Here is a 55600-nt window from a genome sequence, read left to right as displayed (position 1 = left end):
CGGGCGGCTGTGCCGCAGGTTGCGTTCAACCCCGACGTCGGTGGCCCCGGCCACCAGGACGGCGTCGGGATCCTGCTCCAGCCGGTTCAACAGCTCCTGCAGCGTTTCGGGACGGATGAATTCGGTCCCGCTGGAGACGAACCGGGTCCGTTTGGCGGCAGGAGCCGATGCCTCACGTCGGGCGGCCAGCGGATCCGCCTCGGCCGGCGCGCCGAGGGCGTAGGCCGCGTCGCGGATGGGCCGGTAGCCGGTGCAGCGGCACAGGTTTCCGCTCAGCGCGTGCAGGTCAAACCCGTTGGGGCCGTGGCAAGGCTCCCGCTCTTCCGCGGCGGGCTGCCGTTCGGGCCTGTAGTACTCGGCCGCCATGGCACAGACAAAGCCGGGCGTGCAGTAGCCGCACTGGGAGCCGCCGCGGTCCGCCATTTCGCGCTGGACCGGGTGGAGCTCCTCGGCGCTGCAGGCCCCCGGAGCGCGTCCCAGCCCTTCGGACGTGACCACTTCCCCGCCGTCGAAGGCCAGCGCCGCCGGCAGGCAGGAGTTGACGGCCGTCCAGCGGGTGCGGTCCGGCCCGTCCTCGCGCGCCACCAGCACCGCGCACGCGCCGCATTCCCCTTCGGCGCAGCCTTCCTTGGCCCCGGTCAGCCCTTGGCCGCGCAGCCAGTCAAGCAGGCTGACCTGCGGTCCGGCGGCCAACACCCGTGGCACGCCGTTGACCTTCACCTCATGCGGCTCCATTGCCTCACGCTCCTCCGCCGTCGGAACACGGGCTGGATCTCAGCACTCCCCGGCCGGCTGGTCACCGTAACTGCCCATGATAAAACGTCACGACCGGCATGGGAATGGCTGCCAGGAAACACTCATTTCAGAGCACGACGGCGAGCCCCGGCTTCCGCCGTTTGGCGGGCTCGCGCCCCACCGAAAGCGGCGCGCCTGCTACCCTCGAAGCCAGTCAAGGCCCAAGACCGCCGACGCGCAGAGGCAGGATGATGGACGAGAACGCCCACAGGGTCGATCGGGGAAGCCTGTTGATCAGCGCGCCGCCGTCGACGATCTACAGTGCCCTGACCGACCCCGACAGCCTGGAAAAATGGTTGCCGCCGGAGGGCATGGTGGCCCGCGTGGAGCACTTCACTCCGGGGGTGGGCGGCGGTTTCCGCATGGTCCTGACCTATCTGGACGCCTCCGGCCTCGGAAAGACCTCCGACACCACGGACGTCACCAACGTCGAGTTCGTTGACCTGGTCCCGGGCGAGAAACTCGTGCAGCTGATCAGGTTCATGTCCGACGAGGCCGGCTTCGCCGGGACGATGACCATGACGTGGGAGCTGCAGGCGCAATCGGAAGGAACACTGGTGAGCGTAGCCGCCACGAATGTTCCGCCGGGCATTTCATCCACCGACCACGTAGCCGGGCTGGCCTCCTCCCTGGCGAATCTCGCCGCCTTTCTGAAGCGAGGAGGCAGCGCCGGCTAGTGCAGCAGGTCCGCTCTGCTTACCTGGCGCTTCCGGCCAGACCGGCGGCCACACCTGCCGCATCCTCGCCGGCTGCCTCGTAGACCAGCCGGCCCTCAAAGTACGTCTGAAGCACCGTGGTCTGGTGGATTGCGGCCGGGTTCTCGGTGAGAACGTTGCGGTCCAGCACGATGAAATCCGCGGACAGCCCGGGGCGGAGAGTTCCTGTCACCTCTCCGAGCCCCATGGCGGCGGCCGGGTTGCGGGTGAAGGCTGCCACGGCTTGCTGGATCCCGATGGACTGGCCGGCGTTGAGTTCTCCCTGAACCGTTGAATCCGGATTTCGCCGGGTCACCATGGTCGCCAATCCGGTCCAGGGGTCGGGCGTGGGCGCCGCGCAGGGCCAGTCGGAGCCGCCGCTCACCAGTGCACCGGACTCGAAGAGGTCCCGCAGCGGCCACGACTTATCGAAGGTCTCCGCTGGGATCTGCTTGGCAATGCTTTCCTGGATCACCGAGGGGAACCAGAGGTAGGGCGACGCGTCGGGGACAACACCGAGCTCGGCGAAGCGCTGCAGGTCGGCTTCGTCGATGTATTCCACGTGGGCGATCTGGAAGATCGGCCCCTCCCCGCGGCTTGCACGGACCCGCTCCACAGCGTCGAGGACCCGGCGGACCGCAGCATCGCCGGTGGCATGCAGCTTCGCGTGCAGCCCCCGGTCCACCAGATCCTCCAGCGATTCCACCAGCTCGTCGAGCCCCCACAGCGGCTCCCCGGTGAAGTCGCGGTCGTGGCTGTGGTGGCTGCAGATGTACGGATGCAGCATGGCGCTGGTCCGGGTCATCGGCACCCCGTCCAACACATACTTGGAGAAGTCCGGCCGCACATGGGCGCTCCGGTGGCGGGCACCGACGTCGTACAGCTCCGCCCCGGTGATGCCGGGTTCAATGAAGGTGCGGGACGGCATGGACGCGACCACATGGGCGGTGAGTTGCCGCTGCTCGTCAAGGCGGTGCAGGGTCTCCAGGGCGTAGTCCATGGTGGCTGCCTCCTGGACGGCGGTGATGCCGAAGGAGTTCAGGGTGTGTACAGCGGTCTTGATGGCGGTGGCATTGTGCGCGGCCGGATCTTCAACCGCTTCCGCCACAGCCGACTCGGCCAGATTTCCGGCCAGCTCGTACAGGACGCCGGTGAGTTCCCCGTCGGCATTCCGCACATAGGACCCGCCGTCGGGATCGGGCGAATCGGCCGTTACTCCCATGATGTCCAGCGCCCGGGAGTTGACCCAGCGATTATGCATCGAATCGTCGCGGAGCATCACCGGGTGGCCTTGGGCGGCGTCGTCCAGGGCTTCCAGATCGTCGGTGGTGAGGTCGTCGATCACCGTGGAGCCCACAATGCCTCCGACGACCCATTTGCCGGGCTGGAGCCGCTCCGTCCATGCCCGCACCTTGGCCAGGATCTCGGGAACCGAATCGGTGGGCAGGATCGGCAACTCGAACGCTTGCTGGCGGCCACCCAGTCCCAGATGGGCATGGACGTCCACCAGGCCCGGCATGGCGAAACGTCCGGCGAGATCGATCGTCGGCGTTTCGTCCGTTGCCAAACGGCGGACGGCATCCTCGGTTCCGACCGCCGCGATTTTCCCGGCGGAGACCGCGAACGCCTCGGCCCATTCCTGCTGGGGATCGCTGGTGTAGATCACGCCGTTGACGACGATGTAGTCGATCGGTTCCCCTGCGGTCATGATTTCTCCTTGGCTCTCAAGTGCGCCCGGGACTGCGCCGCGTGGACTGCCCCTGCACGGACGATGGTGGAGCCACCGACGTTACGCTCCGGCGACCACTCCTTCTTGTGAACCGATGCATGAAGCTTGGAGCAGAGCGCACACCTGCCGGCACGTTTCTCAGTACGACGGCGCTCGTAGTCTCCGGCCTAGCCGAGGGCCTTGGCGATTTTCTCGGCCGTGACGTGCAGGTTCTCCACGATGCTGGGCAGGCGGCCGGATTTCAACCGCTGGTCCGGCCCCGTCGCCGTGAGTCCGCCGAGGAGGAATCCGTCGGCATCCCGGACGGCGACGGCCACGGCAAAGAGGCCTTCCTCGAGTTCGTTGTCCAGGACGGAGTACCCGTTCCGCCGGACTTCGTGGATCTCCTGCAGCAGGACGCCGCGGTCGGTGATCGTCCGCCGAGTGATCGGGGTGAGCTTTTCGGGCAGCAGTTGGACGATCTTGTCGTCGTCCAGGTCGGCCAGCAGGATTTTGCCGGTCGCACTCGCGTACAACGGATATTGGCGGTGGACATACAGTTGCGAAACGCTGAGCATCCTCGACGCTGACGCCTCGGCGATGAGGTCGTACTCCGTGGCGCTCTTGTTCAGTGCAAACGTTGCGGTCTCGTTGATCTCCTGGGCGAACCGCTCAAGGATTGGCTGGACCTTCGCACCCACGCCCGCCGTCGGGTCGGCCAGACGCCCGAGTCGTGCCACTTCCCAGCCAAGCGTGTAGTTGTTGTCGGTCCGGTCGACGAACCCGACCTGCTCCATGCTCAACAGCAGCCGGAACGCCGTGGGGCGGCTCAGGCCCACGTGCTGGGCCAGCTCGGTGACGGTGATTCCCTGCGGGTGGCGACCCAGCTCGCGCAGCAGCGCCATGGCTTTGACCACGGACTTGTTGGCGAGGTCCGGCGCGTCAGCGCCCTCCGCGAGCGGTTCTGTCTCCGTCATGGTCTTGGGTTCCTCCCGGCCGTAGGGGCCGTGTTGTGGCGGGCAGTACCACCTTACGTCCCGAACCATTGACACTACTCGCACGCAGGGATAAATTGAACGCCACGTTCAGATACTGAACATACAGCCCTCCTCTTTTCAATGGTGCAAGGAAGTGTCGCTGCTATGAAAGACCAACCCCTGAGCCTCTTCGCCTTCGATACCAACTCCCCGGCCCATCTCACCGCCGGGTCGTGGCGCAACGAGGCGGACCAGGGCCACCGCTACAAGGACCTGGCGTACTGGAAGGACCTGGCCCGGACGCTCGAAGCCGCCGGGTTCGACGGGATCTTCTTGGCCGACACCATCGGCTACCACGATGTGTACGAAGGCCGTCCGGATGCTGCGTTGCGCGATGCCGCGCAGTTCCCGATCAACGACCCGCTGCTGCTGGTCAGCGGGATGGCGGCGGTGACCGAGAGACTCACCTTCGGTGTCACGTCCTCGTTGACCTACGAGCCGCCGTACTTAATGGCGCGGCGCTTCAGCACACTGGACCACCTGACCGGCGGACGCGTGGGATGGAATATCGTCACCTCGTATTCGGAGTCCGCGGCACGGAACGTGGGCTTGTCGCAGCAGCTTGAGCACGACGAACGCTATGAGCTGGCCGAGGAATACATGGAGGTCCTCTACAAACTGTGGGAGCAGTCGTGGGAGCCCGGCGCCGTCGTCCGTGACCAGCAGGGAGCCACCTTCGTCGATCCGGCCCGCGTGCACCCCATCAAGCACAGCGGCAAGTACTTCTCCGTTCCCGGCATCCATCTGTGCGAGCCGTCCCCGCAAAGAACTCCCGTGCTGTTCCAGGCCGGATCCTCTCCGCGTGGGATGGCCTTCGCCGGACGCCACGCCGAGGCCGTGTTCATCAACGCGGTCTCGGTGGAACAAGCCCGCCGCAGCGTGGAGAAGATCCGGCAGGCCGCCGTCGAAAACGGCCGCGGGCCCTACGACATCAAGGTGGTGGTCCTGCTGACGGTCATCGTGGCGCCTACCGATGAAGAGGCGTCCGCGCTGCATGACCAGGCCCGCGCCCAGGTCAGCCTCGCAGGTGCCCTGGCACGGTTTGCCGGCTGGACGGGCATCGACCTGTCCGAGGCAGATCTTGACGCGCCGCTGCAGCACGTCAAAACCCGCGGCGTGCAATCGATCGTGGACATGTTCTCCAAGGCCGATCCGGACCGGGTGTGGACGCCGCGGGCCGTCGCCGAGTTCCTCGGGATTGGCGGCACCGGAAGCACCATTGTGGGCTCGCCCAGCACTGTCGCGGACGACATCAGGCGCTGGCGCGACGAGGCGGACGTGGACGGCATCAACCTCAGCTACGCCACCAAGCCCGACAGTTGGAAGCACTTCATCGAGCACGCCCTGCCCGAACTGCGCCGCCAAGGGCTCGCGGCGGAAGCCCCGCAGCCCACCGACGCGCAGTTGACGCTCCGCGAGAAGCTGTACGGCCCCGGGCATCATTACACCCTTCCGGGACATCCGGCCACCGGCCATCGCGCGGGCACCGCCGTCGCCATCGCTTCCTAACCCAGTTCAGGCAAGACACCCACAGAACGAAGCAGGAGAACCACGGATGACTGAAACAACCGATGTTGTCGTTGTCGGCGCCGGATTTGCCGGTTTGGTGACGGCCCGCGAGCTGACGCGCCAAGGCTTGGACGTCGTTGTCCTGGAAGCGCGGGACCGGATCGGCGGACGTACCTGGACCGACCACCGGCTCGGCCGCGACCTGGAGATGGGCGGCACCTGGCTGCACTGGACGCAGCCGCATTCCTGGGCGGAGGTCACCCGCTACGGCCTGGAAGTGACCCGCGGCCCCCGTTCCGAGGAGACGTACTGGTTGGCTGGCAGCCACGTGCGCCGCGGCAACCTCGAGGACTTCATGCAACTCATCGACCCTGGCATGACCCGCCTGCTCGAAGACACGATGAAGTGGATCCCCCGCCCGGACAGGCCACTGGCGGCGCCCGGCATCGAGGACGTCGACCAGTTCAATCTGCAGGAGAAGCTGGACCAGCTGGACTTGTCCGAGGACGAGCGCAATGCCAACGAAGCGGCCTGGGTGGGCCACTTCAACGCCCCACTGGACCGGTGCGCCTACGCCAACGCGCTGCGCTGGACGGCTGCGACGGCCGGTTCCTGGCACCTGATGCACGAGGCGTCGGCCATCTTCCGGCTGACCGGCGGCACCCGCAGCCTGGCGGACGCCATTGCCCGCGACTCCGGCGCCGACATCCGGTTGGGCTCTGCCGTCGCCTCGATCGAGCACGACGGCGGGTCCGCCCTAGTCACGTACGGTGCCGGCCGCACCATTTCGGCGTCCCGCGTGGTGCTGACGGTCCCGCAGAACATCCTTCACCAGCTCGACATCACACCCGGCCTGTCGGAGGGCAAGCTCCGGCCCAGCATCGAGAAAACCGCGTCGCGGGGTGTCAAAGCCTGGATCCGGGTGCGCGGCCCGATCAAGCCGTTCTTCGCCTACTCCTCGCAGCACCACCCGCTCGCGGTGGTGCGCACCGAATTCGTCAGCGAGACCGACGCTGTGTTGGTCGCGTTCGGCGCCGATGCCACGCGGCTTGACGTCAACGACGTCCAGGCCGTGCGCAGCGCCCTGCAGGTCTGGCGCAATGACCTTGAAGTGCTGGAGTGCACCGGACACGACTGGATGGCGGACCCGTACTCACAGGAAACCTGGCTGATCCAGCAGCCGGGCCAGCTGACTCGGTACCTGGCGGCGCAGCAAGAAAATGCCGGCGTGCTGCACTTCGCCAGCAGCGACTACGCCAACATTTGGGCCGGCTTCATTGACGGCGCGATCGAAAGCGGCCTGCGCGCGGCGCGGAACGTCCGGGCCAGCATCCCCGCAGCCACCGCCGAACTTGCCCCCACGACTTAAGGAAGCGCCATGAACCTCGCGGCCGTCACCCCGGCAATCCAGCCCGATCAGTACCGCGCCGTCATGCGCCACTTCCCCACCGGCGTCGCGGCGATCTGCGCCACCGATCCGGCCAGCGGCCGTCCCTGCGGCTTGATCGTGGGAACCTTCCAGGCCCTTTCGCTCAACCCGGCGCTGGTCACCTTCAGCATCGCCCGCACGTCCACCAGTTGGCCGAAAATCCGCAGCTCCGCCAGCTTCAGCGTGAACCTGCTCGCCGACGGCCAGCAGCCGGTCTGCAAGGCACTCGCGGGCAAATCCGAGGACAAGTTCGCGGCCATCGAATGGAACCAGTCCGCCTACGGCACCCCGCACATTGCCGGTTCCGTTGGCTGGATCGACTGCACCATCCAGCAGGAACTGGACGGCGGTGACCACGTGCTGGTCATCGCCAGAGTGCTGGAGATGGTGGCCGACGACGGCGACCCCTTGGTCTTCCACGGCGGCCGGCTGGGCGGCTTCCGTGAAAGCGCCGCGGCCTGAGTCGCCGCACCGCAAGGCGGACCGTCGGCGGTGAGGGGCGCGCCCGTCGCCGCCGACGGTCCGTGGCGGGCGCGAGGGTCACAGTCCGGGCCGCCTGCGCGAGGGGCAGCGCACGCGGCGAGCAGCCGCGAGCGTGGCGAGACATCTTCGGTGCCTGTCCCTAGACTGATGCCGTATGCCCCGAGCGATCAGGAGTAGGACTTTGGCTGAAAACCCGACCTTTCAGAATGTCACCTTCGAGTCCGCAGGCGGCGAGGCCCACGGTTATCTGGCCCTCCCGGAGTCCGGGTCCGGCCCCGGCGTCATCGTCATCCAGGAGTGGTGGGGCCTGGTGGACCACATCCGCGACGTGGCCGACCGACTGGCAGCAGAAGGCTTCGTGGCGCTGGCCCCAGACCTGTTCGGCGGCCGCATTGCCCACGACGGCAAGGAAGCGGCGCAAATGATGTCCAAGCTGCCCGAGGCAGAAGGTGCGCGCCTGCTGGCCGGCGCCGTGGACTACCTGCTGGCCCACGAGGCGGTCACCAGTTCCACCGTGGGCGCCATCGGTTTCTGCATGGGCGGCGGCTTTGTGCTCGCGCTGGCCGCGCAGCAGGGCGAGAAGATCAGCGCCGCCGTGCCGTTCTACGGCGTGGGACAAGGCCTGCCCGACTCCTACGAAGGTGTCCGCGCCGCCATCCAGGGCCATTACGGCGAGCAGGACACGTCCTACCCGGTGGAGAAGGCCAAGGCGCAGGAGGAGCAGATCCGCCGCGAATCCGGCGCGGAAGTGAACTACTACTTCTACGACGCCCCGCATGCCTTCCACAATGACGAGAACCCGCAGGGCAACTACCGGCCGGAAGCGGCCAAGCTGGCGTGGAGCCGGGCGGTGCAGTTCCTCAAGGACAAGGTGAAGTAGCCTCGCCAATCCCAAAGGTACGACGTCGGCCGGCGCCGACGTCGTACCTTTCCTTCTCCGGAATAGACCGAGACCGGCCCTGTGCCAGCGGCTCCGCGTGCCCGCGGCCGCCCCGACGCCGCCTGTCCCGGCGGGGCCCGGCGACAGAGCCCTTTCGCTTCCTGGCCGGTTGTGGTTTCATGTGCTCGTGCAGGACAGCACGCGCCGGGCGTAACTGCCCGGGCGACGCCAGAGGAGGCGACATGTCCGCCACCAAACCGAAGACCGCGGGCCGCTTAGGCGGCCACCCATGAGCGCGCCGAACGGGGGTGGCACCGGGGCAGAGCCGTTCAACGGCCGGCTGGCGCTATTGCTGGCCATGGCGATGTTCGTGCTGGTGGTCGACACGTCGATCATGAACGTCTCGATCTCCGCCGTGGTGAGAGACATAGGCACAACCGTCAGCGGCCTCCAGTCGACGATTGCGCTGGAAGCACTGGTATCTGCCGCTTTCATCCTCATCGGCGGCAAGATTGGCGACCTGATCGGGCGCAAGCGCGCCTACGTGATCGGTCTCGCTTGCTACGCCATTGGCGCCGTGTCGATGACGCTGGCCCAGAGCCTGCTCCCGATCATCATCTTTTGGGCCCTCATCGGCGGGCTGGGTGCCTCGCTCCTGCTTCCGTCCATGCAGTCCCTCATCCATGGCAATTTCGAGGGCGCGGCGCAGAAACGGACCTATGCCCTGGTCGGAGCCTCCGCTGCGATCGCCGCAGCGGTCGGGCCCCTGCTCGGCGGCTTCATCACCACGTTCCTCTCATGGCGCGTCGCCTTCCTGCTGGAAGTCCTGATCATCGCGGTCGTGCTGTCCGGCATCAAGCTTGTCCGCGACGTGCCGTACACGGGGCCGCGCGAGCTCGATGCCGTCGGATCGATTCTTTCCTTCCTCGGAATGGGCGGCATCGTGCTCGGCATCCTGGTCTGGCAGGAAGGCGGCGAAGCAGTGGGCGCCATCATTGCCGTCGGTGCCGTCGCACTGGGCGGGCTGGTCTACTGGCTCAAGCGGCGCAAGCGCCACAACAAGCCGACGCTGCTGGACCCGGACCTGTTCCAATCGAAGGCTTTCCGCTTCGGTGCCACCGGCCAGATGCTCCAGCAGATCGCCCTGGGCGGCACGATGATCGTGCTGCCGATCTACCTCCAGATGGTGCTCGAATACAACGCCCTGCAGGCAGGGTTGTCGATCGCCCCGCTCTCGCTCACCATGTTCGCGATCGCCATGCTCGCCGGAAAGAAGGCGGCGACGCGACGCCCGGCCGGCCTCATCAGGTGGGGCTTCCTCATCCTGACAGTGGGCCTTTTGGTGCTCGTGCCGCTGGTACCGCGCGCGGACTCCGGCTGGTGGCTCCTGCTCCCGCTGGTGATCTCGGGATGCGGTCTCGGACTGCTGGTGTCCCAACTCAACGACTACACCTTGTCGCCGATCTCGGACGAGCGGGTCAGCGAGGCCGCCGGTGTGAACTCCGCCGCGGGATCGTTCGGCCTCTCCTTCGGGCTCGCGTTTGCCGGGGCGATCATGCTGGCATCGCTCTCGATCATCTTCACCAGCATGGCCACGTCGAGCACGGTACTCGCGCCCGACGAACAGCAGCAAGTCGCGCAGGTGCTGGAAGAGGATGCGCAGGTACTGAGCAACACGCAACTCGAGGAACTCCTCGCCGGCCAACCGGAGGACGTCCAGGACGAGATCATCCGCATCAACACGGACGCACGGCCCATCGCGCTTCAAATCGCGCTGTTCATCCCAATACTCGCCGGGCTCGCCGGCCTGGCCAACTCCTTCCGCATGATGAAGCTCCCCGACCCCAAACCCTCCGGTGCCGGGGAAGGCACGCTCCTGGGCTGAGCCTCCGCGCGGGGCGGTGCGACAGGCCGCCCGGTGCACCGCGCTTGGTTGCTGCCCTGCACTGTGGTTCCCCGCGATCCGGGAGCAGCTCGTGCCGGGATCCTTCGGTCAGACGACGGCGGCTGGCTGCAACCCGGGCTCGGACGTGGGTATGCTGCACAAGACCCTGGGGATCGACGATCAGTTCCTCGGAACGCTCAGGCTCCTCCTGAAACGGAAGAAGAGACAGTGAAAGCTGAAACCAATCCGCCAAGTGCCAGGCACAGCACGGATCAAAGTCAGGCGTGGCCCCGCAGCATAGCCGTGATCGGCGCTGCCGGACTCATTGGCTCGGGCGTGGTGTACCAACTGGCACTGGCCGGCATCGGCACAACGATCCATCTGGTCGATGTGAAAGAGAACGTCGCGCGCGCCCACGCCATCGACATTTCCGAGGCCCAGATCCTGGCTGGCGTCAGGGCGCCCCGGCTGGATGTTGTTGATCCAGCGGCGGCCGATTCCTGGGAAGAAGTTGACCTGGTCATCGTGGCCGCGTCGGCCCCGGAGGTGCCCGGCGGGGACCGGCGCGACTTCCTCGCCGCGAATCTGCGGTTGCTCAGGCTGCTGGCCCCGACCATTGAGAAGCTCTCGGGCCATAACGGTGTCGTCCTGCTGCTGTCCAACCCGGTCGATGTCCTCGCCGAGTGCCTGCACCGGATCACCGACATCAGCCCGGACCGGATCCTGGGCTACAGCATCAACGACTCGGTCCGCTTCCAGGCCGCCATCGCCAAGGAACTTGGAGTCGAACCGCATCGGGTCAGCGCCCAGGTCCTGGGCGAGCACGGCAAGGGGCAGGTGCCGTGCTTCAGTGCCGTGACGGTCGACGGCGCGCCGGTGACCCTGACCGCTTCCCAGCAGGAAAACATCCGCCAGGACATTGATGGCTGGTTCCACCGTTGGTCTGCCTTGGAACCAGGCCGGAGTTCAGGCTGGACCACCCCGCTCGGTGTGGTCCGCATGATCACCATGATGGCCCGCGGCGAAACCTTTCCCGCCGCCGTGTGGACCGCGGGAGCCCGAGGGCTGGACGAGGCTTTCATCGCTTTGCCGGTAACCATGAGCGCCGGCAAGGCCAAGGTGGCCGACTGGCAGGGCTCCCCCGAGGAGCAGGCTGCCCTGGTGACAGCTGCAGCGTCGGTGCGGGAGGCAGCCGCACTCAACCTGTCCCAGGAGATTTCACACGAGCCGGGCCGGCCAGGCCAACCAACGCAGTGAACGCAAGCAACGAAAATACTAGGAAGGCAGACCAGTGGCGAGCATAAAGAAGACGGTACTGGAGACGACTCTGGACGTGTTCCGTGCGCACGGCATGACCACTATCTTCGGCAACCCCGGGTCCAACGAGCTCCCCTTCCTGGCCGGGCTGACCGAGGAATTCGACTTCGTCCTCGGCCTGCATGAGCAGGTAGTGGTGGGGATGGCCGAGGGTTACGCGCGCGCCACCGGCAACCCCGCGCTGGTGAATCTGCACGCGGCCTCCGGTTCGGGCAACGCCATGGGTGCGCTGACCAACGCCCACTACGGCCATATCCCCATGGTCATCCTGGCCGGGCAGCAGGTCCGCCGCACCGTGGGGCAGGAGACGATGCTGGCTAGCGCCGACGCCTCGATCCTGACGGCGCCGCTGGTCAAATACTCGCACGAGCCGCTGGCCGCCGCGGACGTGCCGCGCACGCTCTCGCAGGCGGTGTTCGAGACGTCCGCCCAGCCGCGCGGGCCGGTCTATGTCTCGGTTCCGCTTGATGACTGGGCGGAGCCCGCGCTCGACGACGACGCCCTGCTCACCGAGCGGTCGGTGGTCAGCGCCGGCGGCCTCACCGATGCCCTCGCGCGGGAACTCATCGCGGCCGTCGACGGTGCGCGGAAGCTCGCGCTCGTCGTCGGCCCCCAAGTGGACGCCGCCGCCGTCGAGGATCCCAGCGTGTTCGACGCCGTCGTGGCGCTGGCCGAGAAAACCGGTGCCTCCGTCTTCGTCGCTCCCTCGCCATCACGCGGCCCGTTCCCCACGACCCATCCGAACTTCGAAGGCGTCCTCGTCCCGGGCATCCAGTCGGTGCGTGACCGCCTCGCCGGCCACGACGTGGTCTTGGTCCTCGGCGCCGCCGTTTTCCGGTATCACCGCTGGGAACCGAGCAACTACCTCGAGTCCGGAACCCAGGTCATTCAACTCACGCAGGACCCCCGGGAAGCGACCCGCGCGCCGTTCGGCCGGTCCGTCGTCGCCGATGTGGCAGGAGCGGCGAAGGCGCTGGCCCGTGGAGTCACGGACCGGGGCCAGCGGCGCGGCGAGCCCGGCAGCCGGGAACTGCCGGCGGCCAAGACCTCGCCGGACGGCATGACCGGCACCGAAATCCTCGAAGTACTGAACGCCCATGTCAATGACACGGTCGCCTACGTCAACGAGACCACCACGCTGGACCTGGACTACCTCGAGCGCATCGCCATCGACCGCCCGGGCATGTACAACTTCCCGGCGTCCGGCGGCCTGGGCTTCGGCCTGCCGGTGGCGGTCGGCATGGCCCTCGGCGATCCGGCGAAAACCATCGTGGCGACCGTTGGCGACGGCTCCGCAAACTATGGCATCACCGCGCTCTACACGGCGGCACAGCGGCAGACCCGCACGGTGTTCGTCATCGTCAACAACTCCGGCTACGGCGCCCTGGCCGGCTTCGCCCAGCGGATGGGCGTGCCGGACGTGCCCGGGCTGAAGCTTGGCGGCATCGACTTCGTCTCGATCGCCGAGGGCTACGGGGTGCCCGCCGAGCGGACCAACACCCGCGAGGAGTTCGAGGCGGCCTACCAGAAGGCACTGCAAGCCACCGGCCCGGTGCTCATTGACGCGCAGGTGGTCGCCGGCTGATCACCCCATAGGGTCCTCTCGCTTAAAGCGGACGACGTCGGTGCCCGCCCGGGTGCCGACGTCGTCCTCTGCTTTCCCCACTGTTCTGCCAGCCGACGGCCGGAGCTCGGTGTTGCTCACTGTTCTGCCGCCCGACAGCCAGAGCCCGGTGTTGCTCACTGCCAGCGGCCGCTACTCTGTTCCCCATGGACCCCGAGACGGCGCCGCTCGACTGGATGCTCGATTCCGACCCCGCCCTCCGCTGGCAGGTTGAACGGGACCTCGCCCAGCTTCCGGCTGGGCAATGGTTGGAGACCAGGGCCCGCATGGCGACCGAAGGATTCGCCGCGGAGCTGCTGTCCCATCAGGACCCCGACGGGCAGTGGGCCGGCGGCGCCTACTTTCCCGCTGGCTTCGACTTCCAGGGGCCGGAAGCGGCCGAGGGAGCCGGCCAGCCATGGACCGCCACCACCTGGACGCTCAATACGCTGCGGGACTGGGGCCTCGATCCGGCCGCTCTCGACGGCACCGCCGAACGGCTCGCCGCCAACAGCCGCTGGGAGTACGACGACCTGCCGTACTGGGACGGCGAAGTGGACTGCTGCATCAACGCGTTCACGCTCGCCAACGGCGCGTGGCTGGGAGCGAATGTCAGCGGAATCGCGACCTGGTTCCTGGAGCATCAATTGCCCGACGGCGGCTGGAACTGCGAGTGGGTCGAGGGCTCCACCCGCTCCTCCTTCCACTCCACGCTCAATTCGCTCAAGGGCCTGTTGTACTACGAGTCCGCCACCGGCGGATCCGACGAGCTCCGGACCGCCCGCCACACCGGCGAGGATTACCTGCTGGAACGCCGGCTGCTCTACACCAAGTCCACCGGAGCGATCGTCGGTCCGTGGGCCACGCACTTCGGCTACCCGTTCCGGCACGTACACAGTGCGCTGAACGCCATGGACTATTTCAGGTCTGCTTGCCTGTACGACGGTGCCGCACCTGATCCGCGGCTGGCCGATGCCGTGGAGGTCATCCGCGCTGCCCGGCAGCCGGACGGAACATGGCTGCAGGAACGCCGCCACCCGGGGCGCGTCTGGTTTGAGGTCGATGTGCCGCCCGGCGAACCATCCAAATGGCTCACCTTCTACGGCACCCGCGTCTTGGCCTGGTGGGACGAACAGCACTCCCGCACGAGCCGGCAGCGGCTAGGCCGCTAGGCCGGTTGTTGGCCGCCTACTGCTGTCCGGGGGCCCGGTACGACGGCGTCTTGCCCGCCGCGGCGTCGAGGTCCTCGGGTGTCATGAGCGGTGTGAGGCGCAAATCCACTGCCCCGCTGGAATTGATCAGCAGCGACAGGGCAGCGGCGCTGGGCGCATCAGGGATGTCAAAGACTCCCAAGACGTCGGTCTCCCCGAAGGCATAGTAGATGCACTCCAGTGATCCACCCACCGACCCCAATGCCTGGACCACGGCCTCGCGTCGTTTGGATCCCCCTTCATGCATCAGGCCCTTGATTCCCTCGCCCACATACTTTCCTTGGAACAAGTACTTGGTCATGGCAATTTCCTGTTCTGTCTGTGTCCAAAACGCGGAGCTCCGGTCGCGCCGGACGCCCGATGGGCAGAGGTTCCGGAGACCTCCCAGACTGGGACTGTGGGCGCGAGTTTAGGCCCGACTCGTGGAGGTTGGCAACAGCCGCAAGGGTGGCAGGGCCGACGCACCGAGCCGAGGATCGATTCACCGCGCACTGGGGGCTCGATCTGCGGGTTGTTCGCCCACTTTTGGACGAATAAAGGTATCCGAGGCGGGCCATCCTGAGAATACTGGTCCCATGAGCCTCTTTCGGACCAAGTCGATCGAACAGTCCATGGCGGACTCGGAGGAGCCAGGGAGGGAGCTTAAACGCACGCTGAGCACCTTCGACCTGATGATCCTCGGTGTGGCGGTCGCGGTCGGGGCCGGCATCTTCTCCGTCGGCGCGAAAGCCGCCGGCAGCTTTGCCGGCCCGGCTGTCACCCTGTCCTTCGTGCTGGCGGCCATCACCTGTGCGCTGGCCATCATGTGTTACGCGGAGTTCGCCTCCGCTATCCCCGTGGCGGGCAGCGCGTACACCTACACTTACGCGACGCTGGGCGAGCTGCTGGCGTGGATCATCGGCTGGGACCTGATACTGGAGCTGTTCACGGCCGGGGCGGTCATCGCCAAGTACTGGGGGATTTATCTCAGCAACGTTTTCCTGCTCTTCGACATGGATGTCCCCTCCACCGTCAGCGTCTTCGGCCTGGAGTTGACGTGGGGGCCGCTGCTGATCGTTGCCATCTTCACCACCCTGCTGGTGCTCGGCACCGAACTGTCGGCCCGGGTAAACAACGTTTTTACCCTCATCAAGATCGCCATCGTCCTGTTCGTGATCGTTGTGGGCTTCATGTTCGTGAAGGCCGAGAACTACACGCCGTTCGTGCCGGAGCCGGTACCCACCACGGGCACCGGGGGAAGCGTCTGGACCCAGTCGCTGTTCTCCTTCCTCAGCGGTGCGGAGCCGCAGCAGTACGGCGCGCTGGGCATTCTGGCCGGCGCGGCACTGGTGTTCTTCGCCTTTATCGGCTTTGACGTCGTTGCCACTAGCGCGGAGGAAGTCCGTAATCCGCAGAAAACGCTTCCGCGGGGGATCTTCGGCGGCCTGGCCATCGTCACCGTCCTGTACATCCTGGTTACCCTGGCCCTGACGGGCATGGTTTCCTACAAGGATCTGGCCGCGGCGGATGAGGCCTCCCTCGCCACAGCGTTCATAGACGTCGGAGCGGACTGGGCCGCGCAGGTCATATCGGTCGGCATCCTGATCGGGCTCACCACCGTCATCATGGTCCTGCTGATGGGGCTCGCCCGCGTGGCCTTCGCGATGAGCCGTGATGGTCTGCTGCCGCGCTGGCTAAGCCATACGACCGAGCACCAAAAGACCCCGGCGCGCGTGCAGATCCTGTCCGGCGCATTGGTTGCCCTGGTTGCCGGTTTCACTAACGTGGACGTGCTGGAAGAGATGATCAACATCGGGACGCTCTCCGCCTTCATCCTGGTGAGCATCGGCGTCGTGGTGCTGCGGAAGAAGCGGCCGGACTTGCCGCGCGCCTACCGCGTGCCGGGCTCGCCGGTGGTGCCGATCCTGGCCGCGGCGCTGTGTTTCTGGCTGATGCTGAACTTGACCACGCTCACCTGGGTGCGCTTTGCTATTTGGCTGGCCATCGGGCTGGGCATCTACTTCCTGTACGGCCGCCGGCACTCCCGGCTGAACCACCCGGAGCTGATCCCGGCGGAACACGAACGCGAGGAACACCACCGGTTGGAGCACGAGCAGCGTGTGCGTGAACGAAGGGAACACCGACACCCGCCGGAGCCGTAGCCATAGCCGTCAAGCGGTGACGATGCCTTCCAGCACCTCAGAGGCATAGTCCATGACCGCCTGCGCCCGCGCGCTCAGGGCAATACCGTCGGGCCAGACTGCCACCACCGAGGTTCCGCCTGCCCGCGGCAGCAGCGGCCGGGAAACGATGGGGAGGCCTTCGGTAGTGACCGGGATCTGGTTGGGGCGGGACATCAGCAAGCTGTATCCCAGGCCGCGGCCCACGAGGGCTCGGACCAGGTCGATCTGCGGCACTTGGGCTGCCAGCGTTGGCGTCAGCCCCCGTTCCGCGAACATGAGCTGGGTATAACCGGTACTGGGGACCGACTCAAGCATGATCAGCGGTTCGGGGGCCAGGTCGGCGAGGTCGAGTTCCGGCTTGGTGGCCAGCGGATGTGATTCCGCCAGGATGGCCATCACTTCCGTTTGGTAGATCGCCTGGCGCTGCAGGCCGGCCGGCATGCCAATGTCGTAGACGATGGCCGCATCCAGTGCGCCGGTCTCCAGCCGGGGCAGCAGGTCGCCGTGATCGCCTACCGTAATGCTGATGTCCACGCCCGGATGCAGCTTGCCGAAGCCTTCCAGGACCGACGGCAGCACGTTGCTGGCCAGCCCGGTGTAGCAGCCCAGGGCCACCGGCCCTCTCAGCACCCCGCCGACGCCGGCCAGTTCGCTGACCAGCCCGTCGGTTTCCTTCAAGATGGTCCGTGCCCTGGCGGCCAGGTACTGGCCGGCCTGGGTCAGCCACATGCCACGTGCTTTCCGGCGGACGCACAGCTGTTCTCCCACCGTTGCCTCCAGCTCGTTCAGTGCATGGGAGAGCGCCGATTCGGAGATGTGCAGTGCCGACGCCGCAGAGCTCAGCGTGGGATGGTCTGGCAGCGCGGCGAAGAGTTCCAGTTGGCGCAGGGTGAACTTTGGCATCTAAACCTACAGTTTCGAGGAAGTTGTACGAATATCCGCAGTTTACTAGGAGAAGTCCGGGGGTCACACTGGTCTTCACTGTTCGTTCGATTCCAGGAGGACACATGTCTGCCGCCCTCGAAGGCCAATGCCCCTACGGCTTCGGTGGAGACTCAGAGAACGCCGGCGTTATGACGCGGCCGGACATCATCGGCACCGAGACCGCGACGGCGCGGCCCGCGGCGGCTGCGGCATCTGCGCCGGCTGCCCACCCCGTGGCCCCCGTGGCCCCAGTGGCCGACTGGGTGAATCCCTCGGAGCTCATGGTTGACCCCTACCCCACGTATGAGCGCCTGCGGAGCGAGTCCCCGGTCGCCTGGGTTCCGGCGCTCAACAAGTTCCTCGTGACCAGTTACGCCGGGTGCCACGCCGTGGAACTGGACCAGGAGATCTTCAGCGCCAACGTCAGCGGCGCCACCATGAACCGGGCGCTTGGAGCCCAGCCCATGTTGCGCAAGGACGACCCCGAGCACGCAGCGGACAGGGCTGCCATCAACCCGGTGCTGCGGCCCAAGAACATCAAGGAAGCCTGGGCGCCGGTCTTCGAACGCAACGCGCGGACATACCTCGACGTCCTCGAAGGAAAGGGCCCGGACCAAGCGGACCTCAACCGCGATTACGCCGCCCCGGTCGCCTCGCAGAACCTGATCGACCTTCTGGGCCTGAAAGACGTCACGGTGGAGCACATGCGCCGCTGGTCGCACGACTTCATCGCCGGCGCCGGAAACGTGCTCGACGACCAGGCCATCTGGGCTCGCTGTGCGGCGTCGAGGGCCGAGCTGGATGCTATCCTCGACGAACTCATCCCGTTCTACCAGCAGCATCCCAACGCGTCGATGACCTCGGCGCTGGCCAACAGCGGACTGCCGTTCGACAACGTTGCCGCCAATGTGAAGCTGACCATCTCCGGCGGCATGAACGAGCCGCAGCACATGGTCACCAACATCGTGTGGGCGCTGAGCCGGCATGCCGAACAGCGCCACACAGTGCTCAACGATGATTCGCTTTGGCCGGCGGTGTTCGACGAGACCGTCAGGTGGCTCTCCCCCATCGGCATGTATCCGCGGGAGACCACCCGTGCGACAACGCTCGGCGGGGTGTCCTTGCCCGCGGGTGCAGGCCTCGGCGTCGTCGTGGGATCCGCCAACCGGGACGTGAACCATTTCGGACCTACGGCCGGCGAGTTCAACATCTTCCGACCCAAGACCGCCCATCTTGCCTTCGGCAGCGGCGTGCATCTGTGCGCCGGGCACTGGGCCGCGAAGACCTCCATCGGCCAGATCGCCGTGCCGCTGGCCTACCAACGTTTCCCGGGGCTGCGCACCGACAACCGCCGGCCCGAAACCTGGGATGGCTGGGTGTTCCGCGGCATCACCAGCCTCCCCGTTACCTGGAACTAGGAAAGAAGAACCATGGCAAAGATCAGCTTCCACCACTCCGACGGCGACGTTGACGTCCTGGACGTGGACCCCGGCACGTCACTGATGCGGGCCGCGGTCACCAACGGCGTGGACGGCATCGTCGGCGAATGCGGCGGCCAGGCCATGTGCGCCACCTGCCACGTCTACGTCCGGCCCGAGTACCTCGACGGGCTGCCGGACATCGGCGACGACGAAGGAGAGATGCTCGAGTGCACCGCCGGCCCGCGGGACGAGGCCCGCAGCCGGCTCGGCTGCCAGCTCACGGCCGGGGAGGACTTCGACGCCATCGAAGTCGACGTTCCGGACGACCAGGTCTAAGGGCAGGGCTGACGCGCCGTGCTGCCGGTGGCGACGCGGGCCGCGGCTATCATCAGAGAAATTCATCGTTCGGCAGAGTGGAGCAACCCATGGAACTCGGCGCTTTTTCGATCAGCCTCGCCGTCAAGGACATCGCGGCTTCCGCTGCGTTCTACAAGAAGCTCGGCTTTAGCGATCACGGCGGTGACATCTCGCAGAACTGGCTGATCCTGAAGAACGGCGAGACCGTCATCGGCCTCTTCCAGGGCATGTTCGAGAAGAACGCGTTGACCTTCAACCCGGGTTGGACCCAGAACGCGCAGGCACTGGACTCGTTCACGGACGTGCGTGAACTCCAGCGCGAACTGAAAGCGGAGGGCGTTGAATTCCTGTCGGAAGCCGAGGAGGGAACGACTGGCCCCGCGAGCTTCATGTTGGTGGACCCGGACGGCAACCCCATCATCGTGGATCAGCACGTCTAAACAGCGCGCCCACGACTGCGCCCCCGGACCCACGGTCCGGGGGCGCAGTTCATCCAGGTTTGTTAGAGCGTGCGGATGTTCTCTGCCTGCAGGCCCTTGGGGCCTTGCACCACGTCGAACTCCACCCGCTGGTTTTCCTCCAAGGAGCGGTAGCCGCCGGAAGAGATGGCCGAAAAGTGCGCGAACACGTCCGGTCCGTCGTCATCCTGGCTAATGAAGCCGAAACCCTTTTCGGCGTTGAACCACTTGACGGTGCCTGTTGCCATACTGATTATCCTTCTTGGCCGCACCGCCGGCTCCCGGTCGGGAACCTATCCCCGCAGGCGTCCACTTACAACCTAGGGGCGCCACCCATCATGGGCAAGACCCCCATGGACCTCGGCGGAAACAAGGCACCCGATAGGGGCGTGTCCGCGCCGTCGTGGACTCCGGATGGACCGTTAGCCCGCAGCCGGCTTGTAGATGTTGATCAGGATTCCGGAGGGCAGTGCCCGGGACTCGGCCAAGCTGAGCCGGCTGAGCGGGAATCCGTCGCCGAACAGCTTCTTGCCGTCGCCCAGCACCAGCGGGTAGACAACCAGCCGGTACTCATCGATCAGGTTGTGCTCGGCCAGCGTCCGGATCAGCTGCGTACTTCCCCAGATGCGGATCTCGCCGCCCGGCTCTGACCGCAGCTGCTTCACTGCGGTGGGCACGTCGGGGCCGAGCAGCTGCGAGTTCTTCCAGCCAAGATCGGTCAGCGTGTCCGAAGCAACGTACTTGGGGATCCGGTTGTACCTCCGCGTCAGCTCGCCCAACAGGCCGTCGGCGTTCTCGTCCCACACGCCCCAGGAACCCGCGAAGATCTCGTACGTCTTCCGGCCCAGCAGCAGCGCCTCGGTCCTGCTCTCCCACTCGCTGACAATGTCCCCGTCGTCGTAGCCGGCCTGCCAACCGCCGTGCTCGAAGCCGCCTTCGCGGTCCTCGTCCGGCCCGCCGCCCGCCTGGACAACTCCGTCCAAGGTGATGAACGCCTGCACTACCACCGTACTCATGCCCGATTCTCCCGGTCTGCTCAGGGCCCGGCGCTTCCCCGGGCACAGCTTGGGACCGAGTCGACACGGGAATCAGCACCCTGTCAAGGGTGCTGCCACCCGCGTGAAGCACGACGTCGGCGCCCAGGTGAGCGCCGACGTCGTCCTTCGCGTTGTGGTTGAGGCGGGAATCCCAGCCGCTAGCTGTATTGACCACGGACGTTAGGGACGCGCGGCGTGGCTGAATGACATGAAGAAGACCTCCGGGTGAGGTGGGGCTTGTCGAGAGTCCACATCTTCACACCGGAGGTCTTCAATGTCCCATGCTAATGCCGTCCTGACTCCGAAGGGCCGCCTGCGCTTGGCCAAATGCGTGGTCGACGACGGCTGGCCGCTGCGCCGCGCGGCGGAACGGTTCCAGGTCTGCGTCACGACCGCCTCACGCTGGGCCAATCGATACCGGGAACACGGCGAGGCCGGCATGCAGGACCAGTCCAGCCGGCCGGACCGCAGTCCGCGCCGCACCCCGGTCCGCCGGGAGCGGCGGATCATCGCACTGCGGATCAACCGACGCTGGGGCCCGGCCAGGATCGGCTACCTGCTCGGCCTCCACCCCTCGACCGTGCACCGGGTACTCTCCCGCTACGGGCTGGCGAAACTGACCTGGCTGGACCGCGCCACCGGACGGAACATCCGCCGCTACGAGCATGCCGCGCCGGGGGACCTGGTACACGTGGACGTCAAAAAGCTCGGGCGGATCCCCGACGGCGGCGGACACCGGATGATCGGAAAGGCAAGCGGGAACAGGAACAGGACCGGAAGCGCAGCCAACCGCCGGCCCGGCTATGCGTACCTGCACAACGCGGTGGACGACCACTCCCGGCTGGCCTACACAGAGATCCTCGCCGACGAGCGGAAGGAAACCGCCGCCGGCTTCTGGGCCCGGGCGAACGCGTTCTTCGCCTCCTGCGGCATTACTGTCCAGCGCGTCCTGACCGACAATGGCGCCTGCTACCGTTCCCTGCCCTTCGCCGCGGCCCTGGGCGAGATCAACACAAACGCACCCGCCCCTACCGGCCGCAGACCAACGGCAAAGTCGAACGCTTCAACCGCACCCTGATGGAGGAATGGGCCTACGCCAAACCGTACCGGTCAGAGGCAGAACGGGTCGCCGCATTCCCGGCCTGGCTCCACGACTACAATCATCACCGCGGGCACACCTCACTCAAAGGTCAACCACCGGCCAGCCGCGTACCCAACCTCTCAGGTCATTACAGCTAGCTGTCTTCCGCAGCCGTGCGGGAGCCGAGCTGGTCGTCCAGGCGCAGCAGTCCGGGGCCGTCGTCGTTGACCAGCTTGACCCGGCCGATGATCTCGCCGACGGTGGCTTCTTCTTCCAGCTGCTCTTCGATGAACCAGTTCAGCAGCGGGATGGAGTCGATGTCGCCTTCCTGCTGCGCCAGCCGGTACAGGTCGCGGATGGATTCGGAGACCTTCTTCTCGTGCGCCAGCGAGGCTTCGAACGCCTGCAGCACGGTGCCGGCGGACACCATCGGAGCGGTGATCGCCTGGATCTTCGGGTGGGCGCCGCGGTCCGTCATGTGGTCGATGAACTTGTTGGCGTGGACCACCTCTTCCTCGGCCTGGGCCCGGAACCAGCCGGCGATGCCGGGCAGGTCGATGGCATCCATGTCAATGGCCAGTTGGCGGTAGACCACGGAGGCCTGGAGTTCCAGCGTGACCTGATCGTTGAACGCTTCTGCAAGTTTTCCTGTGAGTCCCATGCTTCCCAGATTATGTGCCGTTTTGTACCACCGCCAGCAAGGTAAGGCAAGCCAAGATAAGGGAAGCCTGCGCTATCCGGCGGCTCGGCTGCCGGCGGCCGGGGCCGGCACGGCGGGCTTCGCCAGCCCCTCAACAACGACGGCGTGGGGCAGCTTGGCCAGTTCCTGCGGCTTGAGCAGCAGCTTGCTGGTGCGGTTGCCGCCGCCCATCACCACGCTGTCGCGCTGCAGCACCTCCGAGTCGATGTAAATCGTGTGGCCCGAGGTGCCGATGGCGGTCACTCCCCCAATCTCCATCCCGGTCACGGCTCGGGTGGTCTCGGCATCGGCGAAGGACGCGCGCTTGACCTCCAGCAGTTCCCGGACGGTCTTGTTGACGTCCAACCGGGTGGTTCCCAGCACCACGCAGACGGCGTATTTGGCCGGTTCGACTTTCTTGGACGTCACCAGAATGGTGTTCGCCGACTGGTCGAGGGTGAAGCCGTAGTGCTCGCAAAACGCCGCGGTGTCGGCCAAGTCCGGGTCGCAGGCCAGCACCTCGTAGGTCAGACCGTGCTCGGCGAGCGCCGCCTCGACGGCGGGCAACAGGGTGGCCGTGCTCATGATGCCTGTGTTGCCCCGGCTGTCTTGGTCACTGCGGCCAGAATGGCCTCGCCCAGTTCGGCGGGCTTGGTGAACTGCGGCCAGTGCCCGGTGGGTAGATGGACGTACTCCACATCCTTGATCCTGGTCAGCTCCACCACCTGCGGCGCCCCGGCGTCGATCCAGCCTTGCAGCTGTTCCGGCGTGAACTCACAGGTGATGATCGTGACCGGGACGTTGAACCGGCGCTCGTCGGAGAGGTGCTGCGGGTCCTGGGCAACGCCCCTCGGCTGCGGAATGGCGCGGGCCCGGAACGCGGTCCGGAGGCTCTCGTCCAGATCGGCCAGGTCCTCGTCGCTGAACAGGCTCCAGTCCGGCAGCGGCACGTCTTCCCCTTCGGCGGGAAGCTCGTCGTTGATCACGCCGCCTTCGCCCAACGGGCCGCTGTCCACATAGATGGCGCGAAGGATGCGATCCGGTCGCTGGTCCACCACGCCATGGATGATGGCTCCGCCGCCGGAATGACCCACCAGGATCACCGGCCCGCCCAGCTCATCCACTGCTTTCAGCGTGGCATCAATGTGGTCGCGGAGGCCGATGCCCGCCCGCGGGGCCTCCGGTGACTCCAGGCCGGGCAGCGTCAGCGGGTGGACCCGATGCCCTGCGGCTTCCAGCGGCGGAGTCACCTCCGACCACGATGACGCGTCCAACCAGAATCCGGGTACGAGGATGATGTCCATGTCAGGTGACTCTAATGCCCGGTCCGTGCCCCACGACACCCCTCGGGCCCAATTCAGGACAGCTGCCGTCCTAAGACCGGCCCCGCGAGTTGGCTGAGGACGATTGGCGCCGTGGGAGAGCCATAGGCTGGGATGTAACACATCGCTCAGCCGACCCGGAGGACCGCCGTGGGAATCATGAACGACCTGCTGGGTCCGTCCGCGGTGGCGCAACTGCGCACGTCGCTGGCCGGGGCAGCCGACCAGCCTGTCTGGCCGGCCCTTGAGGAAGCCGGCGGCCGTCTTGAACCATTGGCCCTGCGGGCGCGGGCGGGGCTGCTCGCGACGGCACTGATGGAGGACCTGAACGGCGGCTACGAGCGGGCTGCCGCAGTCTTCCGCAGCACCCTCGCCGATGACGGCTTTACCGGCTGGATCCTGTGGCCGGTCGGCGAGGCAGCGGTCACCCTGGCGCTCCAGGACGGAAGCCAGCGGGCCTTCGATGACGCGCTGGCCCTGCTCGCGGAGCTGACGCCGCGGATGAGCAGCGAGTTTGCCATCCGACGGCTATTGATCCAGGACCTGGACCGCGCGCTGGACGCGATTCGCGGCTGGACGGCGCACCCGGATGAACACGTTCGACGGCTGGCCAGCGAAGGCACCAGGCCGTATCTGCCCTGGGCCGTCCGTGTACCGGGCATCGTCGCCCGGCCGGCAGCGACGCTGCCGATCCTCGACGACCTGTACCTGGATGAGAGCGAGACCGTCCGGCGCTCCGTGGCCAACCACCTGAACGACCTGTCGCGGCATGACGCGGCCGAAACTGTAGCCACCGCCGAACGCTGGCGTAAGGCGTCGGGCGACCGCGCGGCCTGGGTCACCCGGCACGGGCTGCGGACCCTGGTGAAGAAGGCGGACCCCGATGCGCTCGCCACGCTGGGCTTTAGCTCCGGAGCCGTGGCGGTGTCCGCCCCGCAACTGGACCACAGCGTTGTCCGCCTGCCCGGGGAACTGGGCTTCGCCGTCGAACTCCGCAATGACGCAGCAGAGCCGGCACGCGTTGCGCTGGACTACGTGGTGCACTACGTCAAGGCCAACGGTTCGCTGGCTCCGAAGGTGTTCAAGTTGGCGGTGGCCGATTTGGCGCCCGGCGAGGTGCGCCGGTTCCGCAAAAAGCACGGCTTCCGGCAGATGACCACGCGCGTGCATTACGCGGGAAGGCACTCCGTCCAGGTGCAGGCCAACGGCACGCTGTCCCCGCACGCCGGCTTCGACGTGCTGCTCTGACACCTCAGCCAAGTCCTGTCCGGGTTCGCTGACCGCATGATCGGGCGCTGGTCGAAGTGCTCGGCCGGCGGTATTCGATAACCTTTCTGCAACCTGTTTCTGTTATGCCAGCGAATACCCGCCTCCTGCAGATGCCACCAGTACCGATGAAGGAACGTGTCATGAACTTTGACCTGCCCCCGCGCCCGAGAATGGACGCCGCACAACGGCCACGCCGTTCGGCACTCGCGAACCAGACAGGGCTTCCATGAGCGCCCCCGTCGACCAGCAACGCAAGCTGCACCTGTCGCACCACAGCGCCGCGGAGATCGGAACCGTGGCCGCAGACCTGGTCGCCGGACTCGTCGAAGAGCGGCCCCGGGCCGTCATCGGCCTGGCCACGGGTTCCTCCCCGCTGCCGCTGTACCAGTCGTTGGCACGCCGTCAACTGGACCTGGCGGCCGTCCGCTGGTTTGCCTTGGACGAATACATCGGGCTTTCGGCCGGCCACCCGGAGAGTTATGCCGCGGTCATCGAGCGCGAGGTGATCACGCCGTTGGGCCTGAACCGTGCGACGGTTCTGCTGCCGGACGCCTGCCGGCCGGACGTGGATCAGGCGGCCGCTGACTACGAGGCGGCCATCGCCTCCGCTGGCGGCATCGACCTGCAGATCCTGGGCCTCGGCCACAACGGCCACTTGGCCTTCAACGAGCCAGGCTCAGCCCTGAACTCCCGCACCCGGGTGGAAGCACTGACAGAACGCACGCGCCAGGCGAACGCCCGTTTCTTCGATTGCCTCGACGACGTTCCCACCCGCTGCATTACCCAGGGCCTGGGAACCATCCTGGACGCCAAGCGGTTGCTGCTGCTGGTGCAGGGCCGGGACAAAGCCGAAGCCCTCCGCGATGCCCTGACCGGCCCGGTCCACCCGGATTGCCCGGCCTCCGTGCTGCAACTGCACCCGGACGTCACCGTCCTCACCGACGTGGAAGCGGCGTCGCTGCTTCCGGCCGGTGCGTCAGCGCCGTGAATCTGACTCGACGGAATAGCCGCCGGCCAGCCCTGTTGTGACTGGTATGCAGCTTCCGCCGATTCCTGTCTCCATCTTGGACCGCGCCAATGCCCGCGCGGGCAGTGCTGCGTCCGACGCGCTGGCCACCACGGTCCGGCGCGCGCAGCATGCCGAGCGCCTGGGTTACCACCGGTTCTGGGTGGCCGAACATCACGGCGTGCCCGGGATCGCCGGTTCCGCCCCGACCGTGTTGATGGCCGCGGTAGCCGCGCAGACCCAGCGGATCCGCGTTGGCTCCGGCGGAGTGATGCTGCCCAACCACCAGCCCCTGGTGGTGGCCGAACAAGCCGCGACCCTGCAGGCGCTCTTCCCCGGCCGGATCGATCTCGGCGTCGGCCGGTCCGTGGGCTTCACGCCCGCCGTGCGGTCAGCGCTGCGGCAGGACAAGGACGCCGCGGACCGCTTCGCCGAGGACCTGGCCGAACTGCTGTCCTACCTCGGCGGCACCGCCGCCATCACTGCCCGCCCGTACGACGGCGGTGCAACGCCGCCTTTCGTGCTGGCCACCGGCAAAGGCGCGGAGATCGCTGCCAAGGCGGGCCTCGCCGTCGTTGTTGGTGGTCCGGCCTTTACCGGCCGCAAGCCTGACGTGGCCCGCGGCGTGCTGGCGCGGTACCGGAAGAACTTCCGGCCCTCCGCCTATTACGCGGAACCGTACGTGATTGCCTCGGCGAACGTGGCCGTGGCCGACTCAGCCGAGGCGGCGCGGGACCTGCTGCTGCCCGAGGCGTGGGCGATGGCGCAATCCCGCACCCGCGGGGAGTTCCCGCCGCTCGAATCGGTGGACTCCATTCGGGCCCTGTCCATGACGGCGCGGCAGCAGGCGCTCGTAGCCGAGACACTGGCCGCGGCTGTCCACGGGACCGCAGACCACGTGGCTCAGCGGCTCGGGCTGCTGCTGGAGGTGACCGGCGCTGATGAACTCATGGTCACCACCAACACCTTCGACACCGCCGCCCTCGCCGACACCGACCGGAGGCTTGCCGCCCTCTTCGGGCTGCCCGGCTAGCCGTGGTTATGACCTGCTCGGCTAACCGTGTCTACGGGCGGACAGGTGGAGGTCTAGCTGGCGCAGTCTTCAAGGCTTCCTGGCGGAGACGGCCCGCACTAGTCTGAGACCGTCCGGTGAACCCAGATGTGAGGGCGGCTCTCATGAGGGTGCTGATCGTCGGGGCGGGGATTGCCGGCCCCACGCTCGCCTACTGGCTGTGGCGGGCTGGACACCAGCCGACGATCGTCGAACACGCTCCCCGGCTGCGGCAAGGCGGCTACTTGGTGGACTTCTGGGGCTCCGGGTTCGACGTGGCCGACCGGATGGGCATCGTCCCGCGGCTGATGGCGGAGGGGTACCGGGTCCACGAGCTGCGCGAAGTCTCCGGCAACGGGCGGCGAATATCCCATCTGGATCCCCGCAAGATCATCGGCGGGGCCGGCGGCCGGTACGTCAGCATCGGCCGCTCCGATCTGGCGGCGGCAATCTACGACGCCCTGAACGGCGAGGTCGAAACGATCTTCGGCGACACCGTTCAGTCGCTTAACGACGACGGCGGGCGCGTACGCGTCGAATTTGCCCGCGGTGTCCCGCGGGAGTTCGACCTCGTTGTCGGGGCCGATGGCCTGCACTCCAGGATCCGGTCGCTGGCCTTCGGGCCTGAGCAGGAGTTCGAACGTTACCTGGGCATCACCGTGGCCGCATTCGAGGTGGACGACTACAGTCCGCGTGACGAACTGGTCGCAGTGACGCATACCGAGGTGGGCGTGCAGGCGCTTCGCTTCTCACAGCGCGACGGCGGGACCATGTTTTGCTTCACCTTTCGCTATGACGGGGAGGTGCCGGTGGAGGATGCGGATGCCCAGCAGGAGTTGCTGCGTGCGCGACTGGGCGGGGTCGGCTGGGAGGTGCCGGCGATCCTGCAGCAGATGCCCGGAGCCCGCAGCTTCTACCTCGATAGGGCGAGCCAAATCCGCATGCCGACGTGGTGGCGCGGCAGGGTGGCGCTGATCGGCGACGCCGTCGCGTGCCCGTCTCTGTTGGCCGGTCAGGGATCGGCGCTCGCGATGGTGGAGGCCTACGTCCTGGCGGCCGAGCTCCAGAGGTCTGGAGGAAACTGTCCCGCAGCGTTTGCCGCATACGAGCGGCAGCTGGCACCGCTTGTCAGCGCGAAGCAGGATGCAGCGATCGGGCTCGGCGCAGCGTTCGCACCACGCAACCGTCTGCAATTGCTGCTGCGCAACGCCGTGCTGGGCCTGATGGGGATTCCGATGGTCGCCAGGCTCGCGATGGGACGCAGCCTGCGCGACCCGATTGAGCTTCCTCCGCCACCAGCTCCTTGAGTCCTCCGGGTTGCACCGTGAAGCCGCTGTTGACGGCTAGAATCCACTTGCGATGAGTCGCAACCTGCCGAGCCCGGCTGCCTCGACGCACGTTTCCTCGTCAGCATCCGGAAGAAGAGGCCATGTCCACTCGTCTGATCGTCGCCCTTGCCTCGGTGGCCGCTGCGGTTGGCATCACGGTCTTCGGCGGACAACCTGCGGCCGCGGTGCCAGTGGCCATTCCGGCTGCCCCGGCCTATGCGGCACCGGTCATTCACGGATCCTCGTTGGACAGCTACCCCTGGGAGCCGGCCAAGAAGGTCACGGTCTGGCACGATCCGTCGTCCGCCACCTTCCGCATCGCCCTGCAAAAGAAGAGCGGAACTGGCTGGAAGACGGTCGCTTCGAAGGCACTGGGTCAGCGAGGCAAAACAACGCTCGGCTACAAGATGGCCAAAGAAGGCACCGTACAGCTTCGCATCGCGGCGACCGAGGGCGGCAAGACCCTGTCCGCGAGCCCGGCCCAGAAGGTCACCTGGCAGCGTTCCCGCTCCGTGGTCAACCACCGCTATTCGAACTACACAAAGCCGTTCGCGGAGGCCGATGGCAAAGTGGCCGCTGGCGACCAAGCCCGGCACGGCCTCTACGTCTGGACCGGTAGATCTGCCCGCACGGGTGCCCTGCAAATGCGCAAGAACGGTCAATGGGTCACGGTGCAGAAGCTCGCCTGGAAGAAAAAGAGCAGCGGCATTCCGCCCCTGGTTATTGCCAAGACGCCGAAGACGAAGTCCAACGTCTCCAGGAAATACCGGATTGTGGTGAACGCGTCGGCGTACGAAAAGGGCTGGACCTCCAAGACCGGGACGGTCCGGCACGAGAACCCGCGCAGCTACACCGGATACCGCAAGCTCTCCTATGACTACATGAAGAAGTACTGCCCCAACCAGATCATCACCGTGAAGAAGGGCGGGTCCGAAAGCACCGCCCACTCAGGATCGCTGCGGATTGAAATGGCGCCGGGCTACCAAGGCAGCCAGCACAAGGCGATCGCCCTGCACGAGTGCGCCCACATCATCACCTTCCGCCTCTACGGCAACGACCTTGAGGCGATGGACCGGCGGCTGAACAAGATCTTCAAGACCAACAACGGGGTCGAAATGGTCGCCGACTGCATGGCCTATCGGATGGGCGCCGACCGAAACGCGGCGGTCAACTGGTACACGCAAGACTGCAAGGGCGCCCGCGGAACGGCTGCAAGGGACATCCTGGCCGGCAGGAAGCCGTAACCGCCAGGCCATGGCCTAGCAGTGGCCATTGCTGCCCAGGCCCGACGGGGGTCTGGGGATGGTCCGGGTGCCCAGCCAGTCAGCGGTCTCGACTGTGCAAGGCGCAGGGTGACACACATAGGGCCGCCCTGTCCGAATCGTTAAGCGCACCTGACCCTGAATTCACCTAAATTTCCTCTTCGTTTGCGACTGCTCGATCGGCGATGTAACGGTTAAACCGCAACATTCCCACAAAGAATTGGAGCAAAAAATGTCGTTTCGAATCGCCAAGACCGGCCGTCTCGCAGCAGCTGTAGTTACCGCAGGAGTGGTGACCACTGCAGGAGCAGGGATCGCGTCGGCCGCCGAGAATCCGACCGCTGCACCAGCAGAAGTCACCTCGGCCGTCACCGAAACGCAGGATTCGTTGGTGTCCATCACTGCCGAGAATGTGTACATCTCGCCGTCGCTGTTGGTCGCCAACCAAGTTTCTCCCGAAACCCCGGTTGAGGAGCCGGCGCCAGTGGAGGATCTGCCCGTGACACCGGTTGATGAGGCACCCGTCGAGGACGCGCCCGAGGCTCCGATTGAGGATGCACCGGTGGAGGAACTGCCCGTGACACCGGTTGATGAGGCTCCGGCCGACGAAGCACCGGCTGAAGAGGCACCCGCCGACGAAGCACCGGCTGAAGAGGCACCCGCCGACGAAGCACCGGCTGAAGAGGCACCCGCCGACGAAGCACCGGCTGAAGAGGCACCCGCCGACGAAGCACCGGCTGAAGAGGCACCCGCCGACGAAGCACCGGCTGAAGAGGCACCCGCCGACGAAGCACCGGCTGAAGAGGCACCCGCCGACGAAGCACCGGCTGAAGAGGCACCCGCCGACGAAGCACCGGCTGAAGAGGCACCCGCCGACGAAGCACCGGCTGTTGGCTGGAAGGCAGTCAAGGCCGAGGCGGACTCTAAGTGGAAGACCGCCAAGGCCCTGGGCCACGCTGACTGGAAGGAAGTCAAGGCCGACGGCAAGGCTGACTGGAAGGCTGCTAAGGCCGCCGAGAAGGCCGGCCTGCTCGGCAACTGATCTCGGTCTTTCCGCCAGGGGCGGCCTCCCAGCCAGGGAGGCCGCCTCTTGCCGTGTCTTTCCGGCTTTTTATCTGCGGGGAGGGACAAGGGCCACGATCTAGGATGAGGCAGAGGGCAAGGGGAAGCGAGGTGCACAGACTTGGGTAAAGTATCGAACTCAGCGGCATCCGCTATTGGGTTCCTGATGATTGTCCTAGGTCTGACCTGTGCCTTTTTCTCTTGGCTCGGTTTTGGTGGAATCAGTGAGGCCAACGACGGCATCCGGCCCTCTCCAGTCCGGATCGGTGTCACCCTCGGAATGTTAGGACTAGCAGCCCTGGGACTGGCCTTGATGTTGGCCTTTAGCCTGCGAGCGCTCTGGCTGACGATCCGCAACCGGAAGGACGGATGACGTCCCCGGACAGTCTGGCGGCTATCCCGAGATCAGGCGTAGTAGGTTGCTCCTCATTTACCCGGCTGGTCAGGACTCACAGCCGACTCCATCGCCGTCGCGGTCGAATTTCTTGTCCCAGCCCGGATCACCGGCGCTGATGGGTGCCGCGCCGGCCTTCTTCACCGCGGTGCAGTTTGAGTAGTAGACCTTGCCACCGGCCGGGACCTGCGTGGGAGCTTCCTTGGCCGGGACCGGTTTGGGCTCTGTCGCCGGGGCCTGAGCTGCGGCGGCCGGCACCGCCGCTCCCCCGTCGGCTGGCACCGGCTGGTCCGGGCACGAGCTGCTGAGGACGTTCTTGATCGCCTCCCGCTCCGCCTTGGTCATCCACAGCCCGTATTTGGCTTTCACCGCGGTCTGCAGCGCCACATACTCGCAGCGGAACGCTTTGTTCGGCGGCAGCCAAGTGGCCGCGTCGCCGTCGGATTTGGCCCCGTTGGTGGGGCCGTCGACTGCCAACAGGTTCAACGGGTCGTTGGCGAACGCTTCACGCTGGTTCGGGGCCAGTTGCTGGGCGCCCTTCTGCCATCCGTCCGAGAGGGCGACGACGTGGTCGATCTGCACAGCGCTGCTGGTGGTATTGCCACGGACGAACTCGATGGTCGTCGCAGTGAACGGATCGGCCAGCACCCCTGAGGTCACGACGCAGTCGCCTGCCTTGAGCACGGTGCGGTCCAGGTCCCGTTGCAGGACGTCGTTACGCGCATCGCACCCGTTCCGGTCGGGATCCTTCCATCCTTTGCCGAACTGGTCCCGGGAGTACCCGGTCTTCGGTGCCCGACCCTTTACGTCGATGGTGGCTAGCTGCTCCAGCGCGGTGCCGGCAGCGGGTCCTTGTTCAGCCTTTGGTTCGGGCGCCGCGGACTTGGCTTGGCCGCTGGGCTGCGGAACCACCGGGGATGGGGTGGCAGATGGTGATTCGGTGGCGACGGGGGCTTCAAGGACCGGGGCGCTGCAGGCTGTCAGCCCAGTCAGCAGCACGGCGGCGAGGGCAAGGCGGATGCGTTTCATGTCCCTTCATATCTACGGCAACTCAAGGCCGCCGTACTGGCGGACACACCGTTGTGCCGCCCACATGCGGGCACCCACGATCCGTATGCGCGAGCCCAGGGACCGACGTCAGCCTGCTTGCGCCTGGGGGCTATGAGCCGATTTTCAGACCGTTCCAGCCCCCGACCCCGACAGTGACGCGCTTCTGGATCTTCTTTCCGGAGACCGGGTAGAAGTGCAGGTTGCCTTTCTTATCGCGGGCCAGGATTCCTGGCTGGCCCGCGGCCAGGTGCCCTTCAGCCGCGGACAGGTGCGTCATGACGTTCCAGTTCGAACGGCTGATCATTTTGCGGGTCTCTTTGATGAGCCGGCCGTTGCCGTTGGAGCGATAGAGCTTCAGCTGGCCGGCAGCATTGCGGGCGACCAGGTCCATCTTGGTGTCGCCGTCGAAGTCCATGGCCATTACGTGCTGGCTCTTCCATTTGCCGGAGCTGAGCAGCTTCCGCGGCTCTGGCTTGGCACCATCATTGTTGGCGTACGAATACAGCTTGCCGTCGCGGTTCTTGGCAATGATGCTGGGGAACTTGTCCGTGGTCTTCCATTGGGTGACGAGGATCGTGTTGCGATGCCAGCCGCTGGTGCCCAGCGTGGAGCGTTTGAAGCCACCGTTCTTTAGCCCATAGTCGACGGTAAGCCGACCATCCTTCCAGTTGGCGATCAGGTCTTGGATGCCGTCGCCGTTCCAGTCGGCGATCTCGACGGCCAGCGATGTTCCCCAGCCGGCGGAAACGTAGCGGCGCTTGTTCAGGTCCCTGCCCCTGGCTGACGGGTAGATGTACAGCTTGCCGGCGGAATCCACCGCGACAACATCCCCCAGTTTGGCCTTGGGCGGGGCGAGGGCAGCCGGCATGGCTTTCAGGTCGTTGGCCAGCAGTTTCGGCATGTTGTAGGTGTAATGCGTGACACCCGGGAGCACGGTCATCTTCGTGCTGGTGAACCCGAGGGCCTTGTATTTTTTCTGTGCCCGCTTGGCAGTGTCCAGGGCGGACCAGGTCTTCAGACTGGTGCCGCCCTTGCCGTCGCGGCTGCCGCTGATCCAGTGCAGCTTCATTTTCTTTACGGCAGCGGTGGGTGCTGTCTGCATGCCGTCGTATCCGCCGCCGCCCACGATGGTGGCCCCGCCGCCCTTAATCCATTCCTGGCGATCCGCGAGGAGTTCATAGGTGATGAATTCAGCGCCGCCAGAGTAGCCGTGAAGCCAGATGCGCCGGGAATCGAGTTTGTATTTGGCGATCAAGCTCGTCGCCAATGAGCGGAACCAGTCTCCGTTACGGTCGGCGTTCTCCCACCAAGTGATGCCGCCCTTTTTGTCCGGGGTGATGACGGGAACCATGATCATGTTCTTCTTGGCCGCCTCCGCCGCCATCTTCTTCATGACGGAGCCCTTGGGATGGTGGACGTATGACTGGTCCGGGCGGGAGTAGTCCCCGTGGAAGACGAACAGGACCCCGACGGCCTTCCTCGTATCGATGCCGTCGGCGTAGACGTGGTACTGGCTGCTGAGACCGTTGGGAGCGGTGTAGCTCTGGTAGGTTGCGCTCAGCGGCGCCACGGCCTGGGCCGGGGTGCTGACAACGAGTGCTGACGCGAGCAGTGAAGATCCGAGGGCTGCTCCGAGGAGTGCGCGGATGAGGGACTTCATCAGACTGGATCCGTTCGTCGTGCTCCCGACTGCGGAAATGCGGTCACGGGTGCTAACGGATGCAATCGGACGGAGGGGGCCCCGCGTAAGGCAATCTCCGGAAAACCTCTTAGACCGGGCAGCTGGAACGCTCTTAACCGGCCGTCATGGATGACATGTAACTGACCAGGAGACGAGGCGTGTGCGTGGTACTAACATCGAGCCCATGACACGCGCACCCCTCGGTGCCCGGTTCGGCCACGTCAACGTGATTGTCACCGACTGGCGACGACTTGCCGACTTCTATGGGCGCGTCTTCGGTTGCGAGCTCGTGCCACCCGAGCGCGATCACGCCGGATCCGATCTGGAACGCTGCTCGGGAAGCCGTCCATGAAAACGGAGGGGCGGACGTCGGAGAGATCGTAACGCTTCAAACAGCCGAAGGGCGCCGAGTCACTTGGTGCTACGTGAGTGATCTTGAGGGCAACATTGTCGAGCTGCAAAGCTGGTCCGGCAACCACAACTAGCGGATGAGCACCAACGCGACTGTGGGATGTGTCTTATTTGGGAGCCGGAACCAAGAAGTCCCGCGTCTTTAGTGGAGCTTAGGGGAATCGAACCCCTGACCTTTTCATTGCGAACGAAACGCTCTACCAACTGAGCTAAAGCCCCGTGCCACTGCGTTTGATCATAAGTCTGCGGCGGGGTGATCGCAAAGCTGACGGGATGCAGTGTTGCGAGCCAGACACACCTCCGTGCCGGCCAGCACAACAGCGGCCCACCCGGTTTACCCACTCTGATAACGAATGTGCAGCGTTCACTGGCGCCCCAGCCGGCGGGACAAAACCGCCCCATAGACTCACGCCATGGACAACAAAGTTCTCAAGGCCGTCTATACGGTCTTCCTGGGGGTCATCATCGCGCTCTTTGTTGGGCTGGGCATCCGCACGTTTTATGCGCCACCGGAGATGCCACAGTTTCCGCAGGAGCAGGTCTTCCAGAAGTCAGACCCAACGGCCGAAGAGCTGGCGCAGCAACGGGAACTGCAGGAGAAGTACGACGCGGCCTACCGCGCGTACGACGATGCGTACGAAACCTACAACCGCAACGTCACCACGATGACGCTGATCTCTTCCGTCGCCCTGCTCGGCCTGAGCCTGCTGGTCGAGAAGCGCAACCGGGTGCTGGCCAACGGCATCATGTTTGGCAGCCTGTTCACCTTGATCTACAGCATCACCCGCAGTTTCATGTCCGGGAACACCACACTCTCGTTCATCGTGGTGACCGTGGGCCTGGCCATCGTCCTGTTCCTGGGCTCCAAACGCTTCTTCCAGCCAAAGGAGAAACGGAGCACTCTCCCGCCCAGCAATGGCGATACTCCGGCGGATGCAGCCTAGTCCGGCGCTGAAAAGACCTCCTCAGCAGACCCCTTAACCAGCGAGACCCCTGGCGGCCCGGAATACGGACTGGCAGGGGTCTTCGGCTGTGTGAACAACAAGGTCCGGGCTTCGCGGGCCCGCAAACACTGCCCTGCGTCGTGAGCAGGTACTGTGCACCTCAACGAGCGGCGGCTTGTGGCTTCGCCCGATCTGATAGTTATTCCAGCAGCATGCCTACAATCCGCGCAAGGGGCTGCCTTATACTTGATCAGACTGTTCAAGCAGAGATCACCCGAGCGACAGGAAGTGGTCAATTTGCAGCAACTGGATGCCACCGACCGGCGGATCCTGCTTGCCCTGGACGAGGACCCACGCGTCCCGGTGATGATGCTGGCGCAGCGGCTTGGCCTGGCGCGCGGAACCGTTCACTCCAGACTGGAACGCCTTGCCGCTTCGGGATGCCTGCGCACCCACTCGGCCCGGGTGCTCCCCGAGGCGCTGGACCGCGGCGTGATGGCGATGGTCAGCGCTGAGCTGGACCAGAGCAAGCTCAATGATGCAGTCGACGCCCTGCGGAAGATTCCGGAAGTGCTCGAATGCCATGCCCCGGCCGGCGACACCGATCTGCTGATCCGCGTGGTGGCGCACAGCCCGGACGACCTGTACCGGGTGAGCGAGGAGATCCGGTTCTGTCCCGGTATCACGCGCACGTCCACGCAGATGTTCCTCCGCGAAGTGATCCCCTACCGGACCACCGGACTGCTCCAACAGGACTGACTTCTAGACAAACTGCACCAGCACGCCGATGACCCAGACGGCCCCGGCCGCGAAGGCGCAGCCCAGCTCCACCAGCATGCCGAGGCCCACCGCCTTGAGCGCTGCCCAACTGGCGTCGACCGCCTGGCCGAAGTGCCGCCGTCGTGCGAATTCACTGAGCAGCAGCCCGGCCGCGAACCCGATGAACAGACCCACCACGGGAATCACAAACATCCCGACGACGCCCGCCACCACGGCAACCAGGATGGACCAGTTGGGCACTTGACGCTGCTTCAGCCGCCGCCCGGTGAGCACCAGGCTGGCCAGCATACCGGCGGCCACGAACACCATGCCGATGGCGAAGACCACCCAGCCCACCATGTTTTGCAAGGCTATGGCCCAGACCAGCAAACTGATGCCGATGGTGATGGTGCCGGGCAAAACGGGCACGACGATGCCGGCAATTCCGACGGCGATGAGCAGACCGCAAACAACGGTCGCAAGAATCTGGGCTTCCACCCACCCCACACTAACGGTGGATGGGTCAGCTTTCCGTGCTCGGCCGACGGTTGGCGCCGGCAGGACCACTCGGCAAACCGCGCGAGGCACAGGGAGTCATTTCCACCGCCACCTCCCCTAATGCTCCTACAGCTCCCGCAACTCCGGCGGCCCCCACGTGGCGAGGTCTTGACGGCTCTGCCCGGTGAGGTTGTAGACTGCGCCCACGTTCTGGAAGGGCTCTAGGCTATCCGGTGCGGTGGTACCGGGAAATCGGAGGTGGGTGCCATGAACTTCGGGGAATCGTTTTGGGACACTATCTGGTGGTTCTTCTGGGCGTTCGCTTTCATCGCCTACCTCTTCGTGCTCTTCGGCATCATCACCGACCTGTTCCGTGACAGGTCGCTGAACGGGTGGCTGAAGGCGGTATGGCTGATCTTCCTGCTTTTCCTGCCCTTCCTGACGTCGCTGATTTATCTGATCGCACGGGGCAGGGGCATGGCCGAGCGCAGCCACGCGGCGTCGCAGGCGATGCGGATGGACACCGAGTCGTATATCCGCGGAGTGGCTGGCTCCAGTCCGAGTGCGGAAATTGCAAAGGCCAAGGAACTGCTGGACTCTGGCGCGATCAACCAGCAAGAGTTCGAACATGTCAAAGCGCGGGCCCTCAAACTTGATCAGCCGAGCACATCCGGCGGAGCACCAGCGAATCCTGGCGCTGCCCCGTCGAATCCTGGCGCTGCTCCGGCCAATCCTGGCGCCGACTGGTAGCTGAAAGCCTGGCTCACCTGCTGGCGGGCCCGCCAATGGCGGGTCCGCCAGTGCCGGGTTCGGGCCCCTCAGGTCCGGCGGGTCCGCCGATGCCGGCCTCTGGCCCGCCGGTTTCGGCAGGGCCGTCGTCGAGTTGATGGTCGGGCGCAAGCCGGTCGGCCTCACTCTGGCTGGCAGGCTTGTCCGCGGCGTTCCGGAGGCCCACATCCACCGCCCCCACGAACATCTTGATCACCAGGCCCAGCAGCACCAGCCCGGTGACCATTTGCACGGTGACGGATACCCGAGCCGCCTGCGATACCGGGACGATGTCCCCGTATCCCACCGTGGCCAACGTGGTGATCGTGAAGTACAAGGAGTCGGTTCGGTCCAGCGGCTCCGAGAAGGCGTTGGGGTCCCAGTAGGACATGGTGGCGTGGGAACTGGCGAAGAGAACAATGTAGAGCGGAATCGACGTGGCCAGCGACTCCACTGCACGCAGACGCGGCGACGGCGACGTGGTCACCGCATGTATTTGCCACGCGACCAGCACGGCCAGCGCCCCGACGCCGATCAGAAGCGCAATGATCGAGCCTTTCCGATCGAGCGGAATCGCGTAGAAAACCACCAGTAGGGCGATGCCGGTCAGGATAGGACGCAGCAGCACCCACAGGCGCTGCCCTCGTCGTCGAGCGGAACTATGAGGGACCGTGCTCATCGCGCACCATTATCCTCCCGGCGCACGGTTCCGTCATCGCTGCAGCCGCTCGACCAGCCTTTCCCGCCCAGCCGGAGCATCGCCGTCGTCCGCCCCTACCGCATGATGGCGCGTGGCGCGCCGCTTCACCAAGAAAAGTACGACGACGGCGACCGCCACCGCGGCACCAACCGCCGCCCCCGGGGAGGCGAGAATGAGTGCGAACCAGGCCGCGATCGCGGCCAGCCCGATGGTGGCGTAGACGACGGCCCAGATCAGGCTGCCGACGATGACTGCGGGTAGGAAGCGGCGCAGCGGCATGCGAACAATGCCCGAACTGCCGATCACCGCAGTCTGCAGGCCGACGGTGAGGAAACACAGGGTCACCGCGACCGGCCCGAATCTGGCCGTCATCGCCTCCGCCCGGCGCATCAGCTGGCTGTCCGCATACTTCTCCAGACGGGTGCGCCTGGCGCCGGCGGCAACACCACGGCCCAGCCAGTACGTGGTGTTGGACCGGATCATCGCTCCACTGAACAGCGCGGCGATTGCCCATCCCAGCGGCAGTCCGAGGAAGAAGTCCATGACCGTCCTTTCACTGGCGAGTGGACCGGACACGTCAATTCTACGCCTCGTAGAAATGATTGGGGGGTGCTGAGGGCGCATCTTCACTCGCTCTGGCACAGCACGAGAGCATCCCGTGCGGACAGTCGGTGACATAACCGGCGGCGCATCAACCGGTCTATCGCAAGAGGTGCTCAGGTCTTCGAACTGGCAAGCGTATCCGAATGGCGCATGACCAGGGCCGCGGAGATGAACGCCGCCGAAAACGGCAGAAATGTCGCCGTTACCAGCTGATAGGTCGTAGATACTGCCATCGCGACGGGTGCATCTTCGATAACAGTCGTTGTTCCGAAGTTGCCAAGAATCAGTGGGCCAAACGCGATCATGAGCACTGCAATGACACCCAACAAAATACCGGCCCGCATGGTTGTCTTCGACATCGTTGACGCGTGCATGGTGTCCTCTCCCAGATGTGGACCGTTTTGCGTCAGCCAAGCACCGAAACAAAGCGATGACAACCTACGGCATCACGTCGCCGCTGTTGGGGCCCAATGTCTGTCCGGTATAGAGGTCTCCGCCGGGCGAGGAGGCCAACAGCAAGGCGGTGGGCGCTACCTCATGGGCCTGTCCGAAACGGCCAATGGGAAGCTCGGCCTGTTTGGCGGCCTTCCACTCTTCGGAAAGCCCCTCGATCAACGGCGTGAAGATGGGCCCCGGCGCGATCGCATTGACGAGGATGTGGTGCCCGGCCAACTCCAGCGCCATGGCTTTAGTCATGCCGATCACTCCCGCCTTGGCTGCCACGTAGTGGGTTAAGCCAACGCCCCCCTTGAGCCCGAGCTGAGAGGCGATGTTGATAATCCGGCCGCCGCCGCGCTCGACCATGTGCGGCGCGGCCCAACGCGCAGCCAGAAATACGCCTTTGAGGTCCACTGCGAGAGTCTTGTCGAACGTCGCTTCGGTCATCTCCAGCAGCGGCGTCTCGTCGAGGATGCCGGCGGCGCTGACCAGGATGTCGATGCCGCCGAATGTTGCCGCGACGTCGTCCATCGCGCGCCGCACGGCCTCGCTGTCGGTCACGTCCACAGCAAGGGCAGCGGTGCGGCCGCCGAAGGATCCGGACTCCTCGGCCACGGCCGCAGCGTGCTGTTCGTCCCGGTCCAGCAGCGCGACGTCGGCGCCTTCCCGGGCAAAGAGCAGCGCAATGGCCGCACCGATTCCGCTGCCTCCGCCGGAGATCACCGCGATCTTACCTACAAGCTGTCGTTCCATCTGGACTCCTGACCGACACTCAGCTGGGCCAGCGGACGGTCAGCCCGCCGTCGACAATAAGTTGTTGTCCCGTGATGTAGGCCGAGTCGTCGCTGGTCATGAAGCGGATGGCGCGGGCGGCCTCGTCGACGTTGCCGACCCGGCCCCACGGGATGATGGATCCGGCAGCGTCCAGGCCTTCCCGGCCCAGCGAGTTCACCGGGTCCAGCGACTGCGGGCTCTCGATGAGCCCCGGAATAATTGCGTTGACCCGGATCCGCCGCGGAGCCAACTCCACGGCCAATGACCGGCACAGACCGAGCAGGCCGGACTTGGCGGCGGCATAGTGGCTGTGCTCCTCCCAGCCGTAGACTCCGCCGGCAATCGAGGAGGTGGCGACCATCGCTCCGCCGTCGTTCATCCGCATGCTGCAGGAGCGGAAGACGCGGAGGACGCCGGAGAGGTCGACGGCCATCATGTCGTCCCACGCCTCGTCGGTCATCTCGGCCAGCGGCGCCCGGCGCAGGATACCGGCGGCCGCCACCGCGATGTCCAGCCGGCCGAACTCATCCAGCGCTGCTTGGGCCAGCCGCTCCGTGTCCTCGAAACGGCGCACGTCCATCGGGACGGCGACGCAGCGGCCCGTGGCCTCCTCGACGGCACGGACCGTGTCCGTAGCATCGTGTGGATCGGAAGGAAGGTAGCCGATCACATTGTGGGCTCCGGCCCGAGCGTAGGCTACAGCCAGCGCCCGACCGATTCCGCTGCCCCCGCCGGAAATAACGGCGACCTTGCCCTCAAGACCATCGTCGCGGTTCACGCGGCGACCTCCCTTCTGTTGTTCTTGCGGCTGGCATCACTGCACATCATGCGATCACCGTCGTCTTCTGATGGGCGTCGCGGATAGTGTGCGTGCCGGCCATGCACAGCGCGGAGATGAAGAGGCCGCCGGTGCCGGTGATGATCGCCGCCCAGCCCGTATCCACTCCGGCGGCGAGCAGGATGGACAGCAAGCCGGAGCCGGCGATGCCGCCGACCGGTGCCATCACGTGGGCCACGTTGGTGCCCATGCCGCGGACGTGCACGGGGAAGGATTCGCCCATGTAGAACAGCAGCGCCGCGTAGGGGCCGGTGAGGAAGAAGAGGGTCAGCGCGTACAGCGGGATGATGATTCCCGGGATGCCCGGACCCAGCAGCATGATCAGGCTGACGATGCCGCCCGCCAACCAGCCGAGGACGACGGTGCGCTTCCGGGTGATTTTGTCCCCGAGCCAGCCGTGGAAGACGTAGCCGACGAAGCCCACCGCGTTAGCCAGCACCAGAATGAGCAGGGCGTTGTCGAAGGAAACCCCCTTGGCATCGACCAGAATGGTGCTGCCAAGGACCGAGAAAATCATGATGGAGATCCAGTTGAAGAACCACGCCAAGGCCAGAAGGATGGTGTGCCAGCGCAACTCGGGGGTGAAGACATCCTTGACGCCGGTGGCGTGATGGGCTGCCTCCTCGAGGTCGTGTTCGTCGGCCAGCCGGTGGGCGCCGTCCACGTCGCCGGCAGCGCGGCGGCGCTTGACCTCCTGCATGGCGGCGAAGGTGGGAGATTCGGGCAGCCGGAGGGCCATGGCCACCACGCCCAGGGACAGGATCGCGGCCACCACGAAGGTCCAGCGCCAGCCGATGATCGGCAGCAGCAGCGCCGAGAGGCCTGCAGAAATCAGTGCCCCGACCGGCCAGCCGCCCTGCACCAGGGAGTACATCAGGCCCCGGCTCTTGGCCTCCTTGTAGATCTCGTTCAGGTAGACCGCGTTGACGACCTCCTCGGACATGGAGAACCCGGTGAAGGAACGGATGATGACCAGGCTGACGGCGCCGGCCGCAAGGCCGGTCAGGCCGGAAGCCACCGCTCCGCCGAGCATGAGGATGATGAGGGCTCGTTTGCGGCCCATCCGGTCGAGGATGGTGCCGACGAGCAGGGAGACGATGAAGACGCCGATCGTTGCGAAGGTGTTGACGGCGGTGGATTGCGCGGTCGTCCAGCCGAACTCCTCCGCGATGACCGGCAGCAAGGTGCCGAAAAGCGTGTAGTCATAGACCGAGGCAACCCAGGCGATAAAGCAGACGAGGGAGACCTGCGTGATGGTCTTCTTGGTGATCGGGACATTCCACGGCTCTACCGAGCGACCGTGGGCCGAACGTGGTGTTGACATGGCAGTTGCTTTCTTTGACGCCAGGACCCATAAGGGCCCTAGCGGGGGTTGCGGGCGGCGAAGTCCCGCGCGAGGTCTTCCATGACCGCGAACTCAACGCCGTCGTGTTGCTGGATGTGGTCGAACAGCCGCTCGAGCATGAGCAGGTTCTGCGGCTTGCCTGATACGTCGGGGTGGATGGTGATCGGGAAGACGGCGTAGTCCATCTCGCGGTGCACCCAGTCAAACTGGTCTCTCCAGAGCTGTTCGATGTCCCTGGGGCTGACGAAACCGTGGCTGTTGGGGCTGGATTTGATGAACATCATCGGCGGCAGGTCATCGAGGTACCAGGATGCCGGCACTTCGATGAGATCGGTCTCCTGGCCGCGCACCAGCGGTTTCATCCATTCCCCGGCCGACTCGGCCTCGTAATCGATCTTGGTCCAACTGTCTCCAACCCGCACGTAGTAAGGGGTGAAGTCGTCGTGCATTAGCGAGTGGTCATAGAGGAACCCGCGCTCCAGCAGGATCTCGTTGGTCACCGGGGAGAACTCCCACCAAGGAGCCACATAGCCAACCGGCTTGCGTCCGGAACGCCGCTCGATGAGGTCGGTGCAGTAGTCAAGAACCTCGGTCTCCTGCTTCCGCGTCATCGCGATCGGGTTTTCGTGGCTGTAGCCATGCACCCCGATTTCGTGGCCGGCAGCAACCACGGCGTCGAACTGCTCTGGAAATGTCTCGACCGAGTGCCCCGGCCAGAACCAGGTCACGGGCATCTGACGGCGCTGGGCGAGCTGGAGCAGCCGGGGCACGCCTACCTCGCCAGCGAACAGGCCACGGGAGATATCGCCTGGCGAGTCCTCTCCGCCGTAGGAGCCCAACCAGCCGCCGACGGCGTCGACGTCAATGCCGACCGAGACGTAGATTTTCTTGGACATGGTCTCTCCTCTGGTGGCGGTAGATGTTCTTACAGGTAGGTTTCGAACATCTCTGGGAATTCTTCTGGCGGTTTGCCCTGTGACAGCAGGGCGGCGGTGAGCATGCGGGCTTGGAAGGGGTTGAGGTCCCTTGAAGGGACGGCACCGGCTTCCACCAGATCAATGCCCCCGCCATTGCCATAGGTGGGAACCACAGGTCCCCACGGTGCTCGGGTACTGAGCACCACGACGCAGCCATCCGCCGTCGCCCGTTTCACGGCCTCGGCGAACCCCGGACCCGCGTTGCCAACCCCGGTACCGGCCAGCACGACGGCGTGGCTCCCGAGCTGCACGGCGTGGTCCAACAAGTCCGGTGTCGCACCGGGGTAGGCGGTGATGATGTCCACGCGGATGTCATCGAACGCGGGCGGCAGAGCCGGCAAGGGAGGGTAGCGCCGGGGTGTGGCCGTCACGACGAGCTGGCCGCCCACCATGTGCGCCACTTCCGTGCCCCCGCTGAAAGGACTGTCCGCGGTGGTATGTACTTTGCGGGCACCCCGGGCGGAACGGACTGTTCCGTTGAAGGAGACGAGTGCTCCGGCGCCGCGCAAATGCTCGTCGGCTGCTGCGCGGACCGCCTCGGCGACGTTGCGCGGGCCATCCGCATCGGGGCTGTCGGCCGTGCGCTGGGCGCCGGTGAGGACCACCGGCTTGGGCGAGGAGTGTACGAGGTCCAGCAGGAAGGCCGTTTCCTCCAGGGTGTCCGTACCGTGCGTGACCACCACTCCGTCGGTGTCTGGGTCCGCGAGGGCCTGCCCTACTGCCTCGGCAATCCGGCGCAGGTCTGCCAGGTCCAGCCGGTAGCTGCCGATCGTCAGGACGTCACGGGCGCTGACCGTGACATCGCCGTATTGCGTATTGACCAGCGCGGACGAAGCGTCGACTGCGACAGCTCCCCCGGTGCCGTGGCCGCGCGACGCGATAGTACCGCCGGTGCCCAGCAGTTGGATATGCGCCACCCTGCGCCTCCTTCTCGAGCGAGGGGCCGGCTCCGAAGGGTCGGGCTATCAATGCAAAGCAAGCTGCAACGGCTCCAGAATATGACGCGCACCGCACCATGAAAAGGCAGAGGGCACCGCCGAAGCCGGATTCGGGTTCATCTCCGGCGCTCCTGCCGGAGAGCCGCTCCGGCTCAGCCGGTTCAGTTTGGACGGCTACGGACGCGAAATTGTGAGTGAGCTGGTGTGCTTGAAGCCCCGCAGGTTTTCTGCGGGGCTTCAATGGTTATCTAGGGTCTCGGCTACAACCGCCGGTCGCTGGCCGGTTCGTCGACTGGGGACTGGTCAAGGAAAGCCTTCACTTCGGAGTCATCGGACTTCGTCCAGGTCTCGCCCTTGGTGTCCTGGTCTTCCCTGCGGGTCTCCGGTGTGCGCTCGTTTTCCTTCCTGAAGCGCCAACCGAAATCCCTGTTCGAGGAGTAGCACATCACAAACCTCCTTCACCTCGACCCTTTAATCGTCCTCCGGTCAACGGCGGAAACCAAGGGGCTCGTCGCCGGGCTTGCTGTCGTGAATGTTGCGGAGACGGCTTGAGCACCGCCTTGTTGCTTGGCCCCCGAAGCTAGCGCACGCCCTTGATCTTGACGACGAAGACCGCTCCGAGCAGGCCGATGGCGGCCGACAGGAAGAACAGTGCGGTGTAGCCGCCGAGGTAGAGCACTGTGGGTGCAGCGATCAGCGGGGCAATGACCTGGGGTGACGAGGCCGCGATGTTGATGACGCCCATGTCCTTGCCGCGGTCGGCAGCGCTGGGCAGCACCTCGGTCAGCAGGGCGAAGTCCACGGCCAGGAACATGCCAAAGCCCGCCCCGAGGACCCACGCGGCCGCGATGACCGCCGGCCACTCAGGAGCCAGCGCCACGATGACGGAGGCAGTCGCGATGGTCACCGAGGACGCGATCACGAAGGGCTTGCGCCGCCCCACCCTGTCGCTCAGCGGCCCGCCGAGCAAGGCCATCAGCACCACCATGCCGGCGTAGATACCGGTCAGCAGGAGCACACCGGCGGCGGGGTTCGGATGTCCCACGGCGTCCTGCAGGAAGAAAAACAGGTACAGCGTGAAGATGTTGTTGCCCAGGTTGACCAGGAACCGGGTCAGCCACGCCCAGCCGAAATCGGGGTGCTTGGCCGGGGAGATCCAAAAGCTTTTCAGGAAGCTGCCCCAGCCGAAGGCCGGGCGGTCTCTCTTATCCAGCGGTGTGTCACGGCCGGCAATCACGAACGGGATGATGCTGACCAGCAGGAACACGGCGCAGTAGATGTAACCGGCGACGAAACCGCCGGCAAGGTTGGCCAGCACCGCCCCCATCACGATCCCCAGCGTCTGGCCGATGGCCGCCAGTCCGCCGATCCTGCCGCGCTGCCGTCGGGGCACGCGGTCCGGGATGCTGGCGGTGACGGCCGCGTAAGCTCCGTTGCAGCCGGCCTGCACCAGGCACCAGCCGATCACCATCACCGCGATGTTGGGCGCGCCGGAAAGCAGCAACAGCGCCGCGAAGCCCAACACGCCGCCAGCGAGGACCCACGGCACCCGCCGTCCCAACCGGGAAGTGGTGCGGTCGCTCAGCGCGCCGAAAATCGGATTCGCGACCAGCGAGACCGCAGCCCCAAATCCGGTGGCCAACGCCAGGACCGCTTCCTTGTTCACCGCATCGAACGTCTGCGCTTGTTGGGCCAGCAAGACCTGCAGCGGGCCAAAGAACGCAGCGTTGATGCCGAGATTGGTCAGCACCACGGCGGTGACCCAGCCGGGCCGGACCTTCACGACTGGCTCTTGGAACGCCGCCGGAACAGCGAGCGCCGGGACCGGCTCGCGCGGTTCCTGGACTGTCACGGCGGCAGCCTCCTTTTCCCGACGGCGCGGCTTGGCCGCAGGCCTGTAGTTGTGGCATCAGCGTACAACCGCTGCAGGACAATAAGGCACGCCTCCACCCCGTTATTCTCTGCGCGGGCGGCAAACGGCAGGTTTGGAGCGGCCACCGGAGCGCGTCTCAATCAGCAGACGCGGCAGAACGCTGCCGGGCAAGCTTTTTCAGCCCGCGCGAGACTTGTACCGGTTCCGGCCAGCGCGGCGGCAGGTTATCGCCCAACGTGACGCCTTTGAACTTGCGGCCGAACATCGGGAGCACCCATTCCTGCAACCAGTCACGTTCACGGCGGATCGCTTCCCGCCAACCAGCCGGCACCATGGGTTCAGGCCGTTTCAGCTGCAGGGTGTGATCCACGCCGAGGGCTTCGAGTACCCGCGCGGTCATGTATCGGTGCCCCTGCGCGGACATGTGCAGCCGGTCCGTGTCCCACATTCGGCGGTCCTGGTACCGCTCGAACGCCCAGTGGTCCACCAGCACGGCGTCGTACCGGCGGGACAGTTCCCGGACCGCCTCGTTGAACGCCCAGTTTCGCCGACGCATCGGTTCGAGCACCGGCGGCAGCATGACCTCAAAGCCGGTAAACAGGATCAGGCGCGCGCCGGTCTGGGCCAGCCGGCTGACGGCGGATTCGTACTCGGCCATCAACTCCGGCATGCTGCGCTTGAACTCCAGAATGTCGTTGCCGCCGGCGTAGAAAGAGACCAACGTGGGTTCCATGGCGATGGCCGGTTCCAGTTGGTCGGCGACAATCTGGCGCAGACGCTTGCTGCGCACGGCCAGATTGGCATACCGGAAGTCCGGGTCCTGCTTGCCCAGCTGCTTGGCCACCCGGTCCGCCCAGCCGCGCACGCCGTTGGGGAAATTCGGGTTGTAGTCCCCCACGCCCTCGGTAAAGCTGTCGCCCAACGCAACGAAGAGTCCGCCCACGCCCTCAAGCTAGCCCCTCCGGGGAAAGCGCAGGCAAACGCCGCATGAAGTCCGGGTCAGCGGAGCGGCCTGGTCCGGCGGGCCGACCCCGGCGGACACACCGGGCCAGACGGCGTGCGGGCGGCGGAAAGTCAGCCGCCGGAGAGTGCTACCTGCGGCGGGTCGAAGATCCAGGGCTCCAGCGGCAGTGCCTCCGGCCGGAAGTCGCCGGCCAGCTGGTCCAGCGGCGCGTCCGGCAGCTGCAGCGATTGCAGCAGCATGCCCCGCGCAGCGGAGGCCTTGAGCCCGGCCATCGCCAGGGCCCCCAGTGTCACCGCGCCATCGCGCTTGGCCAGGCGCCGCCGTCGTTCATTGAGGACCAGCGGCACATGGGCGTATTCCACCGGCGGCAGCCCCAGCAGCCGCGCAAGATAGGCCTGCCGAGGCGCGGAGGACAGCAGGTCGTCGCCGCGCACCACTTGGTCCACGCCTTGGGCTGCATCGTCCACCACCACCGCGAGATTGTAGGCCGGAACGCCGTCGTTGCGCCGCAACACAAAGTCGTCCACCATGCCGGTGTAGTCGCCGTGCAGCCGGTCGGCGACCGTGTAGCTGGCGGTGTCGGTGCGCAGCCGCAGCGCGGCGGGGCGGTCTTGGCGGCGCTGCTCGCGTTCAGCGTCGGTGAGGTTTCGGCAGGTCCCAGGGTAAGCGCCCTCCGGGGCGTGCGGAGCGCTGGGAGCTTCCGCGATTTCCCGCCGCGTGCAGAAGCATTCGTAGACCAGACCGGCCGCGGCCAGCTGCTCGAGGGCGCGCTGGTAGATCGGTCCGCGGTCGGTTTGCCGCACCACCTCGCCGTCCCAGTCGAGTCCGATGGCCGCCAAGTCCTCCAACTGCTGGGCCTCGAAGCCGGCACGCGCGCGGTCCAGGTCCTCCACCCGGATGAGGAAGCGGCGGCCGCTGCTGCGCGCGAAGAGCCAGGCCAGCACCGCGGTGCGCAGGTTGCCGATGTGCAGTTCACCGGAAGGGCTGGGCGCGAACCGACCGGCTGGAGGCAGCGGACCGGCGGGACTCTGGGCTGCTGGCACGTCCCCACGGTAGCAGCACCAGCGCAGCCAAAGCGGGCTGTTGCCTGGTCCCCGCCTGCCGCGGTAGCCGGGGGCGAATATGCTGTAGCCATGAGCGCACCCGACTCCCCCGAGGTAACCCCGATTGCCGTCACCGGCTCCACTGGCCAAGTGGGCGGGATGGTAGCCAGCATGCTGGCGGAGCAGAACCTGCCGCTGCGGCTGATCCTTCGCGATCCCTCCCGCGCGCCGCAACTGCCGGGAACGACGACGGCGCGCGCCGGCTATGGCGACAAGGCCGCCGTTGCCGCGGCACTGGACGGCGTCGAGACGCTGTTCATGGTCTCCGCCGCCGAAGCCGAAGACCGGCTTGAGCAGCATTTCACCTTCATTGACGCCGCCATCGCCGCCGGCGTGGAACACATCGTCTACACCTCGTTCATCGGCGCGGCCGAAGACGCCACCTTCACGCTGGCACGCGACCACTTCGCCACAGAGGAGAAGCTGCGCGGATCCGGCCTGAAGCACACGCTGCTGCGCAACAACCTCTACGCGGATATCCTGCCGCTCTTCGCCGACGAAGCGGGCGTCATCCGTGGCCCGGCCGGCGAGGGGAAGGCGGCGTTTGTGGCGCGCGAAGATGTTGCCCGCGCGGCGGCAGCGATCCTTGCCGAACCGATGCCGCACGCCGGCTTCACCTATGAGCTGACGGGTCCGGAATCAGTGACCCTGGCCGAGGCGGCAGTCGCCATCGCCGAGGCAACCGGCCGTCCGACGTCGTTCCTCAATGAAACGGTGGAGGAGGCCTACTCCAGCCGTGCACACTTCGGCGCCCCTGGCTGGCAGCTGGACGCGTGGGTCAGTACCTACACGGCGATCGCAGCCGGGGAACTGGACCTGGTGACCCACGACGTGGACCTGCTGACCGGGCGCCCGGCGCTGAGCCTGCGCGAACTGTTCACCCGGGACTGACCCGAGGCGGCGCCAGGCGGTGTCAGCGCCAGCTGTTCGCCCGGGACTAACTCAGGCGACGCCTGGCGGTGTCAGCGCCAGCTGTTCGCCCGGGACTAACTCAGGCGACGCCTGGCGGTGTCAGCGTCGACGGATGCGCGCAACGGAAGCACTGCCGTCGGGCTTCGCCGGGGCTCAGGGCCTTACGCGTTCCAGAGGCCGTAGGAATCAGCCAACGAGGAGATCTTCTCGGCGCGGGCCAGACGCGGCAGGTAGGAGCCGTCGCCCACCACGGCGCCGGCCGCGTGCGCGTCCAGCAGTTCGTGCGCCCACTTGATCTCCGACTCGCTGGGCGAGAGCCCCTTGTTGATGGTGTCGGCGGCATCGGTGAGCAGGCAGAGCTTGCCGGTCATGCCCATGGACGCGGTGACCTTGCAGGCCTCGAGCAGTTCCTCGCCCAGTGCGCCCACGGTCGGGCCGTCGATCGGGCCGGGCAGTTGCCCCACGCGGGACGCGACCACCAAGCGGGAGCGGGCGTAGGCCAGCGCCATCGGCGAATCGCTGGCACCGGTGTCGCGGCGGAAGTCGCCCACGCCGAAGGCCAGCCGGAAAGTGCCCGGCGCGCGGGCGATGTCGGTGGCGTTCTCGATGCCGACGGCGGATTCGATCAGCGCCAGGACCGGGGTTCCGGCCTGCAGGCGCATGGCGGTGTGCGTGACCTGCTCGGGCTTCTCCGTCATGGCCAGCATGACGCCGCGCAGGCCCGGCGCCTTGGACAGCGCGGCCAGGTCGTCGGCCCAGTACTCGGTTTCAATGCCGTTCACGCGAACCCAAGCGGTCATGCCGGTGGACAGCGCCTCCACCACGCGCTCCCGGGCCTCGGCCTTGCCCGCGGCGGGCACGGCATCTTCCATGTCGAAAATGACCGAGTCTGCTTCAGAGGCGAGCGCCGGGCCGAAATTCGCTTCGTCCGCTGCGGAGGCCAGCAGCCAGGAGCGGGAAAGTTTGGCGGGGAGGGCAGCGGCACGACGGTTTCTGAAAGCGGGCATACCCCTAGCCTAATGTTTTCGTTGCCGGAGCCACCAACGGCGGGAGGAATACCGGCTGAGGCGTCGGCCACGTGGCACCTGTCCCGGGCGCTCCGACGGCCCGCCGGATCTGCCGGATCAGCCGGATCAGGCGGCTCTGTCAGATCGATCAGGCGGAGGCTTGGTCCCGCTGCCGTCGGCGCCGGGCCAGCAGCACGCCGACCACCACGGCAACTGCCAACAGCAGCACGACGGCGATCCCCATCGGGGAACCGGCGGTCGCGGCCAACCAGGCTCTCAGGGCGGCCAGCCCGACCGTGGCGTACAGCAGCGCCCACAGCACCGAGCCGATCACCACCGCAGGCAGGTAGCGGCGCAGCGGCATCCGGCCCAACCCCGCAGTGGCGTTGACCGCCGTCTGGATTCCCACGGTGAGGAAAGACAGCGCGACGGCGGGGGCTCCCCAGCGCGCAATGATCGCCTCCGCCCGGCGCATCGGGGGTGAATCCAGCTGACGGGCCAGGCGGGTGTGCCGGCCGCCGGCGGCCACGGCCCTGCCGGCCCAATAGGTGGCGTTGGCGCGCAGCATCACAATGGCAAACAAGCTCAGCACTGCTAGCCCGAACGGGAGACTCGCGATCTGCTCCATCAAGCCGCGCGCTCCACGGTGCTCCTCCGGCGCCGCTCCCCCAGCGCCGCGATCCCGCCGCCGACGGCCTGCCGGCAAGCGGAGGCCGCGGCGGCGGTCCGGCTCAGCGGGCACGTCTGCCGCACAAGATCCTCCTGGGGTGGGCGTAGGACGGCCCGCAGCGACGCCGGGCCGGAAGGGATTCTAGGAGCACCTAACAGCAGGCCCGGATGCAAAGTCAACGCCGGCTTCAGAATGCGTCACGGCCAGACAACGACGGCGGTGCACACCTTCCGTCGTCGGGCGCAGGAAGTGCCCTACGCTGTGTTCATGGCCCAGCTGACGCCCCGCACCACCGATGCTCTTCCCGCTGCCCAGGCGCAGCGGCTGCAGCGCGCGCTCGACGAAAGCGCGGATGTCACCGTCTTCGTCAATGGCACGGCGGTGAAGCTGCCCGCCCAGGCCGCGGACGCCGTCGTCGACCTGCTCCGCCGCTTCGCCCACGGGGATGCGGTGATGGTCAGCTCCTCGGTGGAGCTGCTGAATACGTCGCAGGCGGCCGAGGTGGCCGGCGTCTCGCTCACATACATGCGGCGCCTGACCGATGCCGGCACCATTCCGGTCCAGTACCGCGGAACGCACCGGCGGATCCGGCTCTCCGATGTACTGGCCTGGCTGGAAACCCGCACCGCGGCTCCGGACTCGGGCGCCCCGGAGGCAGCATCGGAAGCATCCGCCGGATCAACGGAGCCTGCCCGCCGTTAGGCCTGTCCGCCCCTCGACGGTGGGGCCGCCCGGCACCCTTCGTTATGGCCTCCCGCGCTCCCCACTAGGGCTGCCTGTCACTCCCCGTCAGTGCTGCCCCGCCCTCCCCGTGGGGCCACTCCCGCTCCTCGTTGGGGCTGGCCGCCCTTCCCGTCAAGGTCGCCCGTTCTCTCCCGACCTTCCGACGCCGGTAGCCGCCGCCGGGGGTGCACAGCCGACGCGTTGGCCCTTAGGCTGGGTGCCACTGGCCCGGAGGTCGGGCCGGAAGGACAACCAGAGGAGACTCTCATCGTGGCCGACCTGCTTGCTCCGCTCGTGACCCTGCGCCATGGGGCCAAAATGCCGTTGCTTGGGCTGGGAACCTGGCCGCTGGACAATACCGACGTTGCCCGGACGGTCGAAGCCGCCCTCGGGCTGGGCTACCGGCTGATCGACACGGCGGAGAACTACCAGAACGAAGAGGGCGTGGGCGAGGGGTTGCGGCGCAGCGGACTAGACCGTTCCGACGTCTTCATCACCACCAAGTTCAACAAGGAGTGGCACAGCGTCGACGGCGCGCGGGCGGCCTTCGAGGCCAGCGCCCGGCGACTGGGCGTTGACTATGTGGATTTGCTGCTGATCCACTGGCCGAACCCAGGGCAGGACCGCTACGTGGAGGCATTCCAGGGCCTGGCCCGGCTGCTGGGGGACGGGAGCGTCCGGGCCATCGGCACATCCAACTTCAAGCCTGCGCACTTACAGCGCCTGTTCGACGCCGGGCTGGTGCCCGAGGTCAACCAGATCCAACTGGACCCGCGGCACACCCGCAGTGATCTGGTGGAGATCCACCGCGAACACGGCATCGTGACCGAGTCGTGGAGTCCGCTGGGCAAAGGCGGGGACTTGCTCCGCGAACCGGCCGTCCAGTCGCTGGCCGACAAGTACGGCAAGACTCCGGCGCAGGTGGTGCTGCGCTGGCACACCCAGTTGGGGCATATCCCGATTCCCAAGTCAGCGCACCCGGAACGGCTGGCCGAGAATTTCGCCATTTTTGACTTCATGATGGAGGGCCCTGAATTGGACCAACTGTCGGCGCTGGACCGCGGGACCAAGGACATTGCCGATGCCGACGTCTTCGGCCACTAGGCGGCCGATCCGGCGCTGCTGAACAAGCTGCTGGCCTCGCCGGCAGCCGAGCCCCCTACCGGCGGCTGACATGCGCCGCACCCCCGCGGTCCTGGCTTTCGCCATAGCTGTTGGTGCTGGCGCATTGATGCTCGGCGGATGCCATGGGCCTGCGGGGCCGCTTCCCGAGCCCGGCGACAACATGTACCGCGGAACGCCGCCCGGCTCGGGCACGGAGTTGCGGCAACCCGACCCGCTCGCCGACCCCGACTCCACCATTCAGGTGATCCTCCTCAAGGGCGGCAGCGCATTCGCCGCCGTCACGTACGGGTCGTCGTCGTGCCCCGTGGTCAGTACCGGCAGTACGGTTTTGTCACCGAACCACGTGGCCATCGAAGCCGTCGACACCTACGAAGACCCACGCTCACAAGCCTGCACTGATGACCTTGCGCCGATGACACATGTTTTCGACGTTCCTCCGGACGTCGACCGCCGGCAGCCGCTGACCATCTCAATCCTGGGGCAGGAGCGGCGCCTCTCGTTGAACAGCGCCGCTCCGGACGTTCCACAAAAGTAGGATTCCGCAAAAGAAGGATCAGGCCGGAGCGTTGGGGGGAGGCTCCGGCCTGATCCTATTGGGGGGAGGATGGCTCAGTGTCCGGCGGAATGCCGGGGGCGTCTCTTACTGCCAGGCCTGATCGGCCCATGCGGCGTCACGCAAGTAGTTGCTGCCGGTGAGGTTCCAGAGGTCGTCATCCTGACCGTGCGCACCGAGTACGCCAGACTGGTCCACATCTGAAGTTTTTTCGTTCGGGACTTCCGGCCCCCTGGATTCGGGTCCGATCGACGTAAAACCGAACGGGGTCATTTTGTCCTCTTTTCCAACAGGGAGGATTCGACTTCGGGCGACCATGCTCTGGCATAGACACCGAGTGCGGCTTCCTCCCAGGTAGTAAATCCCAGCCGGTTCATCAACAGGTGGGCCTGGCAGAACGTCAGTTGCTGGGCGCTGCGGCTCACACGGGCGCGATCTGCCCGGTAGAGGTAGGAGTCAAGCGTCCTGATCCAGCGGCGGCGCCAGTTCTGTACGCTGCTCTCGTCCGCGGTGGCTGCCATCAACCGGTGCATCGGCGCCGTGCGGGCGACCAGCCCTGCAGTGAGGCTGTGCCGCGCCTTCGGCGCCGAACGACCCAACTCGGCTGTGGATACCCTCAAGTGGTTGTCCCAGCAGTACTCCCAGGACAACCGGCTGCGGTCGGGCCACTGCGGCGCCTTCGGCCCGTACATCATGGCCCAGGCCGCATCGCACAGGAGCAACGAGGCCAACGCGGAACGGCCTTGCGACTTACTGAAGCGCTGGGTGGCCCACATGGCCAGCTCGGAGGAAAGTTCGAACACCTCTTCCGCCAGTTCCAACCCGTCCGGTCCGCCGAAGCGGTCCAGGTCAGCTTCCGGTACGGGGACAACGGCGTCGCCGGGGGAAGTCTGGATGGAGTCCTCGCTGCCCGAGGGCAGGACGAAGTTCTCCTGGGTTGTCACGTCGGGAAGGATGTCCAGGACCCGGTCCCGGGCCGCCAGCTCAAACCTTTGGAGGCTATCGAGGATTGGACGGCGGCCCAGGAACCGGACCTTGAGGTGAGGCCCCATCTGGTCGGCGCTGTGGCTGAAGTACCAGCGGCCCACGCCTTCGCGGCGAGCGTGGGCGACCAGCGGTGTAACCAGTTCTCCTATGACGGCGTCGACTACGTCCTGCCTACCCGTGTAAATAGACAGAACCCACCAGTACGGTTTGACGTTCACCGAACTTGTCGGGCGGATGGCTGTCAGCTGGCTCATGCGCTTCTCCTGGTTCGATGTTCCGGTGGTCTTGGGGAGGGATAGTCGGCGTCATCCTGGTTACGGAATCAGCACAGTGCCGATGAGATGGGGCGGCTTTTACCAGTCCCAGATAAGGGCTGAAGTCGAAACGTTGACTGACTTTACGGACTGCGGAACCGGACCTAGATCGGCGGCTACTGCCGGGGTGGCCGCGGAGACCGCCCCCAATGCAACCAGCAGCCCTGCCGCGATGCTTGCGATCTTCTTGAACATGTCATTCCCTTCACATGGCTTCGGTTCGTACGGTGGCTTATCCAGCCCAACTGCTCGGCCCGACAACTCCAAGAGTTCCGTGCTACTGCTCTGCCTGTCCAGCCAATCCACTTGCAACATCCGGACATGCCCTGATCGTGCCTTGGGGCTTGCACTGACAGGTTCCGGACACGGTGATGAGTGGGCCGTTCTCCTTGTGATTCCGGGGAAATCAGGTGGTTAGACGGTTGGCCAGACAAACACCGGGAACGGGTGGCATAATGTGGCCATGGCAGCAAGTAGCAGCCTTCCGGCAGCGCAAGATCGGCCGAAGAAGTGCCTTAGACTAGCCAAAGAGCGGCCAAGCGGCGGCTGAAATAGCAAGCCCTGCGTGATACATAAATGGATCCACCGGAGGAGCGCCCCATGCTGAGCGGGACGGCATTCGAGGTCTATGAATTCGCTGTGGCCCATCCCGGCTGGACCAGGGAGACCGCATCCACGGCCCTTGGCTACACCATCCGCGACCTCAATATTGCCATCGGAGAGCTGGTCAGCCGGCAGCTGCTGCAGCAGCCGGCGCCGGATGTGGAGCGCTATGTTGCCATCTCCCCCGACGTTGCGCTCTCACAGTTGGTGGACTCCGACGAGCGGCTGCTCATCGACCTGCGCACCAAGATCAGCGGGCACCGGGCGGATATGGCCGCCCTGGTTCCCACGTATCTGGCGGCCCGCAAGCGCGTCTCGCTCGATACCTCCGTGGAGGTCCTCGAAGACCCCGCGGTGATCCGCAAGCTGCTGGTGGACTACGGCCGCGACGTCGCCGAGCAGGTACTCATCAGCCAGCCCGGCTCCGGCTCCTCGGCCGATGTCCACGAGGAAGGCATCCAGAAGGACCTCGAACTGCTCCAACGCGGGGTGATCCGGAAAAACATCAGCCACGCCAGCACGCTGGACCATGTACCCACACGCAAAGCGGTCGCCGCAATCTCCCCGGCCGGCGGCGAGTACCGCACACTGCCCTACGTGCCGCTGAAGATCATGATCTTCGACCGCAACCTCGCCTTGATCGGGCGCCAACTGCACCCGGAAGACCGGGGCGCCCT

57 protein-coding genes, 1 tRNA gene and 1 pseudogene (2 of these 59 only partly in view) are annotated in these 55600 nt (G+C 66.1%); 29 read left to right on the top strand and 30 right to left on the bottom strand.

The window, feature by feature from the left end; translation table 11 throughout:
* A protein-coding gene (locus E4J89_RS12685) for an FAD binding domain-containing protein (protein WP_136786510.1) crosses the window boundary here: on the bottom strand, positions 1 to 735 show its 5' portion. It extends 723 nt beyond the left edge of the window; the window shows 735 of its 1458 coding nt (coding positions 1–735); it begins with the start codon at positions 733 to 735; its stop codon lies beyond the left edge, outside the window.
* Between the two features lie 251 nt (positions 736 to 986).
* On the opposite strand from E4J89_RS12685, the gene E4J89_RS12680 reads away from it, so the two are divergent.
* Complete coding sequence (locus tag E4J89_RS12680; RefSeq protein WP_136786509.1) at positions 987 to 1472, top strand: SRPBCC family protein; 486 nt, start codon at positions 987 to 989, stop codon at positions 1470 to 1472.
* Positions 1473 to 1491: 19 nt separating this feature from the next.
* Here the strand turns inward: E4J89_RS12680 and E4J89_RS12675 are convergent, their stop codons facing one another.
* Positions 1492 to 3198 (bottom strand): amidohydrolase, encoded by a 1707-nt coding sequence (locus tag E4J89_RS12675; protein ID WP_136786508.1) that lies wholly within the window; start codon positions 3196 to 3198, stop codon positions 1492 to 1494.
* A 188-nt stretch (positions 3199 to 3386) separates the two neighbouring features.
* Positions 3387 to 4175 (bottom strand): IclR family transcriptional regulator, encoded by a 789-nt coding sequence (locus E4J89_RS12670; RefSeq protein ID WP_136786507.1) that lies wholly within the window; start codon positions 4173 to 4175, stop codon positions 3387 to 3389.
* A gap of 165 nt (positions 4176 to 4340) precedes the next feature.
* Between E4J89_RS12670 and E4J89_RS12665 the strand changes: the two genes are divergently transcribed.
* The 8 genes from E4J89_RS12665 (at position 4341) to E4J89_RS12630 (ending at position 14513) form a co-directional block, all read left to right on the top strand.
* Positions 4341 to 5744: an LLM class flavin-dependent oxidoreductase gene (locus E4J89_RS12665; RefSeq protein ID WP_136786506.1), complete on the top strand. Its 1404-nt coding sequence runs from the start codon at positions 4341 to 4343 to the stop codon at positions 5742 to 5744.
* Positions 5745 to 5790: 46 nt separating this feature from the next.
* Positions 5791 to 7113, top strand: coding sequence for an NAD(P)/FAD-dependent oxidoreductase (locus E4J89_RS12660; protein ID WP_136786505.1), 1323 nt, complete (start codon positions 5791 to 5793; stop codon positions 7111 to 7113).
* A gap of 9 nt (positions 7114 to 7122) precedes the next feature.
* Positions 7123 to 7635, top strand: coding sequence for a flavin reductase family protein (locus E4J89_RS12655; protein ID WP_136786504.1), 513 nt, complete (start codon positions 7123 to 7125; stop codon positions 7633 to 7635).
* Positions 7636 to 7837: 202 nt separating this feature from the next.
* Complete coding sequence (locus E4J89_RS12650; RefSeq protein ID WP_240691874.1) at positions 7838 to 8536, top strand: dienelactone hydrolase family protein; 699 nt, start codon at positions 7838 to 7840, stop codon at positions 8534 to 8536.
* Between the two features lie 289 nt (positions 8537 to 8825).
* Positions 8826 to 10421: an MFS transporter gene (locus E4J89_RS12645; protein ID WP_136786502.1), complete on the top strand. Its 1596-nt coding sequence runs from the start codon at positions 8826 to 8828 to the stop codon at positions 10419 to 10421.
* A 303-nt stretch (positions 10422 to 10724) separates the two neighbouring features.
* Positions 10725 to 11678, top strand: coding sequence for a hypothetical protein (locus E4J89_RS12640; protein ID WP_169304000.1), 954 nt, complete (start codon positions 10725 to 10727; stop codon positions 11676 to 11678).
* Between the two features lie 34 nt (positions 11679 to 11712).
* A complete protein-coding gene (gene mdlC / locus E4J89_RS12635) occupies positions 11713 to 13323 on the top strand; it encodes a benzoylformate decarboxylase (protein WP_136786500.1) in 1611 nt (536 codons plus the stop codon).
* Between the two features lie 185 nt (positions 13324 to 13508).
* Entirely contained in the window at positions 13509 to 14513 is a 1005-nt protein-coding gene (locus E4J89_RS12630; protein ID WP_136786499.1) for a squalene cyclase, read from the top strand.
* Positions 14514 to 14529: 16 nt separating this feature from the next.
* Here the strand turns inward: E4J89_RS12630 and E4J89_RS12625 are convergent, their stop codons facing one another.
* Complete coding sequence (locus E4J89_RS12625; protein ID WP_136786498.1) at positions 14530 to 14853, bottom strand: GYD domain-containing protein; 324 nt, start codon at positions 14851 to 14853, stop codon at positions 14530 to 14532.
* A gap of 274 nt (positions 14854 to 15127) precedes the next feature.
* Here E4J89_RS12625 and E4J89_RS12620 point away from each other — a divergent pair, with 274 nt between their 5' ends.
* Positions 15128 to 16693 carry an amino acid permease gene (locus E4J89_RS12620; RefSeq protein ID WP_136786497.1) on the top strand — a complete coding sequence of 522 codons (1566 nt, stop codon included), beginning with the start codon at positions 15128 to 15130 and terminating at the stop codon, positions 16691 to 16693.
* Between the two features lie 9 nt (positions 16694 to 16702).
* Here E4J89_RS12620 and E4J89_RS12615 read toward each other — a convergent pair whose 3' ends face one another.
* Complete coding sequence (locus tag E4J89_RS12615; RefSeq protein ID WP_136786496.1) at positions 16703 to 17617, bottom strand: LysR substrate-binding domain-containing protein; 915 nt, start codon at positions 17615 to 17617, stop codon at positions 16703 to 16705.
* A gap of 104 nt (positions 17618 to 17721) precedes the next feature.
* On the opposite strand from E4J89_RS12615, the gene E4J89_RS12610 reads away from it, so the two are divergent.
* The 3 genes from E4J89_RS12610 to E4J89_RS12600 all read left to right on the top strand — a co-directional run bounded on the left by E4J89_RS12610 (position 17722) and on the right by E4J89_RS12600 (position 19856).
* Positions 17722 to 19056, top strand: a complete 1335-nt coding sequence (locus E4J89_RS12610; RefSeq protein ID WP_240691873.1) for a cytochrome P450 — start codon at positions 17722 to 17724, stop codon at positions 19054 to 19056.
* A 12-nt stretch (positions 19057 to 19068) separates the two neighbouring features.
* On the top strand, positions 19069 to 19395 hold the full coding sequence (locus tag E4J89_RS12605; RefSeq protein ID WP_136786495.1) for a 2Fe-2S iron-sulfur cluster-binding protein: 327 nt from the start codon (positions 19069 to 19071) through the stop codon (positions 19393 to 19395).
* Positions 19396 to 19484: 89 nt separating this feature from the next.
* Positions 19485 to 19856, top strand: coding sequence for a VOC family protein (locus E4J89_RS12600; RefSeq protein WP_136786494.1), 372 nt, complete (start codon positions 19485 to 19487; stop codon positions 19854 to 19856).
* A 62-nt stretch (positions 19857 to 19918) separates the two neighbouring features.
* Here the strand turns inward: E4J89_RS12600 and E4J89_RS12595 are convergent, their stop codons facing one another.
* Positions 19919 to 20122, bottom strand: coding sequence for a cold-shock protein (locus E4J89_RS12595; protein WP_127512273.1), 204 nt, complete (start codon positions 20120 to 20122; stop codon positions 19919 to 19921).
* 174 nt (positions 20123 to 20296) lie between these two features.
* A complete protein-coding gene (locus E4J89_RS12590; RefSeq protein ID WP_136786493.1) occupies positions 20297 to 20890 on the bottom strand; it encodes a dihydrofolate reductase family protein in 594 nt (197 codons plus the stop codon).
* Positions 20891 to 21185: 295 nt separating this feature from the next.
* Here E4J89_RS12590 and E4J89_RS12585 point away from each other — a divergent pair.
* Positions 21186 to 22150, top strand: a pseudogene (locus E4J89_RS12585) (IS481 family transposase).
* On the opposite strand, the gene E4J89_RS12580 reads toward E4J89_RS12585, so the two are convergent.
* The 3 genes from E4J89_RS12580 to E4J89_RS12570 all read right to left on the bottom strand — a co-directional run bounded on the left by E4J89_RS12580 (position 22147) and on the right by E4J89_RS12570 (position 23975).
* Positions 22147 to 22653: a ferritin gene (locus E4J89_RS12580; RefSeq protein WP_136786492.1), complete on the bottom strand. Its 507-nt coding sequence runs from the start codon at positions 22651 to 22653 to the stop codon at positions 22147 to 22149. The pseudogene E4J89_RS12585 and the gene E4J89_RS12580 overlap by 4 nt on opposite strands.
* Before the next feature lie 72 nt (positions 22654 to 22725).
* Positions 22726 to 23256, bottom strand: coding sequence for a YbaK/EbsC family protein (locus E4J89_RS12575; RefSeq protein ID WP_136786491.1), 531 nt, complete (start codon positions 23254 to 23256; stop codon positions 22726 to 22728).
* Positions 23253 to 23975, bottom strand: coding sequence for an alpha/beta hydrolase (locus E4J89_RS12570; RefSeq protein WP_136786490.1), 723 nt, complete (start codon positions 23973 to 23975; stop codon positions 23253 to 23255). The genes E4J89_RS12575 and E4J89_RS12570 overlap by 4 nt, the downstream gene beginning before the upstream one ends.
* 177 nt (positions 23976 to 24152) lie before the next feature.
* On the opposite strand from E4J89_RS12570, the gene E4J89_RS12565 reads away from it, so the two are divergent.
* The 6 genes from E4J89_RS12565 (at position 24153) to E4J89_RS19570 (ending at position 30951) form a co-directional block, all read left to right on the top strand.
* Positions 24153 to 25241: a DNA alkylation repair protein gene (locus E4J89_RS12565; RefSeq protein WP_240691880.1), complete on the top strand. Its 1089-nt coding sequence runs from the start codon at positions 24153 to 24155 to the stop codon at positions 25239 to 25241.
* Between the two features lie 247 nt (positions 25242 to 25488).
* Positions 25489 to 26250 (top strand): glucosamine-6-phosphate deaminase, encoded by a 762-nt coding sequence (locus E4J89_RS12560; protein WP_136786488.1) that lies wholly within the window; start codon positions 25489 to 25491, stop codon positions 26248 to 26250.
* 46 nt (positions 26251 to 26296) lie between these two features.
* Positions 26297 to 27301 carry an LLM class flavin-dependent oxidoreductase gene (locus tag E4J89_RS12555; protein ID WP_136786487.1) on the top strand — a complete coding sequence of 335 codons (1005 nt, stop codon included), beginning with the start codon at positions 26297 to 26299 and terminating at the stop codon, positions 27299 to 27301.
* 143 nt (positions 27302 to 27444) lie between these two features.
* On the top strand, positions 27445 to 28626 hold the full coding sequence (locus E4J89_RS12550) for an FAD-binding domain (protein WP_136786486.1): 1182 nt from the start codon (positions 27445 to 27447) through the stop codon (positions 28624 to 28626).
* 122 nt (positions 28627 to 28748) lie between these two features.
* Complete coding sequence (locus E4J89_RS12545; RefSeq protein ID WP_136786485.1) at positions 28749 to 29891, top strand: hypothetical protein; 1143 nt, start codon at positions 28749 to 28751, stop codon at positions 29889 to 29891.
* A 250-nt stretch (positions 29892 to 30141) separates the two neighbouring features.
* On the top strand, positions 30142 to 30951 hold the full coding sequence (locus E4J89_RS19570; RefSeq protein WP_205754493.1) for a hypothetical protein: 810 nt from the start codon (positions 30142 to 30144) through the stop codon (positions 30949 to 30951).
* A 462-nt stretch (positions 30952 to 31413) separates the two neighbouring features.
* On the opposite strand, the gene E4J89_RS12535 is transcribed toward E4J89_RS19570, so the two are convergent.
* Both E4J89_RS12535 and E4J89_RS12530 read right to left on the bottom strand, forming a co-directional pair.
* Positions 31414 to 32394, bottom strand: a complete 981-nt coding sequence (locus E4J89_RS12535; RefSeq protein ID WP_136786484.1) for a DUF1524 domain-containing protein — start codon at positions 32392 to 32394, stop codon at positions 31414 to 31416.
* 130 nt (positions 32395 to 32524) lie between these two features.
* Positions 32525 to 34075 (bottom strand): VCBS repeat-containing protein, encoded by a 1551-nt coding sequence (locus tag E4J89_RS12530; protein WP_136786483.1) that lies wholly within the window; start codon positions 34073 to 34075, stop codon positions 32525 to 32527.
* 205 nt (positions 34076 to 34280) lie between these two features.
* Between E4J89_RS12530 and E4J89_RS19420 the strand changes: the two genes are divergently transcribed.
* A complete protein-coding gene (locus tag E4J89_RS19420) occupies positions 34281 to 34448 on the top strand; it encodes a hypothetical protein (RefSeq protein WP_169303999.1) in 168 nt (55 codons plus the stop codon).
* A 205-nt stretch (positions 34449 to 34653) separates the two neighbouring features.
* Here the strand turns inward: E4J89_RS19420 and E4J89_RS12525 are convergent.
* Positions 34654 to 34726, bottom strand: a tRNA-Ala gene (locus tag E4J89_RS12525).
* A 194-nt stretch (positions 34727 to 34920) separates the two neighbouring features.
* Here E4J89_RS12525 and E4J89_RS12520 point away from each other — a divergent pair.
* On the top strand, positions 34921 to 35451 hold the full coding sequence (locus E4J89_RS12520) for a hypothetical protein (protein WP_136786482.1): 531 nt from the start codon (positions 34921 to 34923) through the stop codon (positions 35449 to 35451).
* 297 nt (positions 35452 to 35748) lie between these two features.
* On the top strand, positions 35749 to 36210 hold the full coding sequence (locus E4J89_RS12515; protein WP_136786579.1) for an Lrp/AsnC family transcriptional regulator: 462 nt from the start codon (positions 35749 to 35751) through the stop codon (positions 36208 to 36210).
* A gap of 3 nt (positions 36211 to 36213) precedes the next feature.
* Here the strand turns inward: E4J89_RS12515 and E4J89_RS12510 are convergent, their stop codons facing one another.
* Positions 36214 to 36708 (bottom strand): DUF456 domain-containing protein, encoded by a 495-nt coding sequence (locus tag E4J89_RS12510; RefSeq protein ID WP_136786481.1) that lies wholly within the window; start codon positions 36706 to 36708, stop codon positions 36214 to 36216.
* A 267-nt stretch (positions 36709 to 36975) separates the two neighbouring features.
* Here E4J89_RS12510 and E4J89_RS12505 point away from each other — a divergent pair, with 267 nt between their 5' ends.
* Complete coding sequence (locus tag E4J89_RS12505; protein ID WP_136786480.1) at positions 36976 to 37458, top strand: SHOCT domain-containing protein; 483 nt, start codon at positions 36976 to 36978, stop codon at positions 37456 to 37458.
* 13 nt (positions 37459 to 37471) lie between these two features.
* Here the strand turns inward: E4J89_RS12505 and E4J89_RS12500 are convergent, their stop codons facing one another.
* The 12 genes from E4J89_RS12500 to gluQRS all read right to left on the bottom strand — a co-directional run bounded on the left by E4J89_RS12500 (position 37472) and on the right by gluQRS (position 47939).
* Positions 37472 to 38155 carry an ion channel gene (locus tag E4J89_RS12500; RefSeq protein WP_136786479.1) on the bottom strand — a complete coding sequence of 228 codons (684 nt, stop codon included), beginning with the start codon at positions 38153 to 38155 and terminating at the stop codon, positions 37472 to 37474.
* A gap of 33 nt (positions 38156 to 38188) precedes the next feature.
* Positions 38189 to 38752: a VTT domain-containing protein gene (locus E4J89_RS12495; RefSeq protein ID WP_240691872.1), complete on the bottom strand. Its 564-nt coding sequence runs from the start codon at positions 38750 to 38752 to the stop codon at positions 38189 to 38191.
* 140 nt (positions 38753 to 38892) lie between these two features.
* On the bottom strand, positions 38893 to 39138 hold the full coding sequence (locus tag E4J89_RS12490) for a hypothetical protein (RefSeq protein ID WP_136786478.1): 246 nt from the start codon (positions 39136 to 39138) through the stop codon (positions 38893 to 38895).
* A 79-nt stretch (positions 39139 to 39217) separates the two neighbouring features.
* Positions 39218 to 39970 (bottom strand): SDR family NAD(P)-dependent oxidoreductase, encoded by a 753-nt coding sequence (locus tag E4J89_RS12485; protein ID WP_136786477.1) that lies wholly within the window; start codon positions 39968 to 39970, stop codon positions 39218 to 39220.
* A gap of 19 nt (positions 39971 to 39989) precedes the next feature.
* A complete protein-coding gene (locus E4J89_RS12480) occupies positions 39990 to 40769 on the bottom strand; it encodes an SDR family oxidoreductase (protein ID WP_136786476.1) in 780 nt (259 codons plus the stop codon).
* A 46-nt stretch (positions 40770 to 40815) separates the two neighbouring features.
* Complete coding sequence (locus E4J89_RS12475; protein ID WP_136786475.1) at positions 40816 to 42153, bottom strand: MFS transporter; 1338 nt, start codon at positions 42151 to 42153, stop codon at positions 40816 to 40818.
* 38 nt (positions 42154 to 42191) lie between these two features.
* Positions 42192 to 43070: a polysaccharide deacetylase gene (locus E4J89_RS12470; protein WP_136786474.1), complete on the bottom strand. Its 879-nt coding sequence runs from the start codon at positions 43068 to 43070 to the stop codon at positions 42192 to 42194.
* 29 nt (positions 43071 to 43099) lie between these two features.
* A complete protein-coding gene (locus E4J89_RS12465; RefSeq protein ID WP_136786473.1) occupies positions 43100 to 44068 on the bottom strand; it encodes an asparaginase in 969 nt (322 codons plus the stop codon).
* A 281-nt stretch (positions 44069 to 44349) separates the two neighbouring features.
* Positions 44350 to 44535: a hypothetical protein gene (locus E4J89_RS12460; protein WP_136786472.1), complete on the bottom strand. Its 186-nt coding sequence runs from the start codon at positions 44533 to 44535 to the stop codon at positions 44350 to 44352.
* A 134-nt stretch (positions 44536 to 44669) separates the two neighbouring features.
* A complete protein-coding gene (locus tag E4J89_RS12455; RefSeq protein ID WP_136786471.1) occupies positions 44670 to 45941 on the bottom strand; it encodes an MFS transporter in 1272 nt (423 codons plus the stop codon).
* A 157-nt stretch (positions 45942 to 46098) separates the two neighbouring features.
* Positions 46099 to 46905 (bottom strand): SGNH/GDSL hydrolase family protein, encoded by an 807-nt coding sequence (locus E4J89_RS12450; protein WP_240691871.1) that lies wholly within the window; start codon positions 46903 to 46905, stop codon positions 46099 to 46101.
* Positions 46906 to 47036: 131 nt separating this feature from the next.
* Entirely contained in the window at positions 47037 to 47939 is a 903-nt protein-coding gene (gene gluQRS, locus E4J89_RS12445) for a tRNA glutamyl-Q(34) synthetase GluQRS (RefSeq protein ID WP_136786576.1), read from the bottom strand.
* A 120-nt stretch (positions 47940 to 48059) separates the two neighbouring features.
* Between gluQRS and E4J89_RS12440 the strand changes: the two genes are divergently transcribed.
* Entirely contained in the window at positions 48060 to 48920 is an 861-nt protein-coding gene (locus E4J89_RS12440; protein ID WP_136786470.1) for an SDR family oxidoreductase, read from the top strand.
* A gap of 182 nt (positions 48921 to 49102) precedes the next feature.
* Here E4J89_RS12440 and E4J89_RS12435 read toward each other — a convergent pair whose 3' ends face one another.
* Together E4J89_RS12435 and E4J89_RS12430 are read right to left on the bottom strand one after the other, a co-directional pair.
* Positions 49103 to 49948 carry a CoA ester lyase gene (locus E4J89_RS12435; RefSeq protein ID WP_136786469.1) on the bottom strand — a complete coding sequence of 282 codons (846 nt, stop codon included), beginning with the start codon at positions 49946 to 49948 and terminating at the stop codon, positions 49103 to 49105.
* A 148-nt stretch (positions 49949 to 50096) separates the two neighbouring features.
* Complete coding sequence (locus E4J89_RS12430) at positions 50097 to 50576, bottom strand: VTT domain-containing protein (protein ID WP_136786468.1); 480 nt, start codon at positions 50574 to 50576, stop codon at positions 50097 to 50099.
* Positions 50577 to 50885: 309 nt separating this feature from the next.
* Between E4J89_RS12430 and E4J89_RS12425 the strand changes: the two genes are divergently transcribed.
* From E4J89_RS12425 to E4J89_RS12415, 3 genes are all read left to right on the top strand, one after another.
* Positions 50886 to 51320, top strand: a complete 435-nt coding sequence (locus E4J89_RS12425) for a helix-turn-helix domain-containing protein (protein ID WP_136786467.1) — start codon at positions 50886 to 50888, stop codon at positions 51318 to 51320.
* 291 nt (positions 51321 to 51611) lie between these two features.
* Positions 51612 to 52445 carry an aldo/keto reductase gene (locus E4J89_RS12420; protein WP_346763382.1) on the top strand — a complete coding sequence of 278 codons (834 nt, stop codon included), beginning with the start codon at positions 51612 to 51614 and terminating at the stop codon, positions 52443 to 52445.
* A 70-nt stretch (positions 52446 to 52515) separates the two neighbouring features.
* Complete coding sequence (locus tag E4J89_RS12415; protein ID WP_136786466.1) at positions 52516 to 53001, top strand: hypothetical protein; 486 nt, start codon at positions 52516 to 52518, stop codon at positions 52999 to 53001.
* A gap of 287 nt (positions 53002 to 53288) precedes the next feature.
* On the opposite strand, the gene E4J89_RS12410 is transcribed toward E4J89_RS12415, so the two are convergent.
* Positions 53289 to 54260 (bottom strand): lantibiotic dehydratase C-terminal domain-containing protein, encoded by a 972-nt coding sequence (locus E4J89_RS12410; RefSeq protein ID WP_136786465.1) that lies wholly within the window; start codon positions 54258 to 54260, stop codon positions 53289 to 53291.
* 99 nt (positions 54261 to 54359) lie between these two features.
* A complete protein-coding gene (locus E4J89_RS19415; protein WP_169303998.1) occupies positions 54360 to 54515 on the bottom strand; it encodes a hypothetical protein in 156 nt (51 codons plus the stop codon).
* A gap of 405 nt (positions 54516 to 54920) precedes the next feature.
* Here E4J89_RS19415 and E4J89_RS12405 point away from each other — a divergent pair, with 405 nt between their 5' ends.
* On the top strand, positions 54921 to 55600 hold the 5' portion of the coding sequence (locus E4J89_RS12405; protein WP_136786464.1) for a helix-turn-helix transcriptional regulator. Its footprint extends 295 nt past the window's final position; the window shows 680 of its 975 coding nt (coding positions 1–680); its start codon is at positions 54921 to 54923; the stop codon falls past the right edge of the window.

Source organism: Arthrobacter sp. CAU 1506, assembly GCF_005047635.1.
Classification (GTDB): domain Bacteria; phylum Actinomycetota; class Actinomycetes; order Actinomycetales; family Micrococcaceae; genus Crystallibacter.
This window is presented reverse-complemented; position numbering and strand designations above follow the sequence as displayed.

Bases quoted from the DNA above. Each gene is read 5' to 3' on its own strand.
- E4J89_RS12680 (WP_136786509.1), top strand. From the start codon at position 987: ATGGACGAGAACGCCCACAGGGTCGATCGGGGAAGCCTGTTGATCAGC.
- E4J89_RS12675 (WP_136786508.1), bottom strand. From the start codon at position 3,198: ATGACCGCAGGGGAACCGATCGACTACATCGTCGTCAACGGCGTGATC.
- E4J89_RS12670 (WP_136786507.1), bottom strand. From the start codon at position 4,175: ATGACGGAGACAGAACCGCTCGCGGAGGGCGCTGACGCGCCGGACCTC.
- E4J89_RS12665 (WP_136786506.1), top strand. From the start codon at position 4,341: ATGAAAGACCAACCCCTGAGCCTCTTCGCCTTCGATACCAACTCCCCG.
- E4J89_RS12660 (WP_136786505.1), top strand. From the start codon at position 5,791: ATGACTGAAACAACCGATGTTGTCGTTGTCGGCGCCGGATTTGCCGGT.
- E4J89_RS12655 (WP_136786504.1), top strand. From the start codon at position 7,123: ATGAACCTCGCGGCCGTCACCCCGGCAATCCAGCCCGATCAGTACCGC.
- E4J89_RS12645 (WP_136786502.1), top strand. From the start codon at position 8,826: ATGAGCGCGCCGAACGGGGGTGGCACCGGGGCAGAGCCGTTCAACGGC.
- E4J89_RS12630 (WP_136786499.1), top strand. From the start codon at position 13,509: ATGGACCCCGAGACGGCGCCGCTCGACTGGATGCTCGATTCCGACCCC.
- E4J89_RS12625 (WP_136786498.1), bottom strand. From the start codon at position 14,853: ATGACCAAGTACTTGTTCCAAGGAAAGTATGTGGGCGAGGGAATCAAG.
- E4J89_RS12620 (WP_136786497.1), top strand. From the start codon at position 15,128: ATGAGCCTCTTTCGGACCAAGTCGATCGAACAGTCCATGGCGGACTCG.
- E4J89_RS12615 (WP_136786496.1), bottom strand. From the start codon at position 17,617: ATGCCAAAGTTCACCCTGCGCCAACTGGAACTCTTCGCCGCGCTGCCA.
- E4J89_RS12610 (WP_240691873.1), top strand. From the start codon at position 17,722: ATGTCTGCCGCCCTCGAAGGCCAATGCCCCTACGGCTTCGGTGGAGAC.
- E4J89_RS12605 (WP_136786495.1), top strand. From the start codon at position 19,069: ATGGCAAAGATCAGCTTCCACCACTCCGACGGCGACGTTGACGTCCTG.
- E4J89_RS12600 (WP_136786494.1), top strand. From the start codon at position 19,485: ATGGAACTCGGCGCTTTTTCGATCAGCCTCGCCGTCAAGGACATCGCG.
- E4J89_RS12595 (WP_127512273.1), bottom strand. From the start codon at position 20,122: ATGGCAACAGGCACCGTCAAGTGGTTCAACGCCGAAAAGGGTTTCGGC.
- E4J89_RS12590 (WP_136786493.1), bottom strand. From the start codon at position 20,890: ATGAGTACGGTGGTAGTGCAGGCGTTCATCACCTTGGACGGAGTTGTC.
- E4J89_RS12580 (WP_136786492.1), bottom strand. From the start codon at position 22,653: ATGGGACTCACAGGAAAACTTGCAGAAGCGTTCAACGATCAGGTCACG.
- E4J89_RS12575 (WP_136786491.1), bottom strand. From the start codon at position 23,256: ATGAGCACGGCCACCCTGTTGCCCGCCGTCGAGGCGGCGCTCGCCGAG.
- E4J89_RS12570 (WP_136786490.1), bottom strand. From the start codon at position 23,975: ATGGACATCATCCTCGTACCCGGATTCTGGTTGGACGCGTCATCGTGG.
- E4J89_RS12565 (WP_240691880.1), top strand. From the start codon at position 24,153: ATGAACGACCTGCTGGGTCCGTCCGCGGTGGCGCAACTGCGCACGTCG.
- E4J89_RS12560 (WP_136786488.1), top strand. From the start codon at position 25,489: ATGAGCGCCCCCGTCGACCAGCAACGCAAGCTGCACCTGTCGCACCAC.
- E4J89_RS12555 (WP_136786487.1), top strand. From the start codon at position 26,297: ATGCAGCTTCCGCCGATTCCTGTCTCCATCTTGGACCGCGCCAATGCC.
- E4J89_RS12550 (WP_136786486.1), top strand. From the start codon at position 27,445: ATGAGGGTGCTGATCGTCGGGGCGGGGATTGCCGGCCCCACGCTCGCC.
- E4J89_RS12545 (WP_136786485.1), top strand. From the start codon at position 28,749: ATGTCCACTCGTCTGATCGTCGCCCTTGCCTCGGTGGCCGCTGCGGTT.
- E4J89_RS19570 (WP_205754493.1), top strand. From the start codon at position 30,142: ATGTCGTTTCGAATCGCCAAGACCGGCCGTCTCGCAGCAGCTGTAGTT.
- E4J89_RS12535 (WP_136786484.1), bottom strand. From the start codon at position 32,394: ATGAAACGCATCCGCCTTGCCCTCGCCGCCGTGCTGCTGACTGGGCTG.
- E4J89_RS12530 (WP_136786483.1), bottom strand. From the start codon at position 34,075: ATGAAGTCCCTCATCCGCGCACTCCTCGGAGCAGCCCTCGGATCTTCA.
- E4J89_RS19420 (WP_169303999.1), top strand. From the start codon at position 34,281: ATGACACGCGCACCCCTCGGTGCCCGGTTCGGCCACGTCAACGTGATT.
- E4J89_RS12520 (WP_136786482.1), top strand. From the start codon at position 34,921: ATGGACAACAAAGTTCTCAAGGCCGTCTATACGGTCTTCCTGGGGGTC.
- E4J89_RS12505 (WP_136786480.1), top strand. From the start codon at position 36,976: ATGAACTTCGGGGAATCGTTTTGGGACACTATCTGGTGGTTCTTCTGG.
- E4J89_RS12500 (WP_136786479.1), bottom strand. From the start codon at position 38,155: ATGAGCACGGTCCCTCATAGTTCCGCTCGACGACGAGGGCAGCGCCTG.
- E4J89_RS12490 (WP_136786478.1), bottom strand. From the start codon at position 39,138: ATGTCGAAGACAACCATGCGGGCCGGTATTTTGTTGGGTGTCATTGCA.
- E4J89_RS12485 (WP_136786477.1), bottom strand. From the start codon at position 39,970: ATGGAACGACAGCTTGTAGGTAAGATCGCGGTGATCTCCGGCGGAGGC.
- E4J89_RS12475 (WP_136786475.1), bottom strand. From the start codon at position 42,153: ATGTCAACACCACGTTCGGCCCACGGTCGCTCGGTAGAGCCGTGGAAT.
- E4J89_RS12470 (WP_136786474.1), bottom strand. From the start codon at position 43,070: ATGTCCAAGAAAATCTACGTCTCGGTCGGCATTGACGTCGACGCCGTC.
- E4J89_RS12460 (WP_136786472.1), bottom strand. From the start codon at position 44,535: ATGTGCTACTCCTCGAACAGGGATTTCGGTTGGCGCTTCAGGAAGGAA.
- E4J89_RS12440 (WP_136786470.1), top strand. From the start codon at position 48,060: ATGAGCGCACCCGACTCCCCCGAGGTAACCCCGATTGCCGTCACCGGC.
- E4J89_RS12435 (WP_136786469.1), bottom strand. From the start codon at position 49,948: ATGCCCGCTTTCAGAAACCGTCGTGCCGCTGCCCTCCCCGCCAAACTT.
- E4J89_RS12430 (WP_136786468.1), bottom strand. From the start codon at position 50,576: ATGGAGCAGATCGCGAGTCTCCCGTTCGGGCTAGCAGTGCTGAGCTTG.
- E4J89_RS12425 (WP_136786467.1), top strand. From the start codon at position 50,886: ATGGCCCAGCTGACGCCCCGCACCACCGATGCTCTTCCCGCTGCCCAG.
- E4J89_RS12415 (WP_136786466.1), top strand. From the start codon at position 52,516: ATGCGCCGCACCCCCGCGGTCCTGGCTTTCGCCATAGCTGTTGGTGCT.
- E4J89_RS12410 (WP_136786465.1), bottom strand. From the start codon at position 54,260: ATGAGCCAGCTGACAGCCATCCGCCCGACAAGTTCGGTGAACGTCAAA.
- E4J89_RS19415 (WP_169303998.1), bottom strand. From the start codon at position 54,515: ATGTTCAAGAAGATCGCAAGCATCGCGGCAGGGCTGCTGGTTGCATTG.